This is a genomic window from Nostoc sp. UIC 10630 (assembly GCF_010747425.1).
In the GTDB taxonomy this organism is placed as follows: Bacteria; Cyanobacteriota; Cyanobacteriia; order Cyanobacteriales; family Nostocaceae; genus Nostoc.
Genome location: NZ_JAAGOG010000054.1, coordinates 1 through 41335, shown reverse-complemented (window position 1 = coordinate 41335; position 41335 = coordinate 1). Strand labels below are relative to the sequence as shown.

31 protein-coding genes and 1 pseudogene are annotated in these 41335 nt (G+C 41.5%); 20 read left to right on the top strand and 12 right to left on the bottom strand.

Annotated features, from left to right (window positions below):
• Positions 1–86 precede the first annotated feature (86 nt).
• Positions 87–713 (bottom strand): phosphoribosylanthranilate isomerase, encoded by a 627-nt coding sequence (locus tag G1O98_RS15230; protein ID WP_163929568.1) that lies wholly within the window; start codon positions 711–713, stop codon positions 87–89.
• Positions 714–836: 123 nt separating this feature from the next.
• Here G1O98_RS15230 and psaK point away from each other — a divergent pair, with 123 nt between their 5' ends.
• The 9 genes from psaK to G1O98_RS15185 all read left to right on the top strand — a co-directional run bounded on the left by psaK (position 837) and on the right by G1O98_RS15185 (position 12191).
• Positions 837–1091, top strand: coding sequence for a photosystem I reaction center subunit PsaK (gene psaK, locus G1O98_RS15225; protein ID WP_163929567.1), 255 nt, complete (start codon positions 837–839; stop codon positions 1089–1091).
• A 578-nt stretch (positions 1092–1669) separates the two neighbouring features.
• Positions 1670–2866, top strand: a complete 1197-nt coding sequence (locus G1O98_RS15220) for a site-2 protease family protein (protein ID WP_163929566.1) — start codon at positions 1670–1672, stop codon at positions 2864–2866.
• Positions 2867–3114: 248 nt separating this feature from the next.
• Positions 3115–4485, top strand: a complete 1371-nt coding sequence (gene der, locus G1O98_RS15215) for a ribosome biogenesis GTPase Der (protein ID WP_114080909.1) — start codon at positions 3115–3117, stop codon at positions 4483–4485.
• A 176-nt stretch (positions 4486–4661) separates the two neighbouring features.
• A complete protein-coding gene (locus G1O98_RS15210; protein ID WP_163929565.1) occupies positions 4662–5582 on the top strand; it encodes an energy-coupling factor transporter transmembrane protein EcfT in 921 nt (306 codons plus the stop codon).
• A 932-nt stretch (positions 5583–6514) separates the two neighbouring features.
• Entirely contained in the window at positions 6515–6793 is a 279-nt protein-coding gene (gene pipX / locus G1O98_RS15205; protein WP_012408389.1) for a transcriptional coactivator PipX, read from the top strand.
• Entirely contained in the window at positions 6790–7458 is a 669-nt protein-coding gene (locus tag G1O98_RS15200) for a YggS family pyridoxal phosphate-dependent enzyme (RefSeq protein WP_163929564.1), read from the top strand. The genes pipX and G1O98_RS15200 overlap by 4 nt, the downstream gene beginning before the upstream one ends.
• Before the next feature lie 382 nt (positions 7459–7840).
• A complete protein-coding gene (locus tag G1O98_RS15195; RefSeq protein ID WP_114080912.1) occupies positions 7841–8446 on the top strand; it encodes a cell division protein SepF in 606 nt (201 codons plus the stop codon).
• A 106-nt stretch (positions 8447–8552) separates the two neighbouring features.
• Positions 8553–9371 (top strand): pyrroline-5-carboxylate reductase, encoded by an 819-nt coding sequence (proC, locus tag G1O98_RS15190; protein ID WP_163929563.1) that lies wholly within the window; start codon positions 8553–8555, stop codon positions 9369–9371.
• Between the two features lie 141 nt (positions 9372–9512).
• Complete coding sequence (locus G1O98_RS15185; protein ID WP_163929562.1) at positions 9513–12191, top strand: RNA helicase; 2679 nt, start codon at positions 9513–9515, stop codon at positions 12189–12191.
• A 253-nt stretch (positions 12192–12444) separates the two neighbouring features.
• Here the strand turns inward: G1O98_RS15185 and G1O98_RS15180 are convergent, their stop codons facing one another.
• The gene (locus tag G1O98_RS15180; RefSeq protein WP_163929561.1) at positions 12445–12828 is read right to left on the bottom strand and encodes a hypothetical protein; all 384 of its coding nucleotides are present in this window, start codon (positions 12826–12828) and stop codon (positions 12445–12447) included.
• Positions 12829–13284: 456 nt separating this feature from the next.
• Here G1O98_RS15180 and G1O98_RS15175 point away from each other — a divergent pair, with 456 nt between their 5' ends.
• Positions 13285–15279, top strand: a complete 1995-nt coding sequence (locus tag G1O98_RS15175; RefSeq protein ID WP_163929560.1) for a heavy metal translocating P-type ATPase — start codon at positions 13285–13287, stop codon at positions 15277–15279.
• 96 nt (positions 15280–15375) lie between these two features.
• Positions 15376–16080: a hypothetical protein gene (locus G1O98_RS15170; RefSeq protein WP_163929559.1), complete on the top strand. Its 705-nt coding sequence runs from the start codon at positions 15376–15378 to the stop codon at positions 16078–16080.
• A 104-nt stretch (positions 16081–16184) separates the two neighbouring features.
• Here G1O98_RS15170 and G1O98_RS15165 read toward each other — a convergent pair whose 3' ends face one another.
• Complete coding sequence (locus tag G1O98_RS15165) at positions 16185–16328, bottom strand: hypothetical protein (protein WP_163929558.1); 144 nt, start codon at positions 16326–16328, stop codon at positions 16185–16187.
• On the opposite strand from G1O98_RS15165, the gene G1O98_RS15160 reads away from it, so the two are divergent.
• Entirely contained in the window at positions 16317–16478 is a 162-nt protein-coding gene (locus G1O98_RS15160; RefSeq protein WP_163929557.1) for a hypothetical protein, read from the top strand. The genes G1O98_RS15165 and G1O98_RS15160 overlap by 12 nt on opposite strands.
• A gap of 359 nt (positions 16479–16837) precedes the next feature.
• Here the strand turns inward: G1O98_RS15160 and G1O98_RS15155 are convergent, their stop codons facing one another.
• Positions 16838–17926, bottom strand: coding sequence for an aromatic ring-hydroxylating dioxygenase subunit alpha (locus G1O98_RS15155; RefSeq protein ID WP_163929556.1), 1089 nt, complete (start codon positions 17924–17926; stop codon positions 16838–16840).
• Between the two features lie 350 nt (positions 17927–18276).
• On the opposite strand from G1O98_RS15155, the gene G1O98_RS15150 reads away from it, so the two are divergent.
• The 5 genes from G1O98_RS15150 to G1O98_RS15130 all read left to right on the top strand — a co-directional run bounded on the left by G1O98_RS15150 (position 18277) and on the right by G1O98_RS15130 (position 26247).
• Entirely contained in the window at positions 18277–18702 is a 426-nt protein-coding gene (locus G1O98_RS15150) for a heavy metal-responsive transcriptional regulator (RefSeq protein WP_012408378.1), read from the top strand.
• A gap of 41 nt (positions 18703–18743) precedes the next feature.
• A complete protein-coding gene (locus tag G1O98_RS15145; protein WP_163929555.1) occupies positions 18744–19424 on the top strand; it encodes a response regulator transcription factor in 681 nt (226 codons plus the stop codon).
• 50 nt (positions 19425–19474) lie between these two features.
• Positions 19475–19687, top strand: coding sequence for a ribbon-helix-helix domain-containing protein (locus G1O98_RS15140; protein WP_163929554.1), 213 nt, complete (start codon positions 19475–19477; stop codon positions 19685–19687).
• Positions 19688–20318: 631 nt separating this feature from the next.
• The gene (locus tag G1O98_RS15135; protein WP_163929553.1) at positions 20319–21548 is read left to right on the top strand and encodes a hypothetical protein; all 1230 of its coding nucleotides are present in this window, start codon (positions 20319–20321) and stop codon (positions 21546–21548) included.
• A gap of 22 nt (positions 21549–21570) precedes the next feature.
• Positions 21571–26247 (top strand): response regulator, encoded by a 4677-nt coding sequence (locus G1O98_RS15130; RefSeq protein ID WP_163929552.1) that lies wholly within the window; start codon positions 21571–21573, stop codon positions 26245–26247.
• A gap of 204 nt (positions 26248–26451) precedes the next feature.
• On the opposite strand, the gene G1O98_RS15125 is transcribed toward G1O98_RS15130, so the two are convergent.
• The gene (locus G1O98_RS15125; RefSeq protein ID WP_163929551.1) at positions 26452–26868 is read right to left on the bottom strand and encodes an anti-sigma regulatory factor; all 417 of its coding nucleotides are present in this window, start codon (positions 26866–26868) and stop codon (positions 26452–26454) included.
• A 259-nt stretch (positions 26869–27127) separates the two neighbouring features.
• Between G1O98_RS15125 and G1O98_RS15120 the strand changes: the two genes are divergently transcribed.
• Positions 27128–28318, top strand: a complete 1191-nt coding sequence (locus G1O98_RS15120; RefSeq protein WP_163929550.1) for a SpoIIE family protein phosphatase — start codon at positions 27128–27130, stop codon at positions 28316–28318.
• Between the two features lie 43 nt (positions 28319–28361).
• Here G1O98_RS15120 and G1O98_RS15115 read toward each other — a convergent pair whose 3' ends face one another.
• Positions 28362–28688, bottom strand: coding sequence for an STAS domain-containing protein (locus G1O98_RS15115; protein ID WP_163929549.1), 327 nt, complete (start codon positions 28686–28688; stop codon positions 28362–28364).
• Positions 28689–29213: 525 nt separating this feature from the next.
• Between G1O98_RS15115 and G1O98_RS15110 the strand changes: the two genes are divergently transcribed.
• Complete coding sequence (locus G1O98_RS15110; RefSeq protein ID WP_163929548.1) at positions 29214–29552, top strand: hypothetical protein; 339 nt, start codon at positions 29214–29216, stop codon at positions 29550–29552.
• 98 nt (positions 29553–29650) lie between these two features.
• Here the strand turns inward: G1O98_RS15110 and G1O98_RS15105 are convergent, their stop codons facing one another.
• From G1O98_RS15105 to acsF, 6 genes are all read right to left on the bottom strand, one after another.
• Positions 29651–30013 (bottom strand): metalloregulator ArsR/SmtB family transcription factor, encoded by a 363-nt coding sequence (locus G1O98_RS15105; protein WP_163929547.1) that lies wholly within the window; start codon positions 30011–30013, stop codon positions 29651–29653.
• Positions 30014–30337: 324 nt separating this feature from the next.
• Positions 30338–31414 carry a hybrid sensor histidine kinase/response regulator gene (locus G1O98_RS15100; RefSeq protein WP_163929546.1) on the bottom strand — a complete coding sequence of 359 codons (1077 nt, stop codon included), beginning with the start codon at positions 31412–31414 and terminating at the stop codon, positions 30338–30340.
• A 12-nt stretch (positions 31415–31426) separates the two neighbouring features.
• A complete protein-coding gene (locus tag G1O98_RS38990; RefSeq protein WP_175586688.1) occupies positions 31427–34105 on the bottom strand; it encodes a response regulator in 2679 nt (892 codons plus the stop codon).
• 854 nt (positions 34106–34959) lie between these two features.
• Complete coding sequence (locus G1O98_RS15080; RefSeq protein WP_163929545.1) at positions 34960–35613, bottom strand: pentapeptide repeat-containing protein; 654 nt, start codon at positions 35611–35613, stop codon at positions 34960–34962.
• Positions 35614–35741: 128 nt separating this feature from the next.
• Entirely contained in the window at positions 35742–37964 is a 2223-nt protein-coding gene (locus G1O98_RS15075) for an FdhF/YdeP family oxidoreductase (protein ID WP_163929544.1), read from the bottom strand.
• 1198 nt (positions 37965–39162) lie between these two features.
• Entirely contained in the window at positions 39163–40218 is a 1056-nt protein-coding gene (gene acsF / locus G1O98_RS15065; protein WP_163929543.1) for a magnesium-protoporphyrin IX monomethyl ester (oxidative) cyclase, read from the bottom strand.
• A gap of 217 nt (positions 40219–40435) precedes the next feature.
• Between acsF and G1O98_RS15060 the strand changes: the two are divergent.
• Positions 40436–41188 (top strand): annotated as a pseudogene (locus tag G1O98_RS15060) (coproporphyrinogen III oxidase).
• Positions 41189–41335: the final 147 nt, after the last annotated feature.

Below are 41335 nucleotides of genomic sequence, written 5' to 3'. Positions count from 1 at the left end.
TAGCTAAGGTTTAGCCCGTGCTGAATGAGGAGTGAAGAGTTAGGAGTTACGAATTCTCCTCCTGCTCCCCCTACTCCCCTTCTCCCTCATCTCCCCAATTTCTCAAACAACTTGCTTACTTTATCTAAATCCTTATCTCCAGGTGCGCGTTCTACACCACTAGATAAATCAACGCCACTAGGACTAACCTGACTTAAAGCTTCCAGAATATTATCTGCTGTTAATCCCCCAGCTAAAAACCAAGGGCAATTGGGGTTAAATTGCTCTAATATTTTCCAATCTAAGGTTTTGCCTGTACCACCAAGTTGTTCGGGATGATAGGCATCCAGTAGTAAAGTATCTACATATTTTGTGTAATCAGCCGCCGTGTCCAGATGCTCAAGACTGCGAATTCTAAGTGCTTTAATAATTTCGACATTTGGTAAAGCTTGACGTAATTGGTAGCAAAAATCTGGTAACTCATCCCCGTGTAACTGAACCCCCGTCAACCCAGAATCAACAACTATCTGGCTGATTTCAAGAATACTAGCGTTGGCAAAAACTCCAATTGTGTCAATATTTGCCGGGAGTTCTGCCACGGCTGCCCGAATTTGGGATGTAGTCACGTAGCGAGGTGAGTTTGGTACACAAATAAATCCTAGTGCTGTTGCGCCTAAAGAAGCGATCGCTATAGATTGCTGTGGTTGAGTAATGCCGCAAATTTTAACGCGCATGAAAATATAACAAAATATTTAGAATAATCATTTGAAAAGTCTAAACTATCTCAAAAACTTTTGGGCCTTGTAATTTTATAATCTTGAGGTCTACGATTAACTTTCTGTTTAGGAGACAAAAGCTTGATTTCCTCTATTTTACTAGCAGCAGCTGCAACTGTTCCCGCCACACCTGCGTGGAATCCTACAGTAGGCATTATCATCAGCATCAGTAGCTTAGTAATGGTTTTACTAAGTACTAGGATTGAAAAACCCCTAGTTGGCCCTAAGCTCCCTATCCTGCCAGTCAGTATTCCTACATTTGTTGGTGCAATGGCTTTCGGTCATATTATCGGCATTGGTATCGTTTTAGGACTGACTAACATCGGTCGTCTGTAGTTTTGCGATGATCGCGGCGTTGCTTGTAACGCTGCAATCAATACAAAACTTCTAAAAACGATTTTGGGTAGGGGCAGTAAGGAAGAAATAACTTATGCCCCATGCCCAATACCCCTCTTCACAATTTTGCTCACACGCATTAACTGTAAGCTTCATCCCCACCCTATGAGTACATTGAGGGTGGGAATGATGAATAGTGGCGGATTTTCTGGTATAGTAATTTATCTTGACCATCAATGCCACAAGCGAAAACCAAGCTAATAGGTATATGTTGCATCGCCCTTGGCGTCTCCCCTTGGGAGAAGAAAAATATTTGGGTCTTGGGAACCAGGATCCCTGCCCTTGGAGGGAATGTAAGACCAAAAAAACTACGGAGTTTTTTTGGCTATTCCCGATGAATTGGGAAGCTCAGACTTAAGCCGTAGGCAAGTCTGAGTAGTTCACTTGTCTATTCTAGAAATAAGAGCATTTCGTCACTCGTTACTACCGAATTGATGCTTAATTATAGATGTGTATACGAATATGCATAGCATCTAGGTATAAAAAGTACTGGCGATATCTAGTTTTAGGACAGTGTAATGCAAACAAATTGGAGAATTGGGTCATTATTTGGAATTCCCCTGTTTTTAGACCCGTTATGGTTTGTGATTTTAGGGTTGGCAACCCTTAACTTTGGGGTAGCTTACCAGGAATGGGGTACTGCTATAGCTTGGAGTGCTGGAATAGTTATGGCACTACTACTATTTGGTTCGGTCTTACTACATGAGTTGGGTCACAGCTTGGTAGCCCGATCGCAAGGTATTAAAGTTAATTCAATTACTCTGTTTCTGTTTGGCGGGATTGCTGCTATTGAAGAAGAATCTAAAACTCCTTTCAAAGCCTTTCAAGTAGCGATCGCTGGGCCATTGGTGAGTATCATACTATTTTTCCTGCTCAGTCTGGGAGTTCTTGTAATCCCTGATACTAGTCCACTTAGTATCATGGTTGGAGATTTAGCGAGAATTAACTTGGTGGTAGCACTATTTAACATGATTCCTGGTTTACCTCTAGATGGAGGGCAAGTGTTAAAAGCAGCACTATGGCAAATAACAGGTAATCGTTTTCAAGCCGTACACTGGGCTGCTAGGGCTGGGCAAATTTTGGGTTATGGTGCGATCGCTTTAGGATTTGTTGTAGATTTCTTGACAAGGGAGTTAGCACTTGGTTTGTGGATTGCGCTGTTAGGTTGGTTTGCTGTCCGCAACGCTAACACATACGACAACATGACTACGTTGCAGGAAAGCCTGCTTAAAGTGGTGGCGGCTGATGCGATGACTCGTGACTTTCGGGTTATCGATGCTGACCAGACACTGCGCTCCTTTGCCGATTTATACTTGTTGGAAACCGCTCCTTCACAAGTTTATTTTGCTGCTTCTGATGGACGTTACCGAGGTTTGGTTTCCATTGACGATTTTCGTTTAACCCAAAGGAGTGAATGGGAAACCCAAACCTTACACAGCATTGTGCATCCCCTAACAGAAATACCCACTGTTACTGAAGCAACAACCATAGCTGAGGTAATTAACAAGCTGGAAAATGAGCAGTTACCTCGAATTACTGTACTTTCTCCTGCCGGTGCTGTAGCTGGTGTAATTGACCGGGGAGATATTGTGCGAACATTGGCACAAAAGTTAAATTTACGGCTCACAGACGCAGAAATCAAGCGGATAAAAGAAGAAGGTAGCTATCCGCCTGGATTGCAACTGGGAGTAATAGCGAAGTCAATTGCAAATTAAACGTCATATCCTCGTCATAGTTTTGCAATAGATTTGTCAAAAGCTTGTGTGATATTGAATTTGGTATTTGGTTACAAAATGCTTTTTTTGGGTAAGAGGTAGGATTTCCTACCTTTTTTATTTTTTCAACTAACTTGAATTAGAAAAACCTCTCCCATCGCTTCAGATTATGGGAAAATTAAATTAAAACTTAAAGTGAGTAAAATGTAAGTACATGATATACTACGTCTCTCACTTACCCTGGTTTTATGGCACTGCCAATTGTTGCAATTATCGGACGCCCAAATGTGGGCAAATCCACCCTGGTTAATCGACTCGCCGGGGAACAAACGGCGATTGTCCATGATGAACCGGGAGTGACACGCGATCGCACCTACATGCCAGCTTTCTGGAATGGTCGCGAATTTTTAGTCGTAGACACTGGTGGATTAGTCTTTAATGATGATACCGAATTTCTACCACTGATTCGCCAGCAGGCAATGACAGCCCTGGCTGAAGCCTGTGCCGCAATTTTTGTCGTCGATGGTCAAACAGGCCCCACATCGGCAGACCAAGAAATCGCCGAATGGATGCGTCAACAACGCGTACCTGTGCTACTAACTGTAAATAAATGTGAATCTCCTGACCAAGGCTTAATGCAAGCTGCCGAGTTTTGGGAATTGGGTTTGGGCGAACCATACCCCATCTCCGCGATTCATGGTAGTGGCACAGGAGAGTTACTCGACGAGTTAGTTAATCACATACCTGCTGTTGAAGACATCCCAGAAACTAATGAAATCAAAGTAGCAATTGTGGGTCGCCCAAATGTGGGCAAATCGAGCTTACTCAATTCTTTTGTTGGCGAAGAAAGGGCAATTGTCAGCCCAATTTCTGGCACAACCCGCGATGCTATTGATACCGTCATTGAACGAGAGGGACAAACCTACCGCTTAATTGACACCGCCGGCATTCGCAAAAAGAAACACATAGAATACGGTACAGAATTCTTTAGTATTAACCGTGCTTTCAAAGCGATTCGTCGCGCTGACGTGGTTTTATTAGTACTAGATGCTGTAGATGGAGTCACAGAGCAAGACCAAAAATTAGCTGGGCGGATTATCGAAGAAGGTCGAGCTTGCATCATCGTCGTTAATAAGTGGGATGCTGTCGAAAAAGACTCTTACACAATCTACGATTACGAAAAAACTCTGCAATCACGGTTACATTTTACCGAATGGGCAGAAACAATTTTTGTGAGTGCCTTGTCGGGACAACGGGTAGAAAAAATTCTAGAGTTGGTGAAAACGGCGGCTGAATCACACAAACGGCGTGTCAGCACATCAGTTATTAATGAAGTCTTAACAGATGCCGTTAGCTGGCATTCACCGCCAGCATCCCGTGGTGGTCGTCAGGGCAAGATTTATTATGGTACACAAGTAAGTAGCCAGCCACCAACGATCGCACTATTTGTCAATGATTCCAAACGCTTCAACGACAACTACCGCCGATACATTGAACGTCAATTCCGGCAACAGCTAGGATTTAAAGGCACGCCAATTATTTTACTGTGGCGCAGTAAAAAAGTCCGGGATGCCGAAATTGGTAATGTTAATAGAGCAACTCGCGTCAAATTAAGTTAGGAGACGCGATAAATCGCGTCTGTACAAGAGTTATGAGTTAAAGTCAGAATTGCTTGCTAACTATAAAACCCTATCGACTAGAGTTTGATAGCGACACAAGGTAGAAAGTTATGAGTTTAAGTCAACACTCATAACTCCTTACTCCTAACTCTTTACTTTTAACTCTTAACTCTAAAATGGATTTATTGCGATCGCTGCCACTTGGACTTTATTTAGAACAACCCCAAACTTGGCTGCATAAAATCGATCCGCGAGTCAAGTTCGCCTGGTTGATGAGCTTTTTAACAAGCTATGTTTTAGCTAACAACTTTTGGCGGGTGCTGCTGGTGGTGCTATTGATTATTGCCACCTTGATTGCTAGGATTCCCCGGCGAGTATGGCAGCAACAAATGGGCTGGCTATTAATGCTATCGTTTTTTGTCTTAGCGATCGGAGCCATCAGTCCTGATGGAATGGGTGTAGATTATCAGCCACGCCTGCCAGCTAATGAACAAATATTAACCCAGCAACCATTATCCAAAAATATTGTTCCAGAGCAAACAAGTAATAACAAAAAATACAACTATGTGCTATTGCAGAAAGGCCCAGTCAAAGTAACTCGCCGCTCCTTGGATTTGGCAGTACGGCTGAGTACAATTATATTTACCGTAATTTACAGCACCAACCTTTATCTGCTAACAACCGCACCAGAAGAAATCACATCTGGCATAGAAAGCTTAATGCAACCCCTACGACGCTTCAAATTGCCTGTCACAGAAATTGCTTTAACTTTAACCTTGTCTTTGCGCTTTATTCCTCTAGTTTTAGAAGAAGTGCAAAACTTATTTCGCTCTGTGATGACAAGGGCAATTAATTGGAAAAAGCTGGGATTGAAAGGAGGCTTCAAAGTTTGGATGACAGTCGCAGAGAGATTGTTAGAAAATCTGCTCTTACGAGCCGATCAAATGGCGAATGCAATGATGGTGCGGGGTTTTACCAGTCCCAACGAGCACCGAGTGCAGTGGCACGACTTACGATTCAAAGGGCGTGACTGGCTTGCTATTGCAACTTTAATTGTATTCTGGGGAATACGGCTAGCTATAGGAACTCAGGTCTAATTTTGCACCCAGAAAATGGTAAGAGGTAGTATTTTCTTTTCGCGCTTTCTCATCTCCCCTTTACAGGCGCTTGATTAGGTTGTCTAGACTACAATGTGGTATCAATACTTTTCGGTTAAGGGGGAAAGGGGAAAGGGAAAGGGTTTGAATTTCCCTTTCCCCAGACCAAAAGAGAGATTATTGGGTTTAACCGAAAAGTATTGAATGTGGTATGGGAAATTGAACAGTTATCTCACCAGAAAATTGATCCCATACCATTTTACGTAGCTTTTTAGTTTGAATCAGATTGTTTTCCTATTTTAGATTGCGTGCAACAAGTTTTTAGCTAACCATCCAGTGTGCAAGTGGGTGCGGGAAGTGTCGCAGACAGCGATCCTGAATAAAGCATGGTATGAATCTCTGCACAAAGCCCAGGCACAATTGACAATGCTGAATAGGGAATAGTTTTTTTCTAGTCCCCATTCCCCATTCCCCATTCCCCATTCCCCATTCTCCAATTCCCACTTAAGTTAGCTATTTTGTGCCATTTAGCAATAGTTGTGGCAGTATGGAAAGAAGTTGAAAAGTTCGCTGTTGTCGTTGGGAGCTTCAAAGGGTGTTTTCCCTTGCTACGTCGAACTTTTAACAAGAGGATCAAGACTATCTTGTACCTTGTCCCTACAAATTGGTAAATTGAAGTCACCAAAGCAGATGGTGATGTTTCTCAACCAGCCTCTACTCTCTGAATCCACGCTTTGCGGCTTCTGTTGTACCATTTCGCTTCACTACCACTAGCTTCATCTGCCAATTAGAAACTAGATCAAGGTCTTCGTAACCGCAGTTTTGCATTTTAAGCAAATATTCTGACGAATGTTGGTATTATCGTCTGAATGTTTGTAATTCACTGCGAAAAGATATATATACTCCCACCTTGACTACACCTTGACTCTTAAATGAATCCAGAAAACGCAGAAACTTACATAAACCATCCAACTTGGGGTTTACTCTACAAAATCTGTATGGTTGATGAAACCCAGGATTTGTTCACTACACTTTATGCCCAGCGCCTGTTTTTTTTGGTCGCAAATGACGTTAAAGGTGTCAAATTCCAGCCAATAGGAAGGACTGAGGCTAGAATGATGTTGGAAAACCGCTTACGTACCCTGCGGCGCAGTGGACATTCTCAGGAGTACGATCAACTTCAAAGTGTTTTCCAACGCACCTTCCAATGAACAGTTCGATTTCCGAACGTATTGTTTCCATTCGTTCATCCCTACCAACTTCAGTCAAATTGATTGCTGTTAGCAAACAAGTTTCTGCCCAGGCCATTCGGTCTGCATACTCCGCAGGGATTCGTGATTTTGCAGAGAGTCGCATCCAAGAAGCCGCCAGCAAACAAGCCGAGTTGCAAGACTTACCAGATATTACCTGGCACTTTATTGGACATTTGCAAAGCAATAAAGCCAAAAAAGCCATCGAACAATTCCCTTGGATTCACTCCGTGGACAATTTGAAGCTGGCACAGCGCTTAGATCAATTAGCCCAACAGCTAGGAGTGAGTCCCCAGGTTTGCCTGCAAGTGAAAATTCTCCCCGATCCCAACAAGTCTGGTTGGAGTGTGCCAGAACTTTTGGCTGATTTACCCACACTCGATCAATACAAAAATTTACAAATTCAAGGTTTGATGACAATTCCACCTTCAGGATTAAACGATCCCGAAATTTTGAATGTATTTAATCTCAATCGTGAGCTAGCAAAGAAAATCCAGGAGCAAAACTGGTCGCACATAAAAATGCAGCAACTATCTATGGGTATGTCAGGCGACTACGAACTGGCAGTGCAAGCAGGCGCAACGATGGTACGATTAGGAACAATTTTGTTTGGCGATCGCTCTTAGCCCTCGAACGTCAGCTTTTCAGGTCAGTATTAATAGAGATCAGGATTTGATGACAAGAATTTTGTAAGAGACTGGTGCAATTAGAAACAAAGGATATAGTATTGACAAGAGCAATCGCCAAGGGAAAATGGGGTATAAAGAACTTTCCTTCGGATAAACCTTAGGATATAATCTTGACTCATTATTATGTTTAGGCGATGCACAGACCTTTCCAATAAGTGTCAGTTCATCGCCAAAACCCGTAGTATGGGCTACAAATAGCAATATACTTGCTGAAGTATCCACCCATGTAGCGTAGTTTACTACTGTAGGCATCGCTCCTATCTCAATAAATCCTAAACCAAGTCAATACGGCTATTCGCACCAGGAGAGTACACAGACAATGAACAACATCTTTTCCAAACTCAGAGACTTTGTAGGTCTAAATGAGCAAGTGGAATACGAATATTACGAAGAAGAACCAGAAACAGATAATAATAATTACCAAAATCTGTATCAGCAAGAAAATCCCCAACCCCCAGCCCCACAAGAGAGCGCAACCGCTCAGAATCGACGCTGGCGGGAACCAGTGCCTACAATGGGAGATGATATCGCAGCAGGTTCAAAGCCAATGGGGAATGTGATTGGTATGCCAGGAGCAATTAACGGAATTTCGGAAGTTTTAGTCCTCGAACCACGCACCTTTGAAGAAATGCCCCAGGCAATTCAAGCGTTGCGAGAACGGAAGTCAGTGGTATTAAATCTGACAATCATGGACCCAGACCAAGCACAACGGGCAGTAGATTTTGTTGCAGGTGGTACTTACGCACTAGATGGACATCAAGAGCGCATCGGTGAGAGCATCTTCTTGTTTACACCAAGCTGTGTCCAAGTTAGCACCCAAGGTGGCGTTCTTCATGAAGTACCACAACCGCCAGCACGTCCTTCTCGGCCTACAGGTTCTCCAAATCAAACCTGGGGCAACGAAACTAACCGGATGGCACAATAGAGTTAAATTAGTTGTTAGTCCTTTGTCCTTTGTCATTTATCTCGGGTTTTGATCGTAGTGACAAATGACAAACGACAGAGGACTAATGACAAATGACTAACGATCAATGACTATAAAATTTGGTTTAATTGGTGGTGGGGTAATGGGAGAAGCGCTCTTATCCCGCCTTATCGCGCGTGGAATTTATCAATCATCAGAAGTCATAGTTAGCGAACCGCTACCTTCACGTCTAGATTTTTTACAACAGCAATACGATGTTGCTGTGACGACAGATAATAGTGAGGTTTTCACCCAAGCCAAAGAAGTTGTATTTTTGGCAGTGAAACCGCAGGTGTTCAGCGCGATCGCTCAAGAATTAGCAGATATTGATATTATTAATAGAGAACAATCACCCCTAATAATTTCCATATTGGCGGGTGTGCCCTTAAGTCAGCTAGAAGCTGCATTTGTGCAATTGCCAGTTATCAGAGCAATGCCCAACACCCCAGCCACTGTGGGAGCAGGAATTACCGCTATTTGTTTAGGTGCATATACCAATACTAAGCATCACCAAATAGCACAACAAGTTTTTTCTGCTGTGGGCGAAGTTGTGGAAGTCTCAGAAGGGCTGATGGATGCAGTTACAGGGCTATCTGGTAGCGGCCCCGCTTACGTGGCGCTGCTAATAGAATCACTTGCTGATGGCGGAGTATCCGCAGGTTTACCTAGAGCAATTGCCAATCAATTAGCATTGCAAACCGTATTGGGAACAGCGAAACTGTTGTATGAAACCAAAATGCACCCAGCAGAACTTAAAGATCGCGTTACCAGTCCCGGTGGTACAACCATTGCAGGAATTGCCAAGCTAGAACAGGCAGGATTTCGTTCAGCTTTAATTGAAGCAGTGAAAGCTGCCACAGAGCGATCGCAAGAACTGGGAAAATAAATAAGAGTCCTTTGTCATTCGTCTTTTGTCCTTTGTCCTTTGTGAAAAACTAATTACTAATGACTAATGACGAATGACCAATAACGAAGTTGACAAAAGACTCGTTAGTATAGTAAACAATCTGGTTGCAAATGTGATTGAGTGAATTATCCTGCGCCGTCTCCAGAACTTGACTTAGGGTCTATATTTCCCTTTGATCTGGATCAGTTTCAAAAAGAAGCGATCGCGTCCCTAAACGCTGGACGCTCCGTAGTCGTGTGTGCGCCCACAGGTTCGGGCAAAACATTAGTCGGGGAATACGCCATTTATCGCGCCCTGTCGCGAGGAAAACGTGTATTTTATACTACTCCCCTAAAGGCGCTGTCGAATCAAAAATTACGTGACTTTCGAGAAAAATTTGGGTTTGATCAAGTCGGACTGTTAACTGGAGATGCCTCCATTCACAGGGATGCACCGATTTTAGTGATGACCACAGAAATTTTCCGAAATATGCTCTATGGCACACCCATCGGGCAAGTCGGCATCTCATTAGTAGACGTGGAAGCGGTGATACTTGATGAGTGCCACTACATGAACGATCGCCAGCGCGGTACAGTTTGGGAAGAATCCATCATTTATTGTCCCCGGGAAGTGCAACTGGCAGCCCTCTCAGCAACGGTTGCCAACAGCGATCAACTCACCGATTGGTTAAATCGCGTTCACGGTCCAACAGACCTGATTTACTCTGATTTTCGCCCAGTTCCCTTAGAATTTCACTTTTGCAATCCCAAAGGGTTATTTCCCCTGTTGAATGATAGCAAAACCAAAATTAACCCCCGCCTGCTTCAGAAGAAGAAGGGCAGAGGGGGAGAAAGGGACAGGGGAAGAAATGGTAGACCGGAAGCTCCTGGCATAATCTATACCTTGAGCCAGTTAGAGCAACGAGATATGCTACCTGCGATTTACTTCATTTTCAGCCGCCGGGGATGTGATAAAGCGGTGGCGGAAGTGGGTGATTTATGGCTGGTAAATAACGAAGAGTCCCAGATATTGCGGCAACAGATTGATGACTTTTTAGCCCGCAATCCTGAAGCCGGGCGTTCTGGACAAATTGCACCCCTATACCGGGGAATTGCTGCCCACCACGCCGGGATTCTGCCTGCATGGAAAGCACTGGTAGAAGAACTATTTCAGCAAGGGCTGATTAAAGTAGTATTCGCCACGGAAACACTGGCCGCGGGAATTAATATGCCCGCTCGGACAACGGTAATTTCTACCCTTTCCAAGCGGACTGACACCGGACACCGCCTGTTAAATGCTTCCGAATTCTTGCAAATGGCGGGACGAGCAGGCCGTCGGGGGATGGATAAACAAGGTCATGTGGTGACAGTCCAAACTCCCTTTGAAGGAGCCAAAGAAGCGGCATATTTGGGGACATCCAAGCCAGATCCCTTGGTAAGCCAGTTTACGCCCAGTTATGGCATGGTACTCAACTTGCTGCAAACCCACACCCTAGAGCAAACCAGGGAACTGATAGAGCGCAGTTTTGGGCAGTACATGGCGACATTGCATTTAAGACCAGAATACGATGAGATTGCCGAACTGGAAAAACAATTAGCTCAACTACATGAGCAAATCGCCGCCGTTGATGAAAATGAACTGGCTATTTATGAAAAATTGCGGCAACGTTTGAAAGTAGAACGCCAAATATTAAAAACCCTGCAAGAGCAAGCACAGGAAGATAGAAAAGAAGAATTAGGGATGATGTTAGACTTTGCAGTGTCAGGAACTCTGTTGAGTCTCAAAGGCAAAAACATCACAGTGTCTTCACCCGTAACCGCAGTGTTAGTGGGAAAATCGCCTGGTTCTGGTCAAGCTCCCTACTTGGTATGCTTGGGGCATGATAATCGCTGGTATGTGGCAACCACAGGAGATGTAGTCGATTTGTATGCCGAATTACCACGCATTGAAGTGTCACCGGATTTACTACCACCCCCAGAGATGCCTTTGAAGCCAGGACAGTCACGCCGTGGTAACGAAGAAAGCTTTGCGATCGCTGTACGTATTCCCAATCCGGTAGAATCTTTGCATCTGGCACCAGAAGTAGCAGAACAACTAAGTCGCACTGCTGCTGTCCAAGAGCAATTAGAAGCTCATCCCCTACATCAATCAGGCAATGCTGCCACGCTTTTCAAGCGTCGCGCCAAATATGTCGAACTAGAAGCCGAACTCGAACAGTTACAAGGGCAAGTAGAGCAACAGTCACAACGTCATTGGGAAGAATTTCTCAATTTAATCTTAATTCTGCAACACTTTGGCGCTTTAGATAACTTAGTGCCCACCCAATTAGGGCAAATTGCTGCCGCCATTCGGGGTGAGAATGAATTGTGGTTGGGTTTGGTATTCGCTAGTGGTGAATTGGACAACTTAGATCCCCACCATTTAGCCGCCGCCGCCGCCGGTTTGGTGATGGAAACACCCCGCCCAGATAGCAAGGTGAATTTTGAGCTTAGTAATGAAGTGGCAGAAGCCTTAGCAAAATTGCGGGGAATTCGTCGCCAAATGTTCCAACTACAACGGCGGTATAACGTAGCGCTACCTATATGGTTGGAGTTTGAGTTAATTGCCATAGTAGAACAATGGGCGCTAGGAATGGAGTGGACAGAACTCTGCGAAAACACCACCTTGGACGAAGGCGATGTGGTGAGAATTCTCCGCCGGACGTTGGATTTATTATCACAAATACCCCACGTTCCCCATTTACCAGACTCTTTCCAGCGTAATGCTTATCGGGCAATGCAGTTGATTGATAGATTCCCTGTAAATGAGGTGGTGGAATAAACAGCACACTCTTAGGCACAGAGAGTCTTTGATAATTTATTTGCGTCTTTTTCTTTCAGGACTACGCAAAACTAGACATTTACATTTTAGGGGCAATTCATGAATTGCCCCTAAGAACTGTCCCAAGAATGAATTTAAATTTAATAGTAGTGGTACGTAGTTAAAAATGCTTTTTTGGTTTCGTATATCTTCTATACGTAATTAATCACATGTATTTAACAGAAGTTGTAGTCGCTATCAGCGCTATTCAACCTTAGTACACCAAGTTTCCAGTACCCTGCAACTGACGCAAAGAATTTATACATAATGGACAGTCGCATCCAAATACTTTGATTGCTGCATCACTTTCCTCTTCAGTAAAGTTCAACATGGCAACATTCTGATCTGATACTGATGTGACAATAGTTGCAGAACGGGTAGAGGTATACGGTTTTGTTCTCTCTGAATCTCGAATGCACACAAAATCTTTTCCACCATGTGGGTTAGTGATACAGGTACGACCGTCTTCTGTGTGCAGTAATCGCTGTGTAATACTACCACCACTAGCATGAGCAGGATGAAATGCCACCAGCGTAGACATCATCGACACAAAGATTGAGGAAGTGGAAAGCAAATTCAGAAGAATTTTTTTATTCATAGATTTCCTTGAGAAAATTGTCTACTAGCTTAGGGTATTCGATTCACTTTCAAACTTCAAGTGGGTTTCCCCTAAGAATAGCTAGCTTGACACTTGTTATTTAAGAAAGTTCCATATCTACCAAGTTTGATCGCAAAGTAGTTGTCATAGAAAAATTAAGCAGTCAAACAGGATTGAAGTTTATGGATTAAGACCTTTGAAATCTTATACAAAGCGATAAATTGCTCACCACAAACAAAAATTATATTTTAGATGATTCTACAAAATTGATAACTAATATAGCTATTTTTATAGAATTATAAATCTTAATCTGAACCAAAAAACAGCTTAGGTATTTAGTAAGAAATCTGATATAGATTCTCATTCTTAAATGTTCAACTTGTAAAAATCTATTTTTTTTATTACATTTGGAAAAAGACTCATATACCAAGTAATTTACTAGCCTCAGCACAAAAAATGAAGCAAAAACTACATTCAGAATCTTCAAGTTGTTGCAACGGTGAACACAACCATCATGAGAATCATAACCATGATCATAATCACACTCATGATGAGAATCATAACCATGACCACAATCACGATCACGGTGGAGAATTAAATCTAAAAAATGAGATATTGCCTTTGGTAGCAATTTTAAGTTTATATGTGCCTGGTGTAATTTTTGAAAATCAATTACACAATACATTCTACTCAATAGGTGAATATCTGCTTTTCATCCCTGCCTATTTATTGAGTGGATGGAGTGTTTTAAAAACGGCTGGACGCAATATACTTAAAGGTAAATTATTTGATGAAACTTTTTTGATGACAGTAGCGACACTAGGGGCGATCGCAATTCATAAATTGCCCGAAGCTGTTGGAGTCATGCTATTTTATAAAATTGGCGAATTGTTCCAGGATATTGCTGTTAGTCGTTCCCGTAGTTCCATCAAAGCCTTATTGGAAGTCCGCCCAGACTATGCAAATATCCAAATAGAAGGGGAACTAAAAAAAGTCCGCCCAGAAACAGTAAATATTGGAGATATTATCGTCGTCAAACCGGGCGAGAAGATTCCCTTGGATGGCGAGATTATAGATGGAAATTCGCAAGTTGATACATCTGCATTAACTGGAGAATCTGTACCGCGAACAGTGAGGCTAGGTGAAATAGTTTTGGCTGGGATGATAAATAAAATGGGTGTTCTCAGCATTAGAGTCACCAAACTATTTGATGACTCTGCTATTGCCAAGATTTTAGACTTGGTGCAAAATGCCAAAAGCAAAAAAGCAGAGACAGAAAAATTCATTACTAAATTTGCCCGATATTATACGCCAATAGTAGTTTTTATATCTCTAGCAGTTGCTTTATTAGCTCCTTTATTCATTTCTGGTGCGAGTTCTTCAGAATGGATTTATCGTGCCTTAATTTTGCTAGTTATTTCCTGTCCGTGTGGACTCGTTATCAGTATTCCGTTAGGTTACTTTGGAGGAGTGGGAGGTGCAGCTAGACGGGGTATTTTGGTTAAAGGCTCTACTTTTTTAGATACTCTAAATGCAGTCAACACAGTTGTATTTGATAAAACTGGAACGTTAACTAAAGGCGTATTTAAAGTAGTAAAAATAGTAGCATTAAATGGTTACAATGAAACAGAATTGCTGCAATTAGCCGCCCAAGTAGAATCGCACTCAAATCATCCCATTGCTCAATCTATCCTTAAGGCTTATGGCAGAAAGATTGATGAATTTGAGGTGAGAGATTATGAAGAGATTGCAGGCTATGGAATTAGAGCCAAGGTTGAAAATAGGGTCGTGATAGCGGGAAGCGATCGCCTACTCCACAAAGAGAATATTGCTCATGATAATTGCCAGTTAGAGGGAACAGTTGTTCATTTAGGAGTGGATAATATTTACGCTGGTTATATTGTCATTGCTGATGAACTCAAAGAAGATGCGAGACACGCTATTCAAGCACTCAAGCGAATGGGTGTAGAAAGAACAGTAATGTTGACAGGAGATAATCAAGCGATCGCTTCCCGAATTGCCGAACAGCTAGGCATAGATACTTACGAAGCAGACTTATTACCAGAAGAAAAAGTTAATGCCATTGAGAAATTACTCAGCACCGCCGGCAAGCATGGTAAAGTTGCCTTTGTTGGGGATGGTATTAATGATGCACCAGTGATTGCCAGAGCCGATGTTGGGATGGCAATGGGTGGCTTAGGTTCAGATGCAGCCATCGAAACTGCTGATATTGTTATCATGACAGATGCGCCATCAAAGGTAGCAGAAGCAATACAAATCGCCAGAAAAACAAGGCAAATTGTTTGGCAAAATATTGGCTTTGCTTTAGGAATTAAAGCTGTGTTTATTGGATTGGGTATTTTAGGTATAGCGACAATGTGGGAAGCTGTCTTTGCTGATGTTGGAGTAGCATTGCTGGCAATTTTAAATGCAACTAGAGCGATGAAATAAAATTTTTGGAAAATCGGGAATCTGGAGTTGGTAAATTGTAGTAGTTAAACTATGAGTACGTTTGACTCATAGTTTAACTACCCAAGAATAGAACCGATGAATTCATCAATCAAAGGCATTGCTACAGCTACTTTAGCTTTATTACTAAACTATTCAGCAAACCCAGCCTTTGCACTACCCCAGAAAATAAATCATCCAATTACTGTTGCTAAATCGCAATTATTAACAAACACCTTGATTGTTCCTGGCGAACGAGTGGGACCAATAACACGCACAACCACCAAGCAAGATTTAGTGAAGCTGTTTGGTGCATCCCATCTCGTTGATAAAACCATTTCCGGTGCTGAAGGAATAGGGAGTTTCGCTGCTACTCAGGTAAACCTAAATCAGGGGCGATGTCTAACGACAAGCTGCTCCGCATCTACGCTCTTAGTAGTTTGGAGTGATAATACTCGTACTAAACCTTTAGATGTGCGTAACCTGGGTTCAGCTTGGAAAACCCGCGAAGGTATCGGTGTTGGAACCCCATTGAGCGAGTTACGCAAGAAATTAGGTAATTTTAAACTTTATGGATTGGCGTGGGATTACGGCGGTACGATTTTGTTGGATAGTAGTAAATTATCCCGTTATCAAGGCAAACTGATTTTACGAGTAGACGCTGCTCCCAATGCTTACGAAAAGTTTGCCAATGACTACCAAGCTGTTTCTGGGGATAGTACTTTTTCCTCCAGCAATCGCCATTGGAAACCTTTGGGAATCACACTTACAGAAATTATCGTTGTGCTGAACCCACGTCAGTAGTAGTATGCTAAACATCGGTTTGCTTGCTATGGTGTAGGAAGAATCTGGAGGCGACGTTTTATACTAAGTTTAGAACTAGTAAATTACTGTGCCCAGTGAATAAACTATCGGGATGTGCCAATTAAGAATTGAGTCAAGATGCGTATAATTGCATCTAAGCAGTTAGAGAGGAATTGCGATCGCAGTTGGCATCGGGTAAGTTTTAGGAAAATGCGATCGCATTCTTCACCCACCGTATGACGAACCAAAGCTTTACCAACGGTTATCCCTTACTCATTAGCGTAAATGCAGATTTACCTGTCACGCTCAAAGATACAAAGGCTATAGTAAATATACTGTTTGATAGCGATCGCGCTGCCTATCCAGTAGAAAAACTTACATTTGAGTCTGCATTATAATCATAAGACTTATGTAAATATACAGTTATTTAGCGCATCGAAATTACGATTTTCTCACCCAGAAAACAAGGAAAATACAGATATTCCGCTAATTGGTGTTTGTTTATACTATTTCAAATTTTTGTAATCGTTATACTCATAACTTAGGTTCTACCTGGGAATTAGGAAGTGGCTTTGCCACTTCTTTTTATTAATTTAGGAACCCAGTAAAAATAAATTAAAAGTTAAAAGTAATTTCTTGAACTTTTAACTTTTATTAGCTGTTATATCATGTCCATTTAATTGACCATAAAATAATTATTCTGTCAAGCTATGGCTTTGTAAGCTTCAACAGAATTTTGGTCAATATAGACATGATATTAATCATTACTCGTTGTATCTTGCCATCTCTCACGCTTGGGCTTGCTCTCTACATCGCGCGATCGCGCTTCTTGCCAAGTCCCCCACATTAGAGATTGCTGCCTTTCAACATGGTTAATAAACTGCATGATTGACTGATCTGCTTTGATTGGAGTTTTCAAATCAAACTTAATTGTTTGGACAATCTTGATGTCACCCATGAGAAAAAATTTACCTGCAATCTTAGTCAGCCATAACACAACTCGATTGGATAACCAACCAAAAAATCCTTTACGTTTCTTAGTAATTAACAGGATTTGACCTTCAGCTTTTCCACCTTCATGGAGGCGAACTGCAAACATTGTGTGGATATGGAAGAAATCGGGGCCAAGTGTCACAATGCCAATGCTACCGTACCAATAGCAAATACTGTAAGTTATGGCATTTTTGTAGAAAAGACGGATGAGTTTAATGAAAGATGAATTCTCTTTAATGTTTGTAGTGTTACTGAAGATAATTGCATTTTCGTTCAGTTCCTGTCTTTCAAAAATAATTTCTATTGGCAGTTTGTGGACTGTATTGATATGTTGAGTATCAATCGCATTAATCATCACCACATTGGGATGGCAGTTCATCACAAAGTGAGAATGGATAGCGATATCACACTCTTTTTGTTCTAATTCGGGAATAAAAGGTAGGGGTTGTTGTGGTATTTCTCCAGTCCAAACCCAAATCATGCCGTACTTTTCAGCAGTGGGCCAACTTTGTAACTTTAGGGAAGGTGGTGTATCTAAACATGGAATATCAATACACATCCCTTCAGCATCAAACTTCCAGTGATGGAAGAAACAACGGAGTGCATTACCCTCAACTTTGCCTTCAGCAAGATGAGCGCCCATGTGGGGACAGTAGGCATCAAAGGTAGTTACTCTTCTGTCCTTACCACGGTAAATCACTAGTTCTCTGCCCAAAATCGTGACAGGTTTTACTTCACCCACCCGCAGATTTCGAGAGGGTATTACCCAATACCATCCTTCAATAAAACGTTCTGGATTATTGAAAGTTTTAGGTTTACGGGTTGAGCTAGAAGTCTGCGAGTTGAGATTCATTTTTATGGTTTCACTTGAGGTGAAGCAGTTGATCTAGAAGTAACATGCGAACTAAAAAAAAACAGTTACTTTCAGTACCATGAGAAATAGTAACTCAACAAATAGATAAAATTCGAGGAGTAAAACATTGAGTAAATTAGATTAAAAATGTTAAAACTATACTAGTTAATTATTAGATGGTATCAGCCAATATCTATTATGAATAGATATCTGAAAAATCAAAACTTAGTAATATCTCTAATTAAATAAAAATTTCAACTACTGGCACCAAGATTTGGCTAAACTCTCATCTGAATTCAGAAGTTAGTATAAATATGTAATAATAATTACAATATTTGGGAAAATCTGCCGTGTTAACTCAGGAGACAAAACTGCTTTTAATTGGTCAGGTAACAGATATAAGCGGAATCCCTATCAGGACAATTCGCTATTACGAGAGTTTAGGTTTAATCAAATCATCAAGACGAACAGAGGGAGGCTTCCGCCAGTTTTCATTGGATGTGCTGACTCGTCTAGCCTTCATTAAAAGGGCACAAAATCTTGGTCTGAGCTTAGAGGAGATTGGAAATATTCTTCAGGTCTATGACCAAGGGCAAGCTCCCTGTGGTGAAATCAAAGAAAAGCTCCAGGACAAGCTTTTGCAAATTGATCGCCAAATCGATCAGTTGTTAACTTTGCGATCTGAAATAAAGGGATTACTTTCAGGCTGGAAGAATATCGGCGACCAGTATGAAGATACAATTTGTCCCATTATTCAAAATATCCCTCAGTGCTGAGAAACAGAAAAGAAGACAGAGGAGGCAGCAGGAGCAAACTGATGACAGCACATATCCTTTTAGTGGAAGATGAAGTCAAACTAGCACGATTTGTCGAGTTAGAGCTAAGTAGCGAAGGATACCAAGTAAGTGTAGCTCATGATGGGATTGCCGGTCTTACCCTAGCGCGAGACTCATCGCCAGATTTAGCGATTCTAGATTGGATGTTACCAGGTTTAACAGGTTTAGAAATTTGTCGCCGTTTGCGAGCAACAGGTAGTACAGTACCAGTAATTTTATTGACAGCAAAAGATGAAGTGAGCGATCGCGTCGCCGGATTAGATGCGGGAGCCGATGATTATGTAGTTAAGCCCTTCAGCATTGAGGAATTACTAGCTAGAATTCGCGCCCATCTGCGCCGCACGCAAGAAACAGCCGAAGATTTGCTGCAATTTGAAGATTTAAGCTTAAATCGCCGCACCCGTGAAGTTTTTCGGGAAAAACGAACCATTGAGTTAACAGCAAAAGAGTTTGACTTATTAGAATATCTCCTCTCACATCCCCGTCAGGTGTTTACTAGAGATCAAATTTTAGAGAAAGTTTGGGGTTACGATTTCATGGGTGATTCTAATATTATTGAAGTATATATTCGTTATCTGCGACTCAAATTGGAAGAGAATAATGAAAAGCGTTTGATTCATACAGTCCGTGGTGTAGGCTATGCACTACGGGAACAATCATAATGGCTTGATGAGTTCGACAAAAAGCAAAACTTGAAAGAAAACAGAGGATTATGAATAAAAAATGGGCTGTTAAACGGCTAACAGTAAATCTCACCGCTGAGGAAATGAAGAAACTTGAACACTACTGTGCTTTGACAGGAAGACCAGCAACAGACGTAATTCGAGAATTACTCCGATCTCTTGAGGTTGACAATACTAAAAACTCTGAAATGGCAACAGCAGACTCAAAAACAACAGTTGGTAGTGGGTCAAAATCACAGTAACTATTCACCTGAATATCCCGCCTAATCTCAAAAATCTGCTAACTATCTTGAATTACCAATAGGACTCAAGGCAATACTTCTCGGTTAAAGGAAAAGGGTAAGGGTTTAAATTCATCCCTTACCCTTGTTCCCTTAAACTTTTCTCAGAACATACTCCTAATAGTGGGGCATAGCTATTTATAGAACCTAATACTGCTTGGGTTTTGGATTTTAAACTGAAATTTGGTTTGGGGAAAAGGTTGCTGGGTTTGGATTAAAGGTTTTTCTTTCCCCTTTGCCATTCCCCTTTTCTCCTTAACCGACAAGTATTGAGGGCAATCTGAGTTTATTCTCGTTGCTGCCTGGGTCATTGAGCGGTCAAGTCGCTTCTCTACGAGACGCTCTTGCTAGCTTGCTTCTATCTAAGAGTACGCTCCAATTAAAAATTATTAATTAAAAATTGCAAGATGCTCTTGCAAAAAATACTAATTAGACAGTCAAGGGGCAGGTATATAAAATTAATACCTTTTTTCTTTGCCATGTCTTAACAAGCATATATTTTGGGCATCATAATTCCAAGCTGAATACATGAGCTAGCAGCCAGAAAACTCTTTGGCAGCAAGTTTTTTATTTACAACTATAGTATTGACCTATGGCAGATAATTTTATACTTTATTTCTTTATTTCTCGACATAGTTCGTACACTGGGTTGATTTGGAGATGCCTACAGATTCAATTGGGAGTAATCTGTAGCGTAGGTATTTGGACATTATCAGAAGCTAAGTTACAAGCTACCCAAGCACATCAGATCTGGAAATCACCTTCAGAATTGATTGAGGGAGTCACCAAAGTAAATCCTGAGCCAACACCTATTTTGATGGCGGCACCCGAAAACTTCAATCCTGATTTGCAATTACGGCCAGCGCTACCCGAACTCCCGCAGAATTCTAGTCCACCAAAAACTTCCACCGAACCAAGAACGCCGAATGCAGTTTTGGAAAGCATTCATACGGACTATCGCTATGACACAGATAACTTTGGCCAAACCAATTTCTTTTTTGAACCAACGGTTCAGTTTCGATTGAGTAATGGCAATAAAATATTTGTGAAAACAGGTTTTAACTTATTTGAACAACGCGGTGTTGAATCAATTACGAATTTTCCCTTGCAAGTTGGATGGCAAGGAAAAATTGGTCAAGTGACTCTGCAAACAGCAGCCGGAGTCGATGTCTTCAATCGTTTACCTACAGCTATCAATCTCAATGCTAAGGTGGAGGCTCCCATTTCGCCACCGCAAGTTTCGTCATCAGGTCGATTGCTATCGGTAGTAGTACTATCAGGTAATTTAGAACAAGGCCCTTATAAATCCAATGCCCGAACTTTAGCAAATCAAATTACTGCTTGGCGATTTGGGCCTGATTTATACTGGCAAATTGACGGTAACACCAGCTTGTTTTCATCATTGCGTTTAGGTAGTTACAACGATGGTAATTCCGAGGTGCAGTCATTTAGTCGGCTAGAACGCAAGTTCGGACAGTTTTCTCTGGCAGCTAACTTATTCAATTTGAGTTTCAATCGCGATTTAGAACGCACAAGTGGCTATTTTTCCCCACCAGATTTTCTGGTTTACAACGCTGAGGTGGCTTGGGAAGGAGATATTGCTAATTTCTTACGCTGTCGCCTCGCTGCCAACTTAGGACAGCAGCGACTTAAAGGAGAATTTGATAACGCCAATACCTATCAAACACGCTGTACGGTAAAGGTTTCACCAAATATAGAGGCAGACCTTGGCTATAGCTTTAGTAATGTCCGAAATCAAGAAACCGGGGGAAGTGCTTACGGTGGTAATTCCTTGACAGGACAGTTGCGAGTCAAATTTTAGTAGTCACTGATAAGGCTGAAGAATGAAAGCACCATTACCTGATAACGAAATACAGCGAATCGAATCTCTTTTGGAGTATAAGATCCTCGATACTCATTCGGAAGCTGCCTTTGACGATCTCACCCATTTAGCCTCATATATTTGTGGCACTCCTATTGCCTTAATCAGTTTAATTGATAGCGATCGCCAGTGGTTCAAATCCAAAGTTGGTTTGGATGCCCCAGAAACACCGCGAGATTTGGCATTCTGCGCCCATGCTATTATGCAACCGGAAGTTTTTGTTGTGCCTGATGCCACACAAGACGAAAGGTTTGCGACAAACCCGCTAGTCACTTCTGACCCGGATATTCGATTTTATGCTGGTGTACCGCTAACTAACCCTGAAGGATATGCACTAGGAACACTTTGTGTAATTGACCGTGTACCAAGAAACCTCTCTCCAGAACAAGTTGAAGCATTGCGAATTATCGGTCGCCAGGTAATCAAGCAATTAGAAATGCGGCGTAACTTAGCAAGTTTGGTATTGGTCACTCATACACGCAAACAGGCACACAAGAGACGCAAACAATTTTTTAAAACAGTAGCCGGAGGTTTTGGGTTAGCATCGGCAATTTTAGTTTTGATTGGCATGATTTCTTATCAAAATACACGCATATTGATTGATGCTAGTAATCAGGTACAAAAAACCCAAGATAAAATCAATAAGCTAGAAGAATTACTGTCCGAGATAAAGGATGCTGAAACTGGACAACGCGGTTATATCCTGACTGGACAAGAAAGTTATCTGGAACCTTATCAAGCAGTAGTTGCAAACATCGATCAAAAAATTGTAGAACTGAAGGATTTAATCGCAGATCAACCTAGCCAACAAAAGCAGTTTGCCGCCCTTGGATCTCTGATAGCTGCAAAATTTGCCATACTCAAGCAGACTATATACCTGCGTCAAAATCAGGGATTCGAGGCAGCGTTGCAGGTAATCCAGACAAATCAGGGGAAATATATTATGGATGATATCCGCAAGGTCATCCATGAGATCGAGAATGAGGATAAAAGGTTGCTTCAACAGCAGTCACAAGAAGCAAAAACCAGTGCAAACAACACAGTTTTGACACTTGCGATCGCTATTTGCCTAAGTTTTATAACTCTGGCTATAGTCTACTACTTCATTTATCGTGAGGTAAAAGAACGTAAATTAACAGAGGAAACGCTAAACCAAGAACGCAACTTTATTTCAGCAGTTCTTGATACAGCTAGTGCTTTGGTAATAGTTCTGGATACACAAGGGCAAATCGTTCGCTTCAATCAAGCTTGTGAACAAACAACTGGTTACTCATTTGATGAGGTGAGAGGAAGGCATTTCTGGAACCTGTTTCTCATTCCTGAACAGGTAGAACCAGTTAAAGCAGTTTTTGAACAGTTGCGAACTGGTGAAGCGCCCAAAGAATATGAAAATTATTGGGTAGCAAAGGATGGCAGTCTGCGGCTAATTTCATGGGCTAATGCTATTTTGAAAGATGATGAGGGTTACGTTGAATACATTGTTGCTACAGGTATTGACATTAGCGATGCCTACGACGAGCTTCGTTTACGCAAACGAGCAGAACAGCACCTCAAAGCCCAGTACTCTACAACGCGCGTCTTAGCAGAGTCAACTACAATCAGTGAAGCTATGCCCCAAATCCTGCAAGGAATCTGCGAGAGTTTGGAATGGGATCTAAGTGAAATTTGGATGGTAAATCAGCGAGTGAATCTACTAAGTTTACTGAATTCATGGTATAAAACATCTTCAGGAATGCAAGAATTTGAGATCCTTAGTCAGCAGACCACCTTTGCACCAGGAATTGGCCTGCCTGGTCGTGTCTGGGAGAGTGCTGAACCTGTTTGGGTTGTTGATGTAGTTAAAGACAAAGATTTCATCCGCTCTCAAATCGCTGTCCAAGCAGAACTGCACGGAGCTTTTGGTTTTCCGATCCATAGTGGTAAAAACATCCTTGGTGTCATTACCTGCTTTAGCCATGAAATCCAGCAACCTGACCCAGATTTGGCAAAAGTCATGAATTCTATTGGTGAGCAAGTAGGGCAGTTTATTGAGCGCAAGCAGGCAGAAGAAGAACTCCAACGCCAAAATTTGCGATCGCAACTATTTACTGAAATCACCCTTAAGATTCGTCAGTCTTTGAAAATCCAAGAAATTCTCCAAGTCAGTGTTACGGAGGTACAAAAAATTCTCCATAGTGATCGAGTTTTGATTTATCAACCTTTGACAGATGGATCTGGAAGTACTGTGGTTGAGGCAGTAGTTTCTGGCTGGTTAACAATTAAAGAGAATAAGCTCACTGATTCTTATTTTCAAGCGGAATATACACAACAGTACTATCTACAGCAATATCGTCAAAAACGGAATCTAGAGCTTGCTGACTTTGATATAGTGGAAATTCAAAAAAGGCATATAGAATTACTGCAACAATTTGGGGTCAAATCCAATTTAGTCATACCTATTCTTGTCAAAGAAGAACTCTGCGGTTTGTTGATTGTCCATCAGTGTGGCAGTTCCCGCCAGTGGTCTAGCTTTGAAACTCATCTTTTACGACAAATAGCCGATCAAGTAGGTATTGCCTTAGCTCAAGCCCAAATGTTATATGCAGAAACTCAACAGCGAAGAGAACTTGAAGTTGCTCGTCATCAAGCTGAATTAGCTTCTAAAACCAAAAGTGCTTTTTTAGCAAACATGAGTCATGAAATTCGGACTCCAATGAATGCTGTGTTGGGGATGACAGGCTTAATGTTAGAAACTCCCCTAAACTCAGAGCAACAGGATTTTATCGAAACTATTCGCATTAGTGGAGATGCTCTTTTAAGCCTCATCAATGAAATTTTGGATTTGTCCAAACTTGAGGCTGGGGAAATGGCACTAGAAACTCTAGATTTTGACTTATCTTCCTGTCTAGAAGAAGTGTTGGAATTATTAGCTCCCTCAGCCCATAATAAAGGATTAGAAATTGCAGCGTTAATCTATCCCAACGTTCCCACCCAACTCCAAGGTGATGCTGGCCGCCTGCGGCAAATTCTGATGAACCTGATCAGCAATGCGATCAAGTTCACCAGCAATGGAGAGGTAGTAGTCCGAGCAGAATTGCGATCGCTTTCCTCTACTACAGCCACCATTTATTTTGCCATCACAGATACCGGTCTTGGCATTACCTCTGAAGACCAATGCAAACTCTTTACCCCATTCACCCAAGTAGATGCTTCCACCACCCGCAAGTATGGCGGCACAGGTTTGGGATTAGCCATCTGCAAGCAACTGGTAAGCTTGATGGGAGGAGAAATTGGCGTAGAAAGTCGATTGGGTAAAGGATCTAAATTTTGGTTTGAAGTAACTCTTGCCCAGCAACTTCACCCTATTTCCTCAGAAAGCGAACGCGAACTTCTGACTAATCGGCGCTTGTTAGTGGTGGATGACAATGCTACTAATCGCAAAATTATCCACCATCAAGCTACGCGTTGGGGAATGTTAGTAGATCAGGCTGCTTCGGCTACTATTGCCCTCAAAGCTATTGAGGAGGCTGCCAAGCAAAAAAATCTCTATGACATTGCTGTGATTGATATGCAGATGCCAGAAATAGATGGCATGACCTTGGGAGAGCAAATTAAAGCAAATTCAGCGATCGCTGGGCTACCTTTGATTATGCTTACCTCTACTAATCAACGCGATGAAATCCAACGAGCGCTAAAAATAGGATTTGCGGCTTATTTGGTCAAACCTGTTAAGCCGTCCCGACTCCTCGATACCATCATGACTATCTTAGGAACGCAGATAAATGAGGAGACAGAAGTTAGAAGTCAAGAGTTCAAACTAAAAGATTACGAAAACAACAGCAACGCTCATTCTCCTAGCTCCCGCTTCCTGGCTCGTGACTTCTACAAATTAAGAATTCTTTTAGCCGAAGATAATCTGGTGAATCAGAAAGTTGCTTTGAAGCAACTCCAAAGCCTAGGTTATAGCGCTGATGTTGCTGGTAATGGGAAAGAAGTTTTGCAGCTATTAGAAAAAATCCCCTACGATTTAATTTTGATGGATTGCCAAATGCCTGTTCTCGATGGTTTAGAAACTACAAAAGAAATTCGTCGTTGGCAAGAAAGCAGCTTTGTCAATAGTCGTCGCCCTGTAGTAATTGCGATGACGGCTAATGCAATGAAAGAAGATCAACAGATGTGTATAGATGCAGGAATGGACGATTATCTCAGTAAGCCAGTAATCAAAGAGAAATTAGCGGCGGCGCTACAGCGTTGGGGAAGTGTGATATTCCAGGCAAAAGAAATATATGTTTTAGAGCAGAAAGTTTCTACAACAGATATAGGTTCAGTTGACCTCCTAATTGATTGGGAACGCTTGCATCAACTTTCGGAAAACAACCCAGAATTTGAATTAGAACTACTGCAAATATTTGTTGAAGATATGCAACCTCGTTTAGAGATCATTAAAATAGCGATCGCAGATAGTGACTATGAGCAACTAGCGCTCCAAACCCATCAAATTAAAGGTGCTAGTGCCAATATTGGAGCTACAACCATGCATTTAGCAGCACAAAAGTTAGAACAATTAGCTCACAATCAAGAACGTCGAGGTACTACTCACTTAATCTCAGAGTTAGAAGAGTTTGTTCAATGTATCCAAGAGTTTTTAATCACGAGATAGTTCTGGTATAAAAATACCACGTCAATTTCAAGCGTTAATTTTTTCTTTAACAGCGACCGAATCAAATCGATAACTATCTGCCTTGATTGGGGGATTATTGGAAAGGTTGGTAAAACATTTAGTCTCTCTGTAGAAAGCACTTTAGGATGTTTTTGCTTATGGTTAATAATTAAGCTAACAGCTAGTAAAGCTTAGATAAGAGAATTAATAATATTTACTAATAAATAAACAGTAACGATTGTCTGCTGTTGGCTCATAACTCAATTTGTCGGCAATGGCAGACATAATTTTTAAACCCCGCCCCCGGTCTTGCTCATTCTCATCAAATTCAGATATTTGCCGCAATTTCTGCTCTAAGTCAAATGGCTCACCTTGAGACCAAATACGAATTTCTATATATTTATTTACCCGTATAGCTTCTATTTCAATAGGAGTTTCAATAGGTAAGTTTTTGTGTGCATGTTCAACAATGTTAGTAAAGCCTTCCATCAACAGTGTTTGACATTGCCACCAAATTTCTTTGTTAGAAATAGGCGGGTGATTCATCTGATCGAACCAAAATAATACTTGAGGCGATGCTGTCAGGTCTGTATTGACTTTTAGATAAATTTTATTTTTCACTTCTTAACCAATAAAATATTTTGAGACGATCCTATTCGTATTTAATTTATTTAATTTGAGTATTTTCACTATACATTTAAAACTAAATTGCATATAAGTTGAATTAGAGCAATTACTTCCTTTTAAGCGAAGCAGAATTCATTCTGAATTCTGGCGGAAAGAGCGGATAGCAGAGCGTCAAGCCTGCGGGACGCTACGCTACACGTAGCCCATTCTGACTTCTAAATTCTTCTTCAATTTACTTAGTAAACTTTAATTTATGTTTAAAATTTTGGTTATTGATGATGACCCTATAGTGCGAACAGTACTGAAAAAAACACTCCAAAATCAAGGTTATGATACTAGTGTCGCCAAAAATGGTGAGGAAGGAATTAGACAAGCACAATTACTACATCCTGCTCTGATTATCTGTGACTGGATGATGTCCGAGGTAGATGGGCTAGAAGTGTGTCGTCGAATTAGAACAGATCCAGAGTTAGCAACCACTTTTTTTATTCTATTGACGGCTAGAGGAGCAGCTCGAGGAGAGGAGGAAGATCGAGTTAGAGGACTTGACGCTGGAGCAGATGAGTTTATCTCTAAACCAATAGAGATGAATGAATTGAAAGCGCGGGTAAGAGCAGGACTAAGATTACACCAGTTAAATCAGGATTTACAAAGTCAAAAAGAAGTTTTGGAGATACTAAATCAAGATTTACAAACCCAGAAGCAAATTTTGGAGGCAGAATTAGCTGAGGCTGCTGATTATGTGCGATCGCTCTTACCCTTACCGCTTGTAGGAGCAGTAACTACAGAAAATCTGTTTATTCCCTCAGCACAGCTAGGAGGTGATTGCTTTGATCATTATTGGATTGACGAGGATAATTTGGCAATTTATTTGTTGGATGTATCAGGTCATGGCGTGGGTTCAGCCCTCTTATCTGTATCCGTGCTGAATGTTTTGCGATCGCAATCTCTACCAAACACCAACTTTTGTCAACCCAGTGAAGTCCTGAAAGCACTCAATCACGCCTTTCAAATGACGAAGCACGGTGATAAATACTTCACAATCTGGTATGGAGTTTATCACCGTTTTAAACGTCAACTTATTTATGCTAGTGCCGGACATCCACCAGCTTTACTGTTATCAAATGCCTCTACAACAAACATCCGAGTTAAACAGCTAAGTTCTTTGGATCTACCAATTGGCTTTTTACCTGATGTCCAGTTTGAAGATGCTATTTTTCAGATCGAAGAGAACAGTATTTTATACATTTTTAGTGATGGTGTTTATGAAATTAATCAGTCAGATGGGAAAATTTGGGGTATTGATGCTTTCATTGACTTACTAACTAAATATAGTCTAAAAGGCCCCTGTGTTCTAAATGAACTATTAGCGAACATTCTTATCTTGAATGCTCAAGATAATCTTGATGATGACTTCTCTTTGGTAAAAGTTAACTTTGGTTAGTATAGTCAGGTGTGCAGATTCAAATTTAGGATAGTCTAGGAACTCACTGTGTTGCCAATACTTGGCGATTGAATTCATCTTGGTCAGCAAAGGTTTGAAAAATTCTATCCATTTTAGTCAATTCAAACAACATTCTGACTTGATCGCTGATTGAACAAACAAAAAGTTTAGTATTAGCGTTTCGCGCCATTTGCATTGCTGAGACTAAAGCACCTAAACCAGAGCTATCGATAAACTTTACCTCTTTCATATCAAGTAACAAGATATCGGCTCCATTTGCCAGAATGTCGCTAACTTCACGACGCAGCTCATTACCTCTAACACCATCTAAAATCCCAGATAATTCTAGTAATTTTACGTTCATGCTCATAGTTTTTTACTATTGTTTTACTACAAAAAATGTATTTATATTTTGGCATTGACCTAAGCTAAACGGCAATAGATATAGCAATAGTTTTCTGTTTTAGATAAATCCGTTTTAATTCGTGTTCGTGCAGTGTGGCGTAGCCATACTTAATTGTGTGGTGCGGCTTGGTAATTATTATTTGCTATTGCAGTAAAGAATCTAGCCTCTACACATTAGCAAAAAATTTTAAAAGCTTTAAAGTAACTATCTTTATAACCTAAATACCGTGCCCAAAAACGAGACATAAGCAGTGGTAATTTCACTGCATTGCCACCCGACATGAAAAAATGCTGCAAATTATACAGCTATGAGTACGTTCTTCCTTGACGTTGGCACAGCTATCGCATTGTTTCTTTCTAGATGGTCTGAAAATTCAGTGTCTGATGAAATCAAGATCAAGTTAGCGGCTCTGCGCTAAAGTAAAAATATTGGGATCAAAATCTCTGCCAGTAAGTTCAAACACCACTAATCTTTACCACTGCGGCGATAATGTCTCAAGAGCATAACGAATCACTCCAACTTCAAGAGATCACCAAACTCAAACCGAAACACTTTGCTGATTTAGTCAGATCAGCACAATTGATTTTCGACCCTACAGCCGGAGTTTCGGGAAGACATATAACAGTTGACTGGGAACAATTCGGAATTCCCCACGATGTGGCAGACAATCTCAAGTCACTTGGTCAGGAGTACCAATATGCATCTCCTCACATCCCTGTTGAAGTCATTTGGAGTAAATTAACTCCCGAAACTCGTATTTGGTTTGTTGAAAACAAAGATAAGTTGTGGCAGATTGAAGAAGCTTTCCCAGCCCTTGACGAAGATTAAAGGGAATATGAATCATTTGTAGGGGCATAATCGTTGTGCCCCTAACTACCAGCAGCTAGGAGGGCATTTTTTCACCCAATTAAGGCATCAGGTATTTTTTAAAAAACTGCTGTTTTGCTTCGAAGGACTTTCAAGCTTTCAGCCTGCTGTTGCACGCGTTCACTAATGCGATCGCACGCTAACTCACAAAGCTCAAAAATCATTGGTTCGGCAATCTCGTAATAGGCACTCGTGCCTTTGGGCTGACGAGATAGAATCCCTGCTTGAGTTAATACTTTCAGATGCTTAGATAGATTTGCCTGACCTAAGTTAGTAACCTCGGCAATTTCCATCACATTCATTGGCCCTGATTTTAGACTGGCTAAAATCTGTAGCCGACTTGCCTCTGATAAAACCTTGAAGTAGTCAGCAACTGCCACAAGAACAGCTGGATCGGACTTGTGTGGCTTAGTTTTTGGCATAGGGAGATTTAATAGTCGGTACAATATTTTTTTAATAACTAATTAGTTATTAAATTTCATAATAGCGTAGTTGAGTTATCGCTATAGCAACCCACTTTGATTTTTGAACAAGATTCAGTTCAGTATGGATCTATCCCTTCTTTCCTATTCCCTGTTCCCTGCCCACGCAAGTAAATATAGCTACGTCACGCTGCGTGAACAGAAATCAAACCGGATTCCTATAGTACTAAAATAATACATTAATCTCACAAAATACTTGATTAATAGTTAAAAGGAGTACCTATTGAAAATCTGACTAGATGCAGCAATTTTGGAGTTAATAATTTATTTTTGAGTAAATACAGTAAAAACACTACCATTTGGATGATTATCTTCGATGGTAATTGTACCGGAATGTGCCTCGACTGCCATTTTGCAGAAAGCCAATCCTAAACCAATTTGCGAAACATCTGGTATCCGACTTGCAACTTCATATTTATCGAATATGATTTTTCTTACGTCTTCAGGGATTCCAGGGCCTGCATCAGCAACTTGCACTTTCGCACCACCTGCTGCCAAATATTCTCCCCGTAGGGTAACTTGAGAGTTAGATGGGGAGAACTTAATAGCATTAGAGAGCAAATTATCTAGAACTCGACGAAAGATTGTTACATCTACTTTCACAATGCCACCAGGTTCAGGTAATTCACCTATCAAAAGCAGGTTCTTTTGGGTAGCGATCACTTCAAAATCTGCTAATGCTGACATACAGAGTAAATAAAGGTCTACTTCTGTGTAGTTGAGAAGCATTTTTCCAGATTCTAGCTTTGCCATGATCAGCAAACTATTAATCAATGATTGTAGCTGTTGTCCTGCAAATAAAATTTGATCAACCTTACCTTGTTGCTGTTCGGGTGACAAATTGCAAAATCGGAGAATTTCAGCCGCGAGGACAATACTGGTAAGAGAATTTCGGAGATCGTGGACAATCATGTTTGCCATATCTTCTCGCAGTTGAAGCAAAACTTGCAGGCTGTCGTACTGCTGCTTAATCCGCAACATGGAATTAACCCTGGCTCGTAATTCCACGCCGTTGATGGGTTTACTAATGAAGTCATCTGCGCCCGTTGCGAGACATCGAGCCAAATCTTCTTTAGCAGTTAATGCTGTCACCATAATAATCGGCACTATCTGCCATTGTAGATCAGCTTTGATGCGTTGGCATACTTCCATTCCATCTAGGCCAGGCATCATCACATCCAGCAAAATCAGATCGGGCTGAAGACTGTTGAGACGATTCAGAGCTTGTTGACCACTAGAAGCATAGTGTAGCTCGTAGTTTTCATGATCCAACAAGGTTTCAACAACATCGAAGTTATCGGGTTCATCATCGATCACTAAAATAGAAGGTTGAGTATTCATTAAAAATTTCTGCTATCTTGCTAAAACTTGTTGAATGGTGAGTGCAAGCTGCTTGAGTTTGACGGGTTTGGTAAGATATTCGTTGGCTCCAGCGACTAAACAAGTTTCGCGATCGCCAGGCATAGCTAAGGCCGTTAGTGCAATAATCGGAATATCTACAAATTGCCGATCGTCACGGATGCGGCGCATTGCTTCTAACCCATCCATTTCCGGCATTTGAATGTCCATCACAATTAAGTCGGGGCGTTGAACTTTAACTAGGTCAATAGCTTGTTGTCCATTGTTTGCCAAAATGAGATGATACCCTCGACTTTCAAGATAACCGGACATGGTATCAATATTTGTTTGATTATCTTCTGCTAGCAAAATCAAAGGTGGTTTTTTCGCGGCTTTTGGCAATACAGTTAAATTTGGCGACTCAGAAGCAGTAAAATGTTGCAGTTTCTCTATAGTTACCTGAAGTTGAGCGCGGGTAATTGGTTTGACTAGATATTCAAACGCTCCCTGAGCCAATCCTTTGCTACGCTCATCCACGACTGAAATAATAATCGCTGGAATATTTTTGGTTTTTGGGTTGGTCTTGAGTTGATTTAGTACCTCCCAACCCGATAGATTCGGTAGTTGCAGATCCAGGATAATTAAACCAGGCTGAACGCGCAGCACTTCTTCTACGGCTCCTTCACCTTTGGAATAGGTGATGGTTTCCATTCCCATTTCGCTGAAGTAGCGAGTAATTTGGTCAGCTGCCACAACAGAATCTTCGATAATCAAAACTTGAGCATTCTCAGCAAGTAAGCAATAACTAGGCAATAAATTAGTTGCTTGTATTGTTTGCAAATTAGTACGGTAGGGAATGCGGATGGTGAAGCAACTTCCCTGGCCAACTTCACTACTAACTGAGACTGTTCCTCCATGTAGGGTAATAATCTGCTGTACTAGCGCCAAACCCAGACCAGTGCCACTGTACTGGCGGTTGAGGCTGCTATCAAGCTGGATGAAGGGCTGAAACAGCTTGCCAATTTCTTCAGGAGCAATACCGATGCCGGTATCATTAATATAGAAGCAAAGATTTGGGGAAGATGAGGCAAATGAGGGCGACAAGGGAAAATTTACTCCCCCTGTTCCTTTGCTCCCATGCTCTCCTGTTTCTTCTAGCCGGACTTCTAGGGTTACAGATCCCCCTTCTGGTGTGAACTTGACAGCGTTGTTCAACAGGTTTATCAGTACTTGACGCAGGCGGCGATCGTCTACTTGGATGCTGTCAATATTCTCAGCAATATGAATATTAAGACGAATATTTTTTTTCAAAGCCATCTGTTTGACAAAGACTAGGCTGGCATCACAGAGGCTTCTGACAGAAACATCACTCCATTGCAATTCTAATTTGCCAGATTCGATTTTAGACAAGTCTAGAATATCGTTGATTAGCTCTAGTAAATGTCTACCACTGCGCTCAATAGTGGCGATCGCTTTTACTTGTCTTTCATTAATGGAGCCAAACACACCTTCTTGTAAACCCTCTGACATCCCCAAAATTGCATTAAGAGGTGTTCGCAGTTCATGGCTCATGTTTGCGAGAAATTCGTCTTTCAGGCGAGTCACACGGGCAAGTTCCACGTTGGTGTTAGCAAGTTGCTCATTCGTCTGCCGCAGTTGTGCCTCGGCTTGTTTGTGTTTTGTAATATCAGTTACCCGGACTAGATTCATGGTACGTCCGGCTACAGTAATGGGTTTAGCTGCTATGTTTCCCCAAAAAATCTGACCTTTAAGAGTAACATATTCAATCTCTTGACTCCAGACACCTTTTGACTGCATATCTGTCAAGATCGCATCTGTTTCGCTGGTGGTGAATGGATGGCGCTGGAGTTTCTGCCCATTAATCTCGATCAATTCAGTTTTGTCAGCCGCCTCAAACAGTTCTACTGCCCGCCGATTACAATCCAGGGTGAGCAGCGTTTGTGGATCAACCAAAAAGATGGCATCAGCAGATTCGTTAAAAATTGCTTCTCGCAAATCTATGTTGTGAATGAGTTTCTGTTCAGCTTGTAAGCGTTCACGTAGCGTATCGTAGAGAAACTCGTCGCAGATATCAACTATGTGGATGGGATTACCGTCTTTATCTGACTTAATGACGCGATCAGAACAGATCGCTAAAACACTTTTGAGAGATGCTTCTATCCATTGGCATTTTGCCAGCTCTGCCTGTGCTTGCTGATATCTACTTTCCTGTTGAATGGCGATCGCGGCAATCAGTTGTTGTTGTTCCCGACTTTGTTCAAGCTGTCGAGTTAGCTGTATCCGTTCAACGGCATGATGAATTGCACCTTGAAGAACTTCAGCTGTGAGTTTATCTTTAAGCAAATAATCTTGGACACCACTTTTCATAGCACGGACAGCGATGATTTTATCCCCTTGTCCTGCTGCCAGAAGAATCACAGCAGCTTGGGTATTGCTATGGCATTCCCGAAATTGCTGAATAAACTTCAGTCCATCCCCATCAGGCGATTCAAAATCCAGCAAAATTATATCTGGCATCTCCTGTTGACACCATTTCATGGACTGCGCTGCTGTCTCAAACTCCCCAATACGATAGGTATACAGCCTGTCCTGCTTCAAAAAACGACAATATGCTTCCCGATCTCTGGGGCAATCATCAATTAGTAAAATTGTGAGGGGAGAGCAATGACTCATAAGTTAAAAATACAAACGCGATCGCGTTTCAACAAAATTATACCTTGATTATTATCATGTTAATAACCTGATATCAATTGAATTATACCTGGATAGGAAATTGAGATATATCTATAGTTGCCCTTCAATACGATGTCTTCTCCAAATCCCTGAAATTTTTTGCCTCCGTGTTCAGCATGAATAGAATTTGCAATCATACCTAGTTATCTTTCGAAAATGTTCAGTAAATTTGCTGCTTGTAAAATTCATTTACCCATAGCCAGACTAGTAGTCTGTCAATAAATAATTGATGGATAAATTCCCTGTAGAGACGGCGATTTATCGCGTCTTTCTAACCGTCAAAATGAATTTGACAGATTATTAGTAGCACCAAAATCTTTTTTTAGCGCAATACCTAGATTTCACTACGCCTAAACAGTGATTTTTATCATCAGCCAGATTGCCATCCTTCTATAAAACCCATTTGATATCTTTTTTCTAGGTAGTTGTTAGTTATTAGCCTAAAAATCAATTTTTAGTTTTACTGAAGGTGAGAAGATAATTATCACCTTATTGCATAATATTCACCTTGGATCGTTCATCTAGGTGATATGAAAACTTAATCCATTGATGATGTTAATTAAAACAGTTATCCGATTAGCAGTTTTTAGCTATTTACTGATGACTGTTCATTGATTTGTTAATACTAACCCTAACAAATTAATGTCAAAACTACCTGATCGTAGTCGTGGTATTGGAAAGGAAGTGCATCATTCACAAATGATGAGTAGCAATACTGATGAAGTGTTGAAGTGATAGACCGCTAATTAGCTATATAGCAATTAAAAGATTAAGTATACGTACTTAATCAGTATTCATTTATTAAGTTGATATTTAATATTATTGAGTAGTGAATTTGTCAGCTTATACAAGTAATGTTTACAGAAACAAGCGCATTGTAGATTAGCCCCACTTAAATCCGCCGCTAAGTTCCCCCACAGTATTGTTTTAGAGAGATTAGCGCGACATAATTTTGCTTTATTTAAGTTGGCGTGATGCAAGGAAACAGCTCTGAGATCAGCATAACTCAAATCTGCCCCAGTCAAAACTGCATATCCTAAATCTGTACGCTGGTCAGAACTGGGGCGTAAGTCTGCTTGAAATAACAGAGAACCAGATAAGTTTGCACCATGCAAATTAGCACCACATAAACTAGCTTTGATTAAATTTGTTTCTTGTAAGCGTGTGTTGACTAGTTTTCCACCCGTTAAATCAGCTTCTCGGAGAACAGCACGATATAAGTCTGCTTCACTCAAATCTATACCCCAAAGGATAGATTCACTCAAGTCTGCTTTTCGTAAGCAAGCTTGGCTAAGATTAGTTTTACCAAGTCGCGTTTGACGTAAATCAGCATAGCTAAAATCTGCGCCTATGAGGTTGGCATTTGTTAATTCTGCTTCTTGCAGATTCAGTCTTTGGAAGCTCCTTTCTCCAGCAGCATAAGATTCGAGAAGTTCATTTATATCCATCTTAGAAATTTTAAGTTCAGGAGAGGGTTTTTCATGCGATCGCTGTGTAATTCTTCATACGGGGTTTAGGGATATAAGTTAATGGATTTACTGGTGGAAATGTTAAAGCTGAAAAAATTAGACTTGATTCAAATTTTTTCCAACCGTGCGATCGCATTATAATCAGGAACCCCTTCTAGCGATCGCTTACTTTTATCTAGCAGCACATTCCCTTCGGGCCAATGGACTTGCAAGTTTCCTGACTGAATTGGCGCAATATAAACTTGACAGAACAACTCCCCTAACTCATTCTTAAGAATTACCTTATCCCCATCTTTTAAATCCAACAGTGCCGCATCAGCAGCATTTATTAGCACTGCCTCTCGCACCGCCCCAGTAATTGCATCCTTACGTTCCTGTACCATACTATTAAATTGCTTGCCTCGGCGCGTTGCTACTAAGAAATAACCTTCTGGTAATTCCCTTTGGCGTGGCAATAATACGCCAAAGTGCGCCTTCCCATCCGATGTAGGAAAGTTCCAACCAAAGCACAAATGTGACCCGCCATATTGAAATTGATCGCCAGCCTGCTGTAAGTGTTGAATCCCAGCATATTGAGGGATAACTTGAGCAATTTCTTGACGGATAGCAGCTGTGTCTGCAAAAGCCAATTTATCTGCCAAATCTGGTTGCACGCGCCTTGCTAATTCTAGAAAAACTTCCCACTCTGGACGCGCTTCTCCAATGCGCGGCCCTGGAATTTCTGGACTGAAAATTACCCGGCGTTCAGTATTAGTTTCTGTTACTCCCCCTGGTATTTCGTAGCGAGTCGTCGCAGGTAAAAGCACTACAGTATCAGCAGGTTCCACCAGCATTTGGCTGGAGAGAACAATATCCGTATGTACCCGCAACGGTATTTTCTTCAGTGCCGCTTCCACATAATCCGGTTCTGGCAGCACTTCTAAAAAATTCCCTCCCACGGAAAACAACACATCTAATTCCCCGTGATATGCGGCGTTAATCATTTCTGGAGCAATTAAACCTTTACTCGCTGGCACTTTAAAGCCCCAATGCTGACTCAATTGAGCAGCATTTTCCGGGGTAATGGGTTTACCACCGGGAAACACTGTGGCGTAACATCCCATTTCTGCCCCACCCTGTACCCCAGAATGTCCGCGAATTGGCATTAAACCGCAGCCTTCCCGACCGACAAAACCTTTGGTAAGAGCTAAGTTGATAATACTTCGCACATTATCTTCGCCGCATTCATGCTGAGTAATGCCCATACTCCAAACAAATACGGCTTTGTTGGCTTCTTTGACCATTTTGGCAAAGGCGTACATTTGCTCACGGGATGTACCAGAAAGCCGCTCTAATTCTTCCCAAGATTGGCTTTCTAAAGATGTTTTGAGTTCGGCAAAGCCAACTGTGTGTAAATCTATAAATAACTGGTCTACCCAGTTGTTAGCAATTATATGTTTAATTGTGCCATTCAAAAATGCTATATCCCCGCCCATATTAATTAAGAAGAAGTCTTCGGCAAACTTTGTACCGAAAACGGCACTTTCCACAATTGAGGGCACCCAGTAGCGCTCCATTCCTGGTTCGCGGTAAGTGTTAACAACTACAATTTTCGTGCCAGCTTTTTTGGCGTAATGGAGATACTTAACGGTGACTGGCTGATTATTGGCAACGTTGGAACCAATGAAGACTAATAAATCAGTACCAATCCAGTCTTTATAAGAACAGGTGGTGGCTCCTGCACCCAGAGCAGCTTTCAGTCCCGCCGTACTGGGAGAATGGCAGATGCGGGCAGCGTTATCAATATTATTGCTTCCCATTGCCCGCACAGCTTTTTGGGTGGCATAATAAGTTTCGTTGACAGTTCCGCGACTGGTAATATAAAAACTAAGGCGGTCTGGTGTAGTGGCGCGGATGCGATCGCTAATTACCCCTAAAGCTTCATCCCAGCTAATACGGTGAAAGCCTTTTTCCCCTCGTTGACGCATCATCGGGAAAGGAAGTCTTCCCAAGTCGCGTAATTGGGCACTTTTGTGTTTTTGTAACTGCGAGACATCCTCCAATAGCACAGGGTCAAAAGCTGGCATAGTATTCATCCGCAACAACCGCAACCTGACATTGCAGAGATGGATGCCATCTAAAGTCCAATCCTTCATCCCGGTTGTTCCAAGAGCGCAACCATCACAAACACCTTTGTCAAGAATATTCCATGCATAAGGTAGTTTGTCACGAGACAGCCAGATTGCTCGAAAAACCTCCCAGTAGTTGTTAGGGTATTGTTCGCCGATACCAAAGGGTTTCCAACTTGCCCAGTGCTGGGGTGTCCAATATTTCTTGGGTTTAGGCAACATAGCCAAAATATAGTGTATTTCTTTAAGGCTACCGTTTTGAGTAGCAAATGAGTAGCAAAGTGGCTAAAAGTCTGCTCTTTTTACTTCATGCAAATACTGTTTCTTAGGAGAGGGGTATGCCTGGCACTCTTTACACTGGCGATCGCCGCAGCAACGCCAAGGATTTTTAGCAATTGGAGATTGGATTTCAAGCTAGCGCGAGCAGTTAATTGACCTTTTTAAACCACCAAAAAATAGGCTACCTTCTTACAGTACAGTGCGTCGTACTTTATTACACATAAGTTAGCAGGAATATTTCGTATGCCTTACGAATTTCTTTGAGATCAAACCAGTTCCTGGAGAAACTGTTGCTATGGATGGTAATGCCAGTTAATTGTAGAAAGTGAGAATAATTATATCGATGCTTTAAAAGGCAATCAATCGGGTTTGTTTAAAGATGTAAAAAATAATTTTATCCCAGAATTTACTTGTCATCAGATAAGTAAATTCTGGTATGGTAGAGTCGAAAAATGTCAAGTGAATATTTGTCAAACACTTGATGGTATTCGTTCTTGGCCTGGGCTTAACACTTTGATTCAAATCAAATCAGAGCGTCAGGTTTTCACACATAATGTAATTTAAGTCACCACCCAGACTCGTTACTACATTTCATCTTTAAGTGAAAATGCTCAAGAAATAGCTGAACGGATCAGAGGACATTGGGGTGTTGAGAATAAAGTTCACTACGTTCGGGACGTTACACAAGGTGAAGATGCGTCTAGAATTCGTACTACCCCCCTGACTCAAATTTTTGCACTTGCTCGCAATTTTACACTCAATTTATACCGCACCAATATGTTTGAAAATATGGCACAAGCTCAACGTTTGTGTTCTTTTGGATTAGACACACTCAAACAACTTTTTAGAATTAAATAGCCCTGGGACTGGGTTGTGTCAATCAAGTCAGAGGCAGAATAGAAATATATTGGTGAATTTGGAGGGTGATGCCCAATACGGTTCGGTTAACGTTCTAATCTTTTGAAGATCCCTCCAACCCCCTTAAAAAGGGAGGCTTTTAACCCTCTTTTACCCCCTTTTTAAGGGGATTGCCGCAGGCGGGGGGATTTTAACCGAACCGTATTGCGGCGATGCCTACATCAGTAAACTACGCATTTTGTAGAATCATGGAATGCGTAGTTTACATCAATAAGTGCCAAATCTAACGCACGGTTTCCCGCAAAGCCTCAGCATCAACGGGCTTAATCAGGTAAACCAACAGTAGATTCCAAACAATTGCTGCAATTAAAGGTAGTTTGCGAATCAGCTTCACAACTTTGGACACAGAACTGCTCTCAATCTCTGCAATTTTCATGTTGTAGCCCGCACAGCATTGCAGCCGAGGGAAAAACTGGGGATGTTCGGTATTCAACATTACAGGAAAAGCTCGGCCCGCAGTTTCATTGGTGTTACGAACAACTTCGCGGTCAAATTCCGTCGCATCAAGTCCCAGTGACGTGTAAAAACCAGCCCGTTCATGAACTGTCAAAGTGTGAGTAGCAAATACCGATAACAAGAAAAAGCGACTCCACAACCTAGCTTTCCAGTTGTTCCACAGTTGCGGTTGAGAACGTAAAAGCGCCTTGAATATATCCCCGTGACGGTTTTCGTCCTGACACCAACTCTCAAAATATTGGAAGATGGGGTAAAATTGGTTTTCTGGGTGCTTTTCTAGATGTCTGTAGATAATGATGTAACGCCAGTACCCGATTTTTTCTGATAAGTAAACGGTGTAAAGTACCCACTCTATTGGGAAAAACGTATAGGTGCGGGTTTTAGTAACATTGCCTAAATCCAGGGAGAGTTTAAAATCGCCCATTGCTTTGTTGAGAAATCCGGCATGGCGAGCTTCATCACGCGCCATCAGTTGAAATATCTCCGCTAGCAGTGGACTGCGATTTTTCAGCTTGCGGGATAGTTCTTTGAATAGTAAGAAGCCGGAAAACTCAGAAATGCAAGAGCGTTCCAAATACTCAATAAATGCCTGTCTTGCTTCACCCTCAATGTGTTCCCAAGATTGGTTAAACACCTCATCCCGAACAAAATGATGACGGTTGTAGTCTGTCCGCATTTCTGCCAGCATTGCCTTTAACTCCGTCTCCTGGGCAGACAAATCCAGGTTGGCGGCAGTTTCAAAATCTGTAGTGTAAAACCGGGGGGTGAGTACAGTTTCTTTGCTGGGGGTTTTAATTTCTGGCTTGGGTAGGGTATTAACCATGTGTAATGCGGTAAGCAAGTAAATAGTCCTATAGTTATCAAGTTATAATAAATATGGTTCTTTTGCTAGACCTCTTTACAATCCTTCAGTAAAAGAGGAAATGCCCTACAGATTAACCCGTGTATAAGTCCTAAATTTATTAAGTTTTGAAACTCCTCTAACTTTAACAACTAAATAACTATATAGATATTTACGGGAAAATTTCAGAAGTTTTAACATGAGTCGTCATCCCGATAATTCTCTGCAAGAATCCACAAATAACACAGTATTGCTGGCATCACCTACCAACATGACACCCAAAGATTCACGGGAGCGAGTGCAGCAATTCATGCAGAACTTACAGGATGAGATTTGCAAAGGCTTAGAGCAACTTGACGGGGAAGACGCTTTCATCAAGACTACTGGGAGCGAGCAGAAGGAGGAAAAGGACGTACCCGCGTGATTCGAGAAGGGCGGGTGTTTGAACAAGGGTGGCGCTGGTGTGATGAATACTTCTACTTGAAGCATCGCCAAGAACAACGGGACATTGGTGGTATCTTCTTTGACTATCAGGATGCTAGTGGAAAGTCTTTATGTTGGAGATCAAATAGATAGTCCGGCGGCACTGTACAGTCAGCAAGTAGGAATGGTATCTCGTAACTGGGAAGATATCTTTGCTTTTGTGCAGTCTTGCTGTCAAGCATTTTTACCCGCCTATTTGCCCATTGTAGAACGACGGCAGGAAATAGATTATGGCGATCGCCAGCGCCAGTTTCAACTATACCGTCGAGGTCGTTATACAGAGTTTAATCTGGTGTACGACAGGGGAACAGTTTTCGGTCTGCAAACTCAGGGACGAGCGGAATCTATTCTCATGTCTCTAGCACGCTGGGAATATTGCTACGAGCCAGAACCAGGTACGCCTGAGGCACGACTCACGGAAATCTTTCTCCAGCCTCACGATTGGACGAATGAGGCCCTAATAAGTTAGTGAAACAACAAAAGCCTGCTCAATTAATCTTGAGAAGGCTTTTGTTGTGTTGTTGTGGTTGAATAATATCCCTGGCACCGAGCTATTTTTGCGTAGGGCGACCCCTAAACTATCGTTGCCGCAACAGCGTTTCACCTCTGAGTTCGG

Bases quoted from the DNA above. Each gene is read 5' to 3' on its own strand.
- G1O98_RS15220 (WP_163929566.1), top strand. From the start codon at position 1,670: ATGCAAACAAATTGGAGAATTGGGTCATTATTTGGAATTCCCCTGTTT.
- G1O98_RS38990 (WP_175586688.1), bottom strand. From the start codon at position 34,105: ATGAGTCATTGCTCTCCCCTCACAATTTTACTAATTGATGATTGCCCC.
- proC (WP_163929563.1), top strand. From the start codon at position 8,553: ATGACTATAAAATTTGGTTTAATTGGTGGTGGGGTAATGGGAGAAGCG.
- G1O98_RS15120 (WP_163929550.1), top strand. From the start codon at position 27,128: ATGTTTAAAATTTTGGTTATTGATGATGACCCTATAGTGCGAACAGTA.
- G1O98_RS15075 (WP_163929544.1), bottom strand. From the start codon at position 37,964: ATGTTGCCTAAACCCAAGAAATATTGGACACCCCAGCACTGGGCAAGT.
- G1O98_RS15230 (WP_163929568.1), bottom strand. From the start codon at position 713: ATGCGCGTTAAAATTTGCGGCATTACTCAACCACAGCAATCTATAGCG.
- acsF (WP_163929543.1), bottom strand. From the start codon at position 40,218: ATGGTTAATACCCTACCCAAGCCAGAAATTAAAACCCCCAGCAAAGAA.
- G1O98_RS15175 (WP_163929560.1), top strand. From the start codon at position 13,285: ATGAAGCAAAAACTACATTCAGAATCTTCAAGTTGTTGCAACGGTGAA.
- G1O98_RS15105 (WP_163929547.1), bottom strand. From the start codon at position 30,013: ATGCCAAAAACTAAGCCACACAAGTCCGATCCAGCTGTTCTTGTGGCA.
- G1O98_RS15210 (WP_163929565.1), top strand. From the start codon at position 4,662: ATGGATTTATTGCGATCGCTGCCACTTGGACTTTATTTAGAACAACCC.
- der (WP_114080909.1), top strand. From the start codon at position 3,115: ATGGCACTGCCAATTGTTGCAATTATCGGACGCCCAAATGTGGGCAAA.
- G1O98_RS15130 (WP_163929552.1), top strand. From the start codon at position 21,571: ATGAAAGCACCATTACCTGATAACGAAATACAGCGAATCGAATCTCTT.
- G1O98_RS15200 (WP_163929564.1), top strand. From the start codon at position 6,790: ATGAACAGTTCGATTTCCGAACGTATTGTTTCCATTCGTTCATCCCTA.
- G1O98_RS15080 (WP_163929545.1), bottom strand. From the start codon at position 35,613: ATGGATATAAATGAACTTCTCGAATCTTATGCTGCTGGAGAAAGGAGC.
- G1O98_RS15180 (WP_163929561.1), bottom strand. From the start codon at position 12,828: ATGAATAAAAAAATTCTTCTGAATTTGCTTTCCACTTCCTCAATCTTT.
- G1O98_RS15160 (WP_163929557.1), top strand. From the start codon at position 16,317: ATGACGAACCAAAGCTTTACCAACGGTTATCCCTTACTCATTAGCGTA.
- pipX (WP_012408389.1), top strand. From the start codon at position 6,515: ATGAATCCAGAAAACGCAGAAACTTACATAAACCATCCAACTTGGGGT.
- G1O98_RS15145 (WP_163929555.1), top strand. From the start codon at position 18,744: ATGACAGCACATATCCTTTTAGTGGAAGATGAAGTCAAACTAGCACGA.
- G1O98_RS15155 (WP_163929556.1), bottom strand. From the start codon at position 17,926: ATGAATCTCAACTCGCAGACTTCTAGCTCAACCCGTAAACCTAAAACT.
- G1O98_RS15135 (WP_163929553.1), top strand. From the start codon at position 20,319: ATGGCAGATAATTTTATACTTTATTTCTTTATTTCTCGACATAGTTCG.
- G1O98_RS15110 (WP_163929548.1), top strand. From the start codon at position 29,214: ATGTCTCAAGAGCATAACGAATCACTCCAACTTCAAGAGATCACCAAA.
- G1O98_RS15115 (WP_163929549.1), bottom strand. From the start codon at position 28,688: ATGAGCATGAACGTAAAATTACTAGAATTATCTGGGATTTTAGATGGT.
- G1O98_RS15140 (WP_163929554.1), top strand. From the start codon at position 19,475: ATGAATAAAAAATGGGCTGTTAAACGGCTAACAGTAAATCTCACCGCT.
- G1O98_RS15195 (WP_114080912.1), top strand. From the start codon at position 7,841: ATGAACAACATCTTTTCCAAACTCAGAGACTTTGTAGGTCTAAATGAG.
- G1O98_RS15100 (WP_163929546.1), bottom strand. From the start codon at position 31,414: ATGAATACTCAACCTTCTATTTTAGTGATCGATGATGAACCCGATAAC.
- G1O98_RS15170 (WP_163929559.1), top strand. From the start codon at position 15,376: ATGAATTCATCAATCAAAGGCATTGCTACAGCTACTTTAGCTTTATTA.